Annotated in this window: 58 protein-coding genes (2 of these 58 cut by a window edge); 21 read left to right on the top strand and 37 right to left on the bottom strand. The window is 69.7% G+C overall.

The genetic code is table 11. From position 1 onward, the window contains the following. From ABZX12_RS32530 to ABZX12_RS32520, 3 genes are all read left to right on the top strand, one after another. A protein-coding gene (locus tag ABZX12_RS32530) for an NADP-dependent oxidoreductase (RefSeq protein ID WP_355699275.1) crosses the window boundary here: on the top strand, window positions 1–183 show its 3' portion. It extends 693 nt beyond the left edge of the window; 183 of the gene's 876 nt are visible here — the last part of the coding sequence; the start codon falls outside the window, past its left edge; its stop codon occupies window positions 181–183. 164 nt (window positions 184–347) lie between these two features. Then, window positions 348–680 (top strand): metalloregulator ArsR/SmtB family transcription factor, encoded by a 333-nt coding sequence (locus tag ABZX12_RS32525; protein WP_355699274.1) that lies wholly within the window; start codon window positions 348–350, stop codon window positions 678–680. A gap of 2 nt (window positions 681–682) precedes the next feature. Beyond that, window positions 683–1,507, top strand: coding sequence for an SRPBCC family protein (locus ABZX12_RS32520; protein WP_355699273.1), 825 nt, complete (start codon window positions 683–685; stop codon window positions 1,505–1,507). 103 nt (window positions 1,508–1,610) lie between these two features. Here ABZX12_RS32520 and dprA read toward each other — a convergent pair whose 3' ends face one another. The 14 genes from dprA to ABZX12_RS32450 all read right to left on the bottom strand — a co-directional run bounded on the left by dprA (window position 1,611) and on the right by ABZX12_RS32450 (window position 12,999). Continuing rightward, window positions 1,611–2,813: a DNA-processing protein DprA gene (dprA, locus tag ABZX12_RS32515; protein ID WP_355699272.1), complete on the bottom strand. Its 1,203-nt coding sequence runs from the start codon at window positions 2,811–2,813 to the stop codon at window positions 1,611–1,613. 68 nt (window positions 2,814–2,881) lie between these two features. Further along, entirely contained in the window at window positions 2,882–4,459 is a 1,578-nt protein-coding gene (locus tag ABZX12_RS32510) for a YifB family Mg chelatase-like AAA ATPase (protein WP_355699271.1), read from the bottom strand. Then, a complete protein-coding gene (locus ABZX12_RS32505) occupies window positions 4,459–4,815 on the bottom strand; it encodes a YraN family protein (RefSeq protein WP_355699270.1) in 357 nt (118 codons plus the stop codon). The genes ABZX12_RS32510 and ABZX12_RS32505 overlap by 1 nt, the downstream gene beginning before the upstream one ends. 76 nt (window positions 4,816–4,891) lie before the next feature. Continuing rightward, window positions 4,892–5,215 (bottom strand): DUF2469 domain-containing protein, encoded by a 324-nt coding sequence (locus ABZX12_RS32500; RefSeq protein WP_012922325.1) that lies wholly within the window; start codon window positions 5,213–5,215, stop codon window positions 4,892–4,894. Continuing rightward, on the bottom strand, window positions 5,212–5,994 hold the full coding sequence (locus ABZX12_RS32495; RefSeq protein ID WP_355699269.1) for a ribonuclease HII: 783 nt from the start codon (window positions 5,992–5,994) through the stop codon (window positions 5,212–5,214). The genes ABZX12_RS32500 and ABZX12_RS32495 overlap by 4 nt, the downstream gene beginning before the upstream one ends. A 51-nt stretch (window positions 5,995–6,045) precedes the next feature. Next, window positions 6,046–6,810 (bottom strand): signal peptidase I, encoded by a 765-nt coding sequence (lepB, locus tag ABZX12_RS32490; RefSeq protein WP_355699268.1) that lies wholly within the window; start codon window positions 6,808–6,810, stop codon window positions 6,046–6,048. Beyond that, window positions 6,807–7,436 carry a signal peptidase I gene (gene lepB, locus ABZX12_RS32485; RefSeq protein WP_355699267.1) on the bottom strand — a complete coding sequence of 210 codons (630 nt, stop codon included), beginning with the start codon at window positions 7,434–7,436 and terminating at the stop codon, window positions 6,807–6,809. Before lepB (ABZX12_RS32485) ends, lepB (ABZX12_RS32490) begins: the two co-directional genes overlap by 4 nt. Before the next feature lie 145 nt (window positions 7,437–7,581). Beyond that, on the bottom strand, window positions 7,582–7,941 hold the full coding sequence (rplS, locus tag ABZX12_RS32480; RefSeq protein WP_355699266.1) for a 50S ribosomal protein L19: 360 nt from the start codon (window positions 7,939–7,941) through the stop codon (window positions 7,582–7,584). A 193-nt stretch (window positions 7,942–8,134) separates the two neighbouring features. Further along, window positions 8,135–9,331, bottom strand: coding sequence for a tRNA (guanosine(37)-N1)-methyltransferase TrmD (gene trmD, locus ABZX12_RS32475; protein ID WP_355699265.1), 1,197 nt, complete (start codon window positions 9,329–9,331; stop codon window positions 8,135–8,137). 1 nt (window position 9,332) lies between these two features. Next, on the bottom strand, window positions 9,333–9,878 hold the full coding sequence (gene rimM / locus ABZX12_RS32470) for a ribosome maturation factor RimM (RefSeq protein ID WP_355699264.1): 546 nt from the start codon (window positions 9,876–9,878) through the stop codon (window positions 9,333–9,335). 75 nt (window positions 9,879–9,953) lie between these two features. Then, the gene (locus ABZX12_RS32465; protein WP_131292053.1) at window positions 9,954–10,205 is read right to left on the bottom strand and encodes an RNA-binding protein; all 252 of its coding nucleotides are present in this window, start codon (window positions 10,203–10,205) and stop codon (window positions 9,954–9,956) included. A 5-nt stretch (window positions 10,206–10,210) separates the two neighbouring features. Further along, entirely contained in the window at window positions 10,211–10,723 is a 513-nt protein-coding gene (gene rpsP, locus ABZX12_RS32460) for a 30S ribosomal protein S16 (protein ID WP_355699263.1), read from the bottom strand. A 171-nt stretch (window positions 10,724–10,894) separates the two neighbouring features. After that, a complete protein-coding gene (locus ABZX12_RS32455; RefSeq protein WP_355699262.1) occupies window positions 10,895–12,250 on the bottom strand; it encodes a 6-phospho-beta-glucosidase in 1,356 nt (451 codons plus the stop codon). Next, a complete protein-coding gene (locus ABZX12_RS32450) occupies window positions 12,247–12,999 on the bottom strand; it encodes a DeoR/GlpR family DNA-binding transcription regulator (protein WP_355699261.1) in 753 nt (250 codons plus the stop codon). The genes ABZX12_RS32455 and ABZX12_RS32450 overlap by 4 nt, the downstream gene beginning before the upstream one ends. A 126-nt stretch (window positions 13,000–13,125) precedes the next feature. On the opposite strand from ABZX12_RS32450, the gene ABZX12_RS32445 reads away from it, so the two are divergent. The 4 genes from ABZX12_RS32445 (at window position 13,126) to ABZX12_RS32430 (ending at window position 17,218) form a co-directional block, all read left to right on the top strand. Continuing rightward, a complete protein-coding gene (locus ABZX12_RS32445) occupies window positions 13,126–14,073 on the top strand; it encodes a PfkB family carbohydrate kinase (protein ID WP_355699260.1) in 948 nt (315 codons plus the stop codon). 4 nt (window positions 14,074–14,077) lie between these two features. Next, a complete protein-coding gene (locus ABZX12_RS32440) occupies window positions 14,078–15,367 on the top strand; it encodes an extracellular solute-binding protein (RefSeq protein WP_355699259.1) in 1,290 nt (429 codons plus the stop codon). 97 nt (window positions 15,368–15,464) lie between these two features. Then, window positions 15,465–16,394, top strand: coding sequence for a sugar ABC transporter permease (locus ABZX12_RS32435; RefSeq protein ID WP_355699258.1), 930 nt, complete (start codon window positions 15,465–15,467; stop codon window positions 16,392–16,394). Beyond that, window positions 16,391–17,218 carry a carbohydrate ABC transporter permease gene (locus tag ABZX12_RS32430; RefSeq protein WP_355483564.1) on the top strand — a complete coding sequence of 276 codons (828 nt, stop codon included), beginning with the start codon at window positions 16,391–16,393 and terminating at the stop codon, window positions 17,216–17,218. The genes ABZX12_RS32435 and ABZX12_RS32430 overlap by 4 nt, the downstream gene beginning before the upstream one ends. Here ABZX12_RS32430 and ABZX12_RS32425 read toward each other — a convergent pair. Together ABZX12_RS32425 and ABZX12_RS32420 are read right to left on the bottom strand one after the other, a co-directional pair. After that, window positions 17,184–19,289 (bottom strand): caspase family protein, encoded by a 2,106-nt coding sequence (locus tag ABZX12_RS32425; protein ID WP_355699257.1) that lies wholly within the window; start codon window positions 19,287–19,289, stop codon window positions 17,184–17,186. The two genes, ABZX12_RS32430 and ABZX12_RS32425, sit on opposite strands and share 35 nt — an antisense overlap. A gap of 1 nt (window position 19,290) precedes the next feature. Beyond that, entirely contained in the window at window positions 19,291–19,674 is a 384-nt protein-coding gene (locus ABZX12_RS32420) for a hypothetical protein (RefSeq protein WP_355699256.1), read from the bottom strand. A 119-nt stretch (window positions 19,675–19,793) separates the two neighbouring features. Here ABZX12_RS32420 and ABZX12_RS32415 point away from each other — a divergent pair, with 119 nt between their 5' ends. The 3 genes from ABZX12_RS32415 to ABZX12_RS32405 are packed head-to-tail and all read left to right on the top strand — an operon-like array spanning window position 19,794 to window position 22,202. After that, window positions 19,794–19,988, top strand: a complete 195-nt coding sequence (locus tag ABZX12_RS32415) for a hypothetical protein (RefSeq protein WP_355699255.1) — start codon at window positions 19,794–19,796, stop codon at window positions 19,986–19,988. 22 nt (window positions 19,989–20,010) lie between these two features. Further along, entirely contained in the window at window positions 20,011–21,360 is a 1,350-nt protein-coding gene (locus ABZX12_RS32410) for an SPFH domain-containing protein (protein WP_355699254.1), read from the top strand. A 59-nt stretch (window positions 21,361–21,419) separates the two neighbouring features. Beyond that, window positions 21,420–22,202 carry a peptidoglycan DD-metalloendopeptidase family protein gene (locus ABZX12_RS32405; RefSeq protein ID WP_355699253.1) on the top strand — a complete coding sequence of 261 codons (783 nt, stop codon included), beginning with the start codon at window positions 21,420–21,422 and terminating at the stop codon, window positions 22,200–22,202. A gap of 42 nt (window positions 22,203–22,244) precedes the next feature. Here ABZX12_RS32405 and ABZX12_RS32400 read toward each other — a convergent pair whose 3' ends face one another. From ABZX12_RS32400 to ffh, 8 genes are all read right to left on the bottom strand, one after another. After that, the gene (locus ABZX12_RS32400) at window positions 22,245–23,357 is read right to left on the bottom strand and encodes a S1 family peptidase (protein WP_355699252.1); all 1,113 of its coding nucleotides are present in this window, start codon (window positions 23,355–23,357) and stop codon (window positions 22,245–22,247) included. A gap of 86 nt (window positions 23,358–23,443) precedes the next feature. After that, window positions 23,444–24,082: a response regulator transcription factor gene (locus tag ABZX12_RS32395; RefSeq protein ID WP_355699251.1), complete on the bottom strand. Its 639-nt coding sequence runs from the start codon at window positions 24,080–24,082 to the stop codon at window positions 23,444–23,446. Then, entirely contained in the window at window positions 24,073–25,317 is a 1,245-nt protein-coding gene (locus ABZX12_RS32390) for a histidine kinase (protein WP_355699250.1), read from the bottom strand. Before ABZX12_RS32390 ends, ABZX12_RS32395 begins: the two co-directional genes overlap by 10 nt. 61 nt (window positions 25,318–25,378) lie before the next feature. Next, the gene (locus tag ABZX12_RS32385) at window positions 25,379–26,698 is read right to left on the bottom strand and encodes an N-acetylmuramoyl-L-alanine amidase (RefSeq protein ID WP_355699249.1); all 1,320 of its coding nucleotides are present in this window, start codon (window positions 26,696–26,698) and stop codon (window positions 25,379–25,381) included. Between the two features lie 110 nt (window positions 26,699–26,808). Then, window positions 26,809–27,894: an amidohydrolase family protein gene (locus ABZX12_RS32380; RefSeq protein WP_355699248.1), complete on the bottom strand. Its 1,086-nt coding sequence runs from the start codon at window positions 27,892–27,894 to the stop codon at window positions 26,809–26,811. 66 nt (window positions 27,895–27,960) lie between these two features. Then, entirely contained in the window at window positions 27,961–29,139 is a 1,179-nt protein-coding gene (locus ABZX12_RS32375; protein WP_355699247.1) for a lytic transglycosylase domain-containing protein, read from the bottom strand. Window positions 29,140–29,370: 231 nt separating this feature from the next. Next, the gene (locus tag ABZX12_RS32370) at window positions 29,371–30,714 is read right to left on the bottom strand and encodes a lytic transglycosylase domain-containing protein (protein WP_355699246.1); all 1,344 of its coding nucleotides are present in this window, start codon (window positions 30,712–30,714) and stop codon (window positions 29,371–29,373) included. A 269-nt stretch (window positions 30,715–30,983) separates the two neighbouring features. After that, window positions 30,984–32,549 (bottom strand): signal recognition particle protein, encoded by a 1,566-nt coding sequence (gene ffh / locus ABZX12_RS32365; protein ID WP_355699245.1) that lies wholly within the window; start codon window positions 32,547–32,549, stop codon window positions 30,984–30,986. Window positions 32,550–32,709: 160 nt separating this feature from the next. Here ffh and ABZX12_RS32360 point away from each other — a divergent pair, with 160 nt between their 5' ends. The 5 genes from ABZX12_RS32360 to ABZX12_RS32340 all read left to right on the top strand — a co-directional run bounded on the left by ABZX12_RS32360 (window position 32,710) and on the right by ABZX12_RS32340 (window position 35,975). Then, on the top strand, window positions 32,710–33,147 hold the full coding sequence (locus tag ABZX12_RS32360; protein WP_355699244.1) for a hypothetical protein: 438 nt from the start codon (window positions 32,710–32,712) through the stop codon (window positions 33,145–33,147). Between the two features lie 3 nt (window positions 33,148–33,150). Further along, a complete protein-coding gene (locus ABZX12_RS32355) occupies window positions 33,151–34,233 on the top strand; it encodes a hypothetical protein (protein WP_355699243.1) in 1,083 nt (360 codons plus the stop codon). Between the two features lie 40 nt (window positions 34,234–34,273). Further along, window positions 34,274–34,504, top strand: a complete 231-nt coding sequence (locus tag ABZX12_RS32350) for a hypothetical protein (protein WP_355699242.1) — start codon at window positions 34,274–34,276, stop codon at window positions 34,502–34,504. 98 nt (window positions 34,505–34,602) lie between these two features. Continuing rightward, window positions 34,603–35,484, top strand: coding sequence for an arginase family protein (locus ABZX12_RS32345; RefSeq protein WP_355699241.1), 882 nt, complete (start codon window positions 34,603–34,605; stop codon window positions 35,482–35,484). 2 nt (window positions 35,485–35,486) lie between these two features. Further along, on the top strand, window positions 35,487–35,975 hold the full coding sequence (locus tag ABZX12_RS32340; RefSeq protein WP_355699240.1) for a hypothetical protein: 489 nt from the start codon (window positions 35,487–35,489) through the stop codon (window positions 35,973–35,975). Window positions 35,976–36,136: 161 nt separating this feature from the next. On the opposite strand, the gene ABZX12_RS32335 is transcribed toward ABZX12_RS32340, so the two are convergent. Genes ABZX12_RS32335 through ABZX12_RS32320 form a run of 4 tightly spaced genes read right to left on the bottom strand, consistent with a single transcriptional unit; the run spans window position 36,137 to window position 41,142 of the window. After that, on the bottom strand, window positions 36,137–37,183 hold the full coding sequence (locus ABZX12_RS32335) for a DUF2332 domain-containing protein (RefSeq protein ID WP_355699239.1): 1,047 nt from the start codon (window positions 37,181–37,183) through the stop codon (window positions 36,137–36,139). 9 nt (window positions 37,184–37,192) lie between these two features. Further along, window positions 37,193–39,451 carry a [protein-PII] uridylyltransferase gene (locus ABZX12_RS32330; RefSeq protein WP_355699238.1) on the bottom strand — a complete coding sequence of 753 codons (2,259 nt, stop codon included), beginning with the start codon at window positions 39,449–39,451 and terminating at the stop codon, window positions 37,193–37,195. Beyond that, window positions 39,452–39,790, bottom strand: coding sequence for a P-II family nitrogen regulator (locus tag ABZX12_RS32325; RefSeq protein ID WP_355483534.1), 339 nt, complete (start codon window positions 39,788–39,790; stop codon window positions 39,452–39,454). Then, a complete protein-coding gene (locus tag ABZX12_RS32320; protein ID WP_355699237.1) occupies window positions 39,787–41,142 on the bottom strand; it encodes an ammonium transporter in 1,356 nt (451 codons plus the stop codon). Before ABZX12_RS32320 ends, ABZX12_RS32325 begins: the two co-directional genes overlap by 4 nt. Window positions 41,143–41,486: 344 nt before the next feature. Here ABZX12_RS32320 and ABZX12_RS32315 point away from each other — a divergent pair, with 344 nt between their 5' ends. Then, on the top strand, window positions 41,487–42,020 hold the full coding sequence (locus tag ABZX12_RS32315; protein WP_355699236.1) for a TetR/AcrR family transcriptional regulator: 534 nt from the start codon (window positions 41,487–41,489) through the stop codon (window positions 42,018–42,020). On the opposite strand, the gene ABZX12_RS32310 is transcribed toward ABZX12_RS32315, so the two are convergent. From ABZX12_RS32310 to ABZX12_RS32300, 3 genes are read right to left on the bottom strand one after another with little or no spacing between them, the layout of a single operon-like run. Further along, window positions 42,009–43,247, bottom strand: a complete 1,239-nt coding sequence (locus ABZX12_RS32310; protein ID WP_355699235.1) for a hypothetical protein — start codon at window positions 43,245–43,247, stop codon at window positions 42,009–42,011. The two genes, ABZX12_RS32315 and ABZX12_RS32310, sit on opposite strands and share 12 nt — an antisense overlap. Continuing rightward, window positions 43,244–43,687: a sigma factor-like helix-turn-helix DNA-binding protein gene (locus ABZX12_RS32305; RefSeq protein ID WP_355699234.1), complete on the bottom strand. Its 444-nt coding sequence runs from the start codon at window positions 43,685–43,687 to the stop codon at window positions 43,244–43,246. Before ABZX12_RS32305 ends, ABZX12_RS32310 begins: the two co-directional genes overlap by 4 nt. A gap of 26 nt (window positions 43,688–43,713) precedes the next feature. Next, on the bottom strand, window positions 43,714–44,661 hold the full coding sequence (locus tag ABZX12_RS32300) for an NAD(P)/FAD-dependent oxidoreductase (protein ID WP_355699233.1): 948 nt from the start codon (window positions 44,659–44,661) through the stop codon (window positions 43,714–43,716). A 79-nt stretch (window positions 44,662–44,740) separates the two neighbouring features. On the opposite strand from ABZX12_RS32300, the gene ABZX12_RS32295 reads away from it, so the two are divergent. The 5 genes from ABZX12_RS32295 (at window position 44,741) to ABZX12_RS32275 (ending at window position 48,673) form a co-directional block, all read left to right on the top strand. Further along, window positions 44,741–45,316 (top strand): helix-turn-helix transcriptional regulator, encoded by a 576-nt coding sequence (locus ABZX12_RS32295; protein WP_355699232.1) that lies wholly within the window; start codon window positions 44,741–44,743, stop codon window positions 45,314–45,316. 10 nt (window positions 45,317–45,326) lie between these two features. Further along, window positions 45,327–46,283: an asparaginase gene (locus tag ABZX12_RS32290; protein ID WP_355699231.1), complete on the top strand. Its 957-nt coding sequence runs from the start codon at window positions 45,327–45,329 to the stop codon at window positions 46,281–46,283. A 185-nt stretch (window positions 46,284–46,468) separates the two neighbouring features. Further along, window positions 46,469–46,858, top strand: coding sequence for a group 1 truncated hemoglobin (locus ABZX12_RS32285; protein ID WP_355699230.1), 390 nt, complete (start codon window positions 46,469–46,471; stop codon window positions 46,856–46,858). Window positions 46,859–46,865: 7 nt separating this feature from the next. Next, window positions 46,866–48,008 (top strand): globin domain-containing protein, encoded by a 1,143-nt coding sequence (locus tag ABZX12_RS32280; RefSeq protein WP_355699229.1) that lies wholly within the window; start codon window positions 46,866–46,868, stop codon window positions 48,006–48,008. Next, window positions 48,005–48,673, top strand: coding sequence for a DivIVA domain-containing protein (locus ABZX12_RS32275; RefSeq protein WP_355699228.1), 669 nt, complete (start codon window positions 48,005–48,007; stop codon window positions 48,671–48,673). Before ABZX12_RS32280 ends, ABZX12_RS32275 begins: the two co-directional genes overlap by 4 nt. A 237-nt stretch (window positions 48,674–48,910) precedes the next feature. On the opposite strand, the gene ABZX12_RS32270 is transcribed toward ABZX12_RS32275, so the two are convergent. From ABZX12_RS32270 to cydD, 6 genes are all read right to left on the bottom strand, one after another. Beyond that, on the bottom strand, window positions 48,911–50,158 hold the full coding sequence (locus ABZX12_RS32270; RefSeq protein WP_355699227.1) for an IS110 family transposase: 1,248 nt from the start codon (window positions 50,156–50,158) through the stop codon (window positions 48,911–48,913). A gap of 211 nt (window positions 50,159–50,369) precedes the next feature. Further along, window positions 50,370–51,593: a sigma-70 family RNA polymerase sigma factor gene (locus ABZX12_RS32265; protein ID WP_355699226.1), complete on the bottom strand. Its 1,224-nt coding sequence runs from the start codon at window positions 51,591–51,593 to the stop codon at window positions 50,370–50,372. After that, on the bottom strand, window positions 51,571–51,978 hold the full coding sequence (locus ABZX12_RS32260; protein WP_355699225.1) for a YciI family protein: 408 nt from the start codon (window positions 51,976–51,978) through the stop codon (window positions 51,571–51,573). Before ABZX12_RS32260 ends, ABZX12_RS32265 begins: the two co-directional genes overlap by 23 nt. 61 nt (window positions 51,979–52,039) lie before the next feature. Beyond that, window positions 52,040–53,242 (bottom strand): signal recognition particle-docking protein FtsY, encoded by a 1,203-nt coding sequence (gene ftsY / locus ABZX12_RS32255; protein ID WP_355699359.1) that lies wholly within the window; start codon window positions 53,240–53,242, stop codon window positions 52,040–52,042. A 40-nt stretch (window positions 53,243–53,282) separates the two neighbouring features. After that, window positions 53,283–54,908: a thiol reductant ABC exporter subunit CydC gene (cydC, locus tag ABZX12_RS32250; RefSeq protein WP_355699224.1), complete on the bottom strand. Its 1,626-nt coding sequence runs from the start codon at window positions 54,906–54,908 to the stop codon at window positions 53,283–53,285. Further along, window positions 54,905–55,773: the 3' portion of a thiol reductant ABC exporter subunit CydD gene (cydD, locus tag ABZX12_RS32245; protein WP_355699223.1), read on the bottom strand. Its footprint extends 757 nt past the window's final position; the window shows 869 of its 1,626 coding nt (coding positions 758–1,626); its start codon lies off the right edge, out of view — the gene reads right to left on this strand; it ends in the stop codon at window positions 54,905–54,907. Before cydD ends, cydC begins: the two co-directional genes overlap by 4 nt.

Below are 55,773 nucleotides of genomic sequence, written 5' to 3'. Positions count from 1 at the left end.
GGCGTACGACTGTCCGGTCCGCGTCCGGAAGCGGCGACGGCAGCGCTCGCCGAGACCATGCAGATGCTCGCCGCCGGACGGCTACGGCTTCGGGCACAACGGACGTTGCCGCTACGCGAAGCCGCCGAGGCCCATCGTCAACTCGAGGCCGGCACGCGGGAGAAGCTGATCCTCATCCCGTGAGATCGGCTCCTTGTCGGGGCAGAGAAGCCTGACACGAAGGCGCAGAGCGCAGCTACAAACCGGGGTCGGATCCTCGAGGCCGACCACGGCCAGCAGGGTGAAACGGGCACTTCCGACTTGTACATGCACTTGCGGTTATATAGCTGCAGAAGTATGTTGCATGCGTGGGCGCACCTTTTGAGGTTCTGGCTGAGCCGCGGCGGCGGCAGATTCTGGAGTTGCTGCGGCGGCGGCCGCACCTGGTCGGGGAGTTGACCGATGAGCTCGGGCTCAGCCAGCCCGGGGTGTCGAAGCATCTGCGGGCGCTCCGTGAGGCCGGGCTGGTGGACGTCCGGGTCGACGCGCAGCGGCGGTGGTACGAGCTGAGGCTCGGGCCGTTGCGCGAGCTCGACGCCTGGCTGCATCCGTACCGGCTGCTGTGGGATCGCGCACTGGACGACCTCGAAGACCACCTGGACACGATGCCGGACACCGGTCCGGCGGAAACGGAAGGCTGACGATGGCGAACGAGACCCTGCGAACGATCGAAGGTCGCTCGGTGCTGCGGATGGAGCGCCGGCTCCGGCATTCGGCCGAGAAGGTGTGGCGAGCCCTGACCGAGCCGGAGCAACTGGGCCGTTGGTTCCCGGCCTCGGTCGACCTGCAGCCGCGCATCGGCAGCACCGTCGAGTACCTGATGGACGGTGAGCCGGCAGGCGGCGGTGAGGTGCTCGAGTTCGATCCGCCGCGCGTGTTCGCGATCACCTGGAACGGCGAGGTGCTGCGGTGGGAGCTCCTTCCGGCCGAGGGCGGTTGCTTGCTCGTCATGAGCCACACCTTCGACGACCGTTTCGGTGCGGCGAGCTTCGCTTCCGGGTGGACGCTTTGTCTGGACGGGATGGAGCTGGTCCTGGACGGCAAGTCGATCGACGTCGAGCCGGACACCGGTTCGCTGCACGACCGCTTCGTGGAGTTGCTCGGGCTGAATCAGGGGTCGGCCGAGCAGACGCCGGACGGCTGGGGCGTCCGGTTCGAACGGCAGCTGACGCGCCCGGCCGAAGTCGTCTGGTCCCATCTGCCCAGCGAGAGCACCGTCGTCGAACGGTCTGAGCCGAAGATTCTCGAGTACGAACTGCCCGACGGCGGCAGGATCCGCTGGGAGTTGACGCAGGGCACTGGTCACGGCGCTCGCTTGATCCTCACCCAGTCCGGTCTGAGCAGTCCGGATGAAGCGCTGACAAAGTGGCGTCGCCGCCTCGACGAGCTTGCGGCTGACCTCCTCAGCACTCCGCCCGCGCAGAGGAACGACGGCCCCAGCGAAGGCGGCGCTGCAGACACCCGGTAACGCACCATCGCCACCGCTCGTCCCAGTGAGCCGCCGCGATAACCAGATTCAGCACCAGTCGGATGCGACGTCGGGGCCACGAGCCAACTGCCGGCCGGCGCGCTCAGGGGGTGGGGCTCAGGTGCCAGCCGGTGGGGGTTTGGGTTATGAGGGTCAGGGCGGTGAGGGTTTCCAGACATCGTTGGGTTGTGGGGACATCGAGGCCTGCTGTGGTGGCTATGCGGTGGGTGGCGGCGGGGGTGTGGACGGGGACGGCGTCAAGGGTTCGTTGGACGTCGGGGTCGAGCGTGTCGGTCAGGGTTTGGGGGGCTCGGGGCGCTTGGGTGAGGTTGGTGCCGAAGGGGGAGATCGCCTCGATGATGTCGGCGACGTTGGTGGCGAGGACGGCGTTGCGTTCGCGGACGAGGAGGTGGCTGCCGGCGGACATGCGGGACGTGATCGGGCCCGGGACGGCGAGGACCGGGCGGCCGCACTGGTCGGCCCAGCCGGCGGTGTTGAGGGCGCCGCTGCGGATGGCGGCTTCGATGACGACGGTGCCTTGGGTGATCGCGGCGATCAGGCGGTTGCGGGCGAGGAAGCGGAGCTTGGTCGGGGCGCAGCCGGGCGGGAGTTCGGCGACGATCAAGCCGTCCTCGGCGATCCGGCTGAGGAGGGCGGAGTTGCGTCTCGGGTAGCTGACGTCGACGCCGCAGGCGAGCACCGAGATCGTGACGCCGTCGGCGGCGAGGGCTCCGCGGTGGGCTGCTGCGTCGATGCCGAAGGCGCCGCCGGAGACGATCGTGACGCCGTTGTCGGCGAGGCCGCAGGAGAGCTCGGCGGCCACGTGTTCGCCGTACGACGAGCAGGCGCGGGCGCCGACGACCGCGACGGAGCTGGTCAGGGCGCGGCGGAGGTGGGCGCGGCCGCGGACCCAGAGGCCGAACGGCACTCCGGCGCGGCGGGTCAGTTGGCCGGCTTCTTCGAGCACGTCGACCTGCTCCGGCCACTCGTCGTCGCCGGGGATCACGAATCGCGCGCCGGCGGCCGCAGCTCGGTCGAGGTCGCGGTGCGGATTCGCCGCGGCCAGTCGGGTCGACCAGCGCTCCAGGCCGGGCGCATGGCGCTGGAGGCGGTCCCAGATCTCCGCAGGGTGCAGGCCGTCGAACGCCTTCAAGGCGGCGAGGTCTCCTGGCTCGATCACCCGCGACAAGCCCACGCGGGCCAGCCGCTCGTCATCTCCGTTGCCGCCAGCAACTAGCTCCGAGCCGCCGGTTCCTTGGCCGGATCCGAAGCCTTCGGCACCGGGCGAGGAGCCGCTGACAGGCATTCGCGTTCCCGCTCCCCCGGAACCACCGGGCGTGGCGAGCGATTCGGGCAACAGGGAATAGGTCGGTGTCATTGGGTGAGTCCTTTGAGGGGGCGGTGGTCTGAGAGGGGTGTCAGCGGCTCGCCGGAGCGAAGCTGGAAGGCCTCGTGGGTTTGCTCGACGGTGGGGGCCGGGAGGCCGGCGAGGTCTGCGAGGGTCCAGGTGAGGCGGACGACGCGGTCGAAGCCTCGGGCGGTGAGGCGGCCGGCGGTGTAGTGGTCTTCGAGGAGGCGTTGGCTGGCCTTGTCCAGCGGGTGATCGCGGCGCAGGACGGGGCCGGGGATCTCACTGTTCAGAGTCCAGGCGGTGTCGCGGTAGCGGTGGAGCTGGCGGTCGCGGGCGGCCTGCACGCGGGCGGCTACGGTCGCGGTCGACTCCGGAGGCTCGCCGTCGGTCACGGTGCGGGCAGCCGGCAGGATCTGGCGCTGGATGTCGAGCCGGTCCTTGATCGGGCCACTGATGCGCTGCCGGTAGCGCGCGAGGTGCTGCGGCGAACAGCTGCAGATGCCACCCTTGGTGCCGGAGAGCCCGCAGGGACAGGGGTTGGCGGCCAGGACCAGCATGAAGCGGGCCGGGAACTTGGCGACGGCCACGGCCCGGTGGATCTCGACGAAGCCGGACTCAAGTGGTTGGCGGAGCGTGTCGAGGGTCAGGGGATGCATCTCGGGCGCTTCGTCGATGAACAGGACGCCGCGGTGCGCGCAGCTGATGGCGCCTGGCCTCAGCATGCCTGAACCGCCGCCGACCAGGCTGGCCAGGGACGCGGTGTGGTGCGGTGCGATGAACGGCGGACGGAGGACCAACTCGGCATCGTTCGTGAGGAGGCCGGCCAGGGAGTGCACGGCGGAGACCTCGAGGGAGTCGTCCGTGCTGAGGTCGGGCATCAGTCCCGCGAGGCGTTCGGCGAGCATCGTCTTGCCGGACCCCGGTGGACCGTGCAGGAACAGATGATGGCCGCCGGCGGCCGCGGCCTCGATCGCCCGGCGGCCTTCGCGCTGGCCGATGACGTCGTCGAGATCGACACCGGGGACCCGGATCAGCGACTCCGAGACCAGGCGCGGCTCGGCGCGCGGCGGGGCCTCGTCGGGGATCTCGGTGCCGCGGAGCAGGGCGAGGACCTGGCGCAGCGAGCGAGCGCCATACACCTCGATGCCGGGGACCAGGCGGGCCTCGCCGACGTTGAGGTCCGGGACGACGATGCGGTCGAAGCCGGCCCGCGCGGCGGCGAGCGTCATCGCGAGGGCGCCGCGGACCTCGCGGATCCGGCCGTCGAGGCCGAGCTCGCCGATGATCGCGGTGCGGCGGAGCACGGCCGGATCGACCGCACCGGCCGCAGTGAGGAGCGACAGCGCGATCGCGACGTCGTAGTGGGATCCCGTCTTGGGCAGGGTGGCGGGTGAGAGGCCGATGGTCACCTTGCGGTCCGGGAATCGCTCGCCGCTGTTCACCACGGCGGCGCGGACGCGGTCGCGGGCCTCGGACAGGGACGTGTCGGGGAGACCGATCAGCGTCGTCTTCGGCAGGCCCTGGGCGATATCGGCCTCGACCTCGACGAGGTGGCCCTCCAGTCCGACCAGGGCGACCGACCAGGTCTGTGCGAGGGCCATCAGTTGGCTCCCCGCACGTGGTCCACGCTGGGTGGCGTGTTGCGGTCGAACAGGACCGAGATGATGTCGATCCGGATCTCCGCCGGTCTCAGCTCATGCGTCTGCAGCCAGCGGCCGGCCAGCTTCCGGAGGGTGGCCAGCTTCCGGTAGGTGATGGACTCCGCCGGAGAGCCGTAGTTCAGCCCGCGCCGGGTCTTCACCTCGCAGACGACGAGGGTGTTGCCTTCGCGCGCGACGATGTCGATCTCGCCGAGCTCGCAGCGCCAGTTGCGCTCGAGCACGGCGAAACCGTGCGTGCTGAGATATCTCGCGGCGAGATCTTCGCCGTACCGTCCGACGGTGTTGCTGGTCCGCATCGATGACCACCTCCGGCAGAGAAGATGCCGGGATCAGGCCTCGATGCGGACCCTCAGTTCGAACCTGTGGACAAACTCAGCGACCGAAGTCGGAGTCCTTGGGGACTTCAAGATCGGACTTGGCGAGTTCTTCGATGTTGACGTCGCGGAAGGTGACGACCTTGGCGTTCTTGACGAAGCGGGCGGAACGGTACACGTCCCAGACCCACGCATCGGCCATCGTCACCTCGAAGTACACGTCGCCGCCCTCGGTGCGGACCTTCAGGTCGACCGCGTTGCACAGGTAGAAGCGCCGCTCGGTCTCCACGACGTACTTGAAGATCCCGACGACGTCCTTGTACTCCCGATAGAGCTGCAGCTCCATATCGGTCTCGTACTTCTCAAGGTCGTCAGCACTCATACCTCCACCTCGCTCCGCTCGGTTCCGGCATGAGCGCTGGGAGCGCCGTGTTGATTTGTTCGCTCGCTACGCTCTCTCACAGGTCGGCTCTCCACTCCGGTGGGACTGGTCACATTCTGTCCCATAACGGGCTTCAGACTGCGGCGGACATTCTCAAACCGGCGTCGATGTTGCGGGCACGGACCGTATTCGTCCAGTGCGGCCTGGTGTTCGGGGGTGCAGTACCCCTTGTGGATCCCGAACCCGTACTGCGGGTACACCTTGTCCCAATGCTCCATCACGCGGTCCCGGGTCACCTTCGCGATCACTGACGCGGCAGCAATGCAGGCCGCCACACGGTCGCCCTTCCAGATCGCCAGTCCCGGGACGTCGAGGCCGTCGACGCCGAATCCGTCGGTCAGCACGTACGACGGCCGGACGTCGAGGCGGAACAGCGCCCGCCGGAGCGCCTCCACGTTCGCGACGTGCATGCCGAGCCGGTCGCACTCCGCGGCCTCGATCGACACCACCGACCAGGCCAGGGCGCGCCTGCGGACCTCGTCGTAGCACCGCTCCCGCGCCTTCGCGGTGAGCAGCTTCGAGTCCGCGAGCTCCGGGATCTGGCCGCGCTTGCCCTCGGGCAGGATCACCGCCGCGGCCACCAACGGCCCGGCGCACGGACCGCGACCCGCCTCGTCGACGCCGGCGATCGGGTCCAGCCCGACGCGGCGCAGGGCCCGCTCGTACCCGTACAGCCCGGCGTCCCGCCGGACCGTGCTCCCGCGCGGCAGCGCGCTCATCCAGCCCTCCGAATCACACATCCCACCCTAGGTAATAGAGCCGGCAGCGGCTCACTTAGGCGGCGGTGTGAGGGATATCGAGGGCTTGTCCGGCGCCGGCCCGGCGGCCGGCACCGCCTTGAACGTGTCCGGTACGCCGAGTTTGCCCCAGCGGCTCGACGGCCAGACGATCATGATCGCCCTCCCGGTGACCTTGTCGAGCGGCACGAACGCCGCGTCACCCTGGTTGCTGCCGTTCGCGTCGAGGTCCTGCAAGTGGACGCGGGAGTCCCCGGACGCGGAGCGGTGGTCGCCCATCACGAAGATCCGGCCGGCCGGGACGGTGACCTGGAACTCCATCTGGGACGGCGCATCGCCCGGATACAGATAGCTGGTCTCGTCGAGCGGCTGGCCGTTCACCAGCAGCCGGCCCTTGGAGTCGCAGCAGGCGACCTTGTCGCCGGGCATGCCGATCAGGCGCTTGATCAGGTGGCCGTGACTGGAGTCCGGCAGCAGACCGACGATCTCGAAGAACCGCCCGACCGAGCCGCGCTTCTGGCCGCTCTCCTCGGCGCCGAGCCAGCCGCCCGGATCCTCGAACACGACCACGTCGCCGCGCTTGACGTCGGTGAGCTTCTCGACCACGACCCGGTCACCGACCAGCAGGGTGTTCTCCATCGACTCGCTCGGGATGATGAACATCTGCCCGACGAACGCCCGCAGGATCGAGGAGACGATCAGGGCACCGACCACGATCAGCACGAACTCGCGGGCAGCGGCCGCGAAGCCCGAGCGATGAGCGGGTTTGGCGTCCGACTTGGTCGGTGTATCGGTCACTTCTTCAGCCCCGGCTTCTTGAAGGTTTCCGGAGGACGCAGCATCGTCATCCGGTCAGACGGCCAGATTACGCAACAGGCCCGGCCAACCACGTTCTCGACCGGGACGAAGCCCCCGCCGGGGCCGCCCATGTGCGCACGGGAGTCGGCCGACTCGGCCCGGTTGTCGCCCATCACCCACAGATGGCCGGCCGGCACCAGCACGTTGAACGGCATTTCCGACGGCTTGGCGTCCTTCAAAAGGTACTCCCGCTCATCCAGCGGGATGCCGTTCACGGTGATCTGGCCGTCCTTGGTGCAGCAGACCACCCGGTCGCCGCCGATGCCGATCACCCGCTTCACCAGGTGCCCCTCGCCGCTGCGCGGCAGGATGCCGACGAACTCACCGATCCGGCGCACCGCGCCCGGCTGGGCCTGTTCCTCGTTCAGCCAGTTGCCCGGGTCCTTGAAGACGATGATGTCGCCGCGGTCGACGTCCCGGTGCAGGTAGCTGATCTTCTCGGCGAGGATCCGGTCGTCCTTGGTCAGCGTGTCGTACATGGACTCCGACGGGACGTAGAACGCCTCCGCGACGAACAGCCGCAGCACCACGGTGATGACGAGCGCGAGCACCGTGACGGTGCTCATCTCGACGAGCAGGCTGAGCAGCGGATTCCGCTGCTTCAGCCTGCGGTGACGTCCTTTGCTGCGACGTGCCCTCTTCGAGACCGGGCGAGGGCGAGCGCGAGTCGCAGTGCTCGGCGCCATAGGTGACCGTCGTCGTTACGCGGCGTCAGGAAGCCGGAACTTCGCGCTTCTCCTTGATCTTCGCCGCCTTGCCGCGCAGCTCGCGCAGGTAGTACAGCTTGGCGCGGCGGACGTCGCCGCGGGTGACGACCTCGATCCTCTCGACGATCGGGGTGTGCAGCGGGAAGGTCCGCTCGACGCCGACGCCGAAGCTGACCTTGCGGACCGTGAAGGTCTCCTGCAGGCCACCGCCCTGGCGGCGGATCACGACACCCTGGAAGACCTGGACGCGGGACCGGTTGCCCTCGACGACCTTGACGTGCACCTTGACGGTGTCACCGGGGCGGAAGGCGGGGATGTCGTCGCGCTTGCTCGCGTTGTCGAGCTCGTTCAGGACGTTGCTCATCAGGTGTCTCTTTCTCGCGCGTGCCACAGGTCACCCACGAATGTCGGTGGTGATGAAGTCATCAAAAGGCTGCCGGTCGGTGGTCACCCCCTGTGGCAGGAGCACCGAAGGGCAGCAGCAGACAATCTTGCCACACGCCCCACACGGTGACGAAATCCGCGCTCGTCGCGTGCGCACCGTGAGCAGCCGGACGTCACTTACGGCGACGACGCTTGCCGAGCCGGACCAGGTCGACCTTCGGCGTCAGCGGCGCCCGGTCGAGCTCCCGGTAGCCCGCCTTCCGGTACAGCGCGAGGTTCCGCTCGCTCAGCGCGCCCGTGGTCAGCTCGTACGACGTGACCTCGGCCGGAGCCAGTTGCTCGGCGGCGCGCAGCAGGCGGGTGCCGAGGCCGCGCCCCTGCCAGTCCGGGGCCACGATGAGGCGCTCGACCAGCCCGACGGTGTCGTCGACGGTGAGCTGGACCGAGCCGACGATACGGGTGCCGGCGACGGCCTTCAGGACAGTCCCTCGCCCCAGGCGAGCCACCGTGGCGGCAAAGTCGTCCATCAGCGGCGGGATCGCGTACTCGTCGTACAGGCGGGCCTCGGACAGGAAGGCGGCCAGCTGCAGTACGTGGATCTCGCCGGCGTCGGCAGCGGTGGCCGGAAGGAGCCGAACGCCGCCGGAGTCGTCCTTGCCGGCCAGCACGTCGCCCCAGGCGGCCAAGAGATCCGGCCGGCGCTCCGCGGTACGCCGTACGGCCTCGTCGTGGTGCCACTCGGCGATCAGACCATGGTTCCCGGACAGCAGCACCTCAGGTACGTCGTACCCGCGCCAGCTCGGCGGCTTCGTGTAGACCGGGTACTCGAGCAGGCCGTCGCCCGAGTGCGACTCTTCCGCCAGGGACTCCGGGTTGCCGATCACACCGGGCAGCAGGCGCGCCACGGCCTCGACCATGACGAGTACAGCGACCTCGCCGCCGTTCAGGACGTAGTCGCCGATGGAGACCTCGTCGACGCGCATCCGCTCCGCCGCGTACGACGCCACGCGCGCGTCGATGCCCTCGTACCGACCGCAGGCGAAGGCGAGCCACGGCTCGGCCGCCAACTCGTAGGCCAGCGACTGCGTGAACGGACGCCCGGCCGGGGTCGGCACGATCAGCCGCGGCTGCGCCGGACCGTCGACGGGCGCGACCGCGTCCAGGGCCTGGCCCCACGGCTCCGGCTTCATGACCATCCCCGCTCCCCCGCCGTACGGGGTGTCGTCGACGGTGCGGTGGCGGTCGTGCGTCCACTCGCGCAGGTCGTGCAGGTGGATGTCCAGCAGACCGGTCTTGGCCGCCTTACCGACCAGGGACACGTCCAGCGCGGCCAGGTACTCGGGGAAGATCGTGACGACGTCCAGCCGCATGTCAGTCCCCCGGCTCGGTCTGGACCACCTCTGCGCCCTCGGGGTCGAGCAGTCCGGGACGGTCCGCCACGACGACGTACCGCTTGTCGATGTCGATCTCCGGGACCAGCTCCTCGACGAGCGGGACCATCACGACGTTGCCCGCCGTCCGGCGGATCTCCAGCAGGTCCTGCGCCGGCAGGTGTACCACGTCGGCGATCTCGCCGACCTCGGCGCCGTCGGTGGTCCGGACCGCGAGCCCGATCAGGTCACGGTCGTAGTACTCCTCCGGGTCCTCGGGCCGCTCGTCGTCGGGGACCTCGCACTGCACGAACAGGTTGCGCAACTGCTCGGCGGCAGTCCGGTCCGGCACCTCGGCGAACTTCACCAGCAGCCGTCCGCTGTGCCAGCGGCTCGCGGCCACGGTCAGCGTCCGGGACACCTTCGCGTCGGTCACCAGGACCGCGCCGTCCGCGAACCGGCGGTCCGGCTCGTCGGTCCGCACGTCGATCCCGACCTCGCCCTTGATCCCGTGCGCCCGGCCGATCCGCCCGACAGTCACCAACACGTGCACTACTCCTTTGTACGAAGTGAAGGGCCGCACCCCACAGCGGGGGGGCGGCCCTTCGGAGGACTGCTGAGCTCAGCGGCGCGGACGCCGGTTGAACTCGTCGACGAAGTCGATGCGCAGCGAGGACTCGGAGCTGAGGGCGCCGACGACGGTGCGGATCGCGGTGGCGGTGCGGCCGTTGCGGCCGATCACCTTGCCGATGTCGTCGGGGTGGACGTGCACCTCGAGGGTGCGGCCACGCCGCAGGTTCCGGGCCCGGACGCTGACGTCGTCGGGGTTGTCCACGATGCCTCGGACCAGGTGCTCGAGCGCCTCGGTCTCCATCATCGTCAGGCCTCGGTGGTCTCGGCCGCAGCCTCGTCGGCCTTCGGCTCCTCGGCCTTCGCCTCCTCGGCCTTCGCCTCGTCAGCCTTGGGGGCCTCGGCGGCCTCGGCGGCGTCGTCCTTCTTCTCGGCCTTCTTCGCGGTCTTCTTGGCGGTGACCGCCTCGGTCTTCAGCGAGCCGTGGGCCTCGGCCAGCGCCTCGTTGAAGATTTCCTGCTTGTCGCGCTTCGGCTCGGCGACCCGCAGCGGCGCCGGGGCGTCCTGGCCCTTGAACTTCTGCCAGTCGCCGGTGGCCTTGAAGATCGCCTCGACGGCCTCGCTCGGCTGCGCGCCGACGCCCAGCCAGTACTGCGCCCGCTCCGACTCGACGCGGATGAACGAGGGCTCGGTCTTCGGGTTGTAGATCCCGATCTCCTCGATCGCCCGGCCGTCCCGCTTGGTGCGGGCGTCCATCACGACGATGCGGTAGTGCGGGGTGCGCTTCTTGCCGATGCGCTTCAAACGGATCTTGACTGCCACTTTCGGGTGGTCTCCCTTGGAATTACAGACTGGGTGAGCAGCACAGCGTCGTGGGGACAACGGAGTGACACTCGATGGGCCGGCCGGGCCGTGGAGTTAGAGGGCTGCACGAACCAGGACGGACTCAGCAGGCCATTGTGCCAGATTCCGCACCGCTCGGACCAATCGGCCTCACGCGCGCAGGTACGCCAGGTTCGGCAGCTGCTCGACGTACGTGTCGAGCAGCTGCCGGGCCACCGTCACGGAGTCGACCAGCGGATGGTAGGCGAACGCTTTCAGCGCGGCCGAGCGGGACGCGGCCGTCGCGGCTTCGATGGTGGACCGCTCGACGGCCTTCACCGCGCTGATCAGGCCTGCCTGGTGGTCCGTGAGCTGGGACACCGCGACCGGCAGCGCCCCGTTGGCATCCACGGTGCTCGGGATCTCGACCACGGCGTCGTCGTCGAGGTGGTGCAGGACGCCGCGGTTGCGGACGTTCAGGATCAGCGAGGCGCGCTCGTTGTGCGCGATCGCCCGCATCAGCGACAGCGCGACCTGCTCGTACCCGCCGGCCGCCATGTCGCGCTCGTCGCGCTCCCCCGCGTCCGCGACCTCACGGCTTTCCACCATGTACGTCGACTCACGCTCGGCCCGGGTCTTCTGCCACAGCTCCAGCGCCTGATCGGGGTGCTTGCCGGTCTCGGCGTAGAACGCGGACTGCTGCTCCAGGAGGAAGGTGCCGCGTGTCTGCCGGACCCCCTGAACGGCGGCCAGGGTCTCGCGCGCGAAGTAGTAGTAGTGCAGGTACTCGTTCGGGATCGAGCCGAGGGACCGTAGCCAGTCCGCTCCGAACAGCCGGCCCTCCTCGAAGGAGCTCAGAGCTTCGGACGACTGCAGCAGGTCAGGCAGCCGGTCCACGCCGCCGGAGCGCAGCTCGCGCAGCCAGCCGAGGTGGTTCAACCCCGCGTAGTCGTAGAACGCGGTCGACGGGTCCACTCCGAGCGCCAGCGCCGCGCGCCTGCCCAGGCCCGACGGCGAGTCACAGATACCGATCACCCGATCGCCCAGGAACGGGATCATGGCTTCGGTCACCATGCCGGCGGGGTTGGTGAAGTTGATGGTCCAGGCGTCCGGGGCGACGGCCGCGATGCGCTGAGCGATCTCGACCGCGACCGGGAGCGTTCGCAGGCCGTAGGCGATCCCGCCGGCGCCGACCGTCTCCTGGCCGAGGACGCCGAGGTCCAGCGCGACGCGCTCGTCCACGGTCCGCCCTTCGAGGCCGCCGACGCGGATCGCCGAGAAGATGAAGTCGGCGCCACGCAGGGCCTCGTCGAGGTCTGTGGTCGCCGTCACGGCGGGAGCGGCAGAGCCGGGATCGGCCGCGGCTGTCGCCTGTTGGTGGAGGACCGCTGCTATGGCGGACAGGCGGGACTGGTCGGCGTCGTACAGGACGACCGACGTGATGCGGCCGGGGCCGCGGTCGCCCAGGAGGGCGTGGTAGACGAGCGGAACCCGGAAGCCGCCCCCACCCAGGATCGTCAGCTTCACGCGAGGACCACCTCTACTCCTGCTTCGGTCAGTTGGGCACGGGTCGCCTCGTCGGCGTCGGGCTCGGTCACCACCATGGTCAGCTCCCCCGGCTCACACACCCGGGCGACTCCGTGGCCCGGGAACTTGGTGCGGTCGGCGAGCAGGACGACGCGGTCGGCGGCCTTGATCATCGCCCGTTTGACCGGCACCTCGATCATCGTGCTGTCCATCACCCGGCCGTCCGGACGGACGCCGCTGGTGCCCAGGAACAGCCAGTCGACGTGGATCTGCCGCAGGCTCTCCTCGGTCAGGTAGCCGACCAGCGACCGGTAGCTGCGGCGCACGAACCCGCCCAGCACGATCAGCTCGATCTGCTCGTCGTTCTGCAGCTCCTCCAGCACGGCGAGGTTGCTGGTCACCACGGTCAACGAGCGGCCGTGCAGGTGCTGCGCGACCCGGAGCGCCGTCGTCCCGATGTCCAGCAGCACCGACTCGCCGTCGGTGACCAGCTCGGCGGCGCGGCGCGCGATCCGGTCCTTCTCCTCGGCGTGCACGGCGTTGACGTCGGCGAACGGCTCGTCGCCGCCGTCGACCGCCAGCGCACCGCCGTACACCCGGGTGAGGCGGCCCTCGGCGTGCAGCTGCTCGAGGTCGCGCCGGATGGTGGCCTCGCTGACGCCGAGTTTCCCGGCCAGCACCTTGACACCCCCGGCCCCGTCGGCCCGGAGCGCACGGACGATCTGATCCTGTCGCTGCTTCGGCAACACGGAGAGACCGTATCACGCAAACTCAATCATTTTTAGTCAAAGTTGTGATCAGGTATTGCGGATCCTGAGCAAGAGTTTCAAGATTCATGAACGAGTTTGATCGACCCTGCAGGAGTGTGGCCTCCCATGCACGAACTGGACGTTGTGGTGTCCGGTCTGGTCTTCCAGGACCTGGTGCTCGGCCTGCCCACTGCGCCGCGTCCCGGCACCGAGGTCTGGGCCACCGAGTCGCACGAGAGCCCGGGCGGCATCGCGAACTTCGCGGTGGCGCTGGCCCGGCTCGGGCTGCGCACCGGCATGGCCGCGGCGTTCGGTGCGGACGCCACGGGCGACCAGGTCTGGGGGTACCTGAGCGCCGAGGGCGTCGATCTGTCACTCTCCCGCAGACTCGCCGGCTGGCAGACGCCGCTCACCGTGGCCCTTGCCTATGACAACGACCGGGCACTGGTCACGAGGGGCACGTCACCCCTGCTGTCGGCCGACGAGCTGATCACCACGCCGCCGGCTGCCCGAGCCGTCGCCGCGCACATCGGACCCTGGCCGAACGATTGGCTGGCGAAGGCGAAGGCGGCCGGCAGCGTGGTGTTCGCCGATGTCGGCTGGGACCCGACCGAGCAGTGGGACCCGGCCGTCCTCGACCAGCTCCAGCACTGCGACGTGTTCCTGCCCAACGCCGACGAGGCCATGGCCTATACCCGGACCGACTCGCCGGAGCAGGCCGTGCGCCGGCTGGCCGAGCAGGTTCCGCTGGTGGTCGTGTCCAACGGCGCAGCGGGCGCCATCGCTCTCGACGCAAGTACCGGCGAGCACGTCGCCGTACCGGCGTTTCCGGTCCCGGCGGCGGACACCACCGGGGCGGGTGATGTGTTCGCCGCCGGTTTCATCGCCGCCACGCTCTGGGGACTGCCGCTGGCGCAGCGGGTGCGGTTCGCCGCGCTCACCGCCGCACTCTCCGTCACCCGGCTCGGCGGCGCGGACGCCGCACCGCGCTGGGCCGACCTGGCGGACTGGCAGGCCGCGCATCCCGAAGACCAGAACCTCCAAGCGCTGATCAGCGCACACTCAGGAAGGTAGAACCATGGAGCTCTCACGTCGGACGCTGCTCGGGGGCTTCACGGCCGTGCTCGGCGGCAGCCTCGTCGGCTGCTCGTCCGGGATGAACACCACCGGGACGACGGCCAAGAAGAACACCGCCACCGAGCTGACGATGTGGTGCTGGCCGGGCGGCCTCGGCAAGTCGGTGCTGGACGACACGGTCGCGCACTTCCCGGACCCGAAGATCAAGTACTCCGAGATCGGCGGCGACTTCAAGCAGAAGCTGGTCACCACGTTCAACGGCGGGACCGGGATCCCGGACATCACCGGCATCAAGGGCGAGGACATCGCGTCCCTGCTGCCGCAGGCCGACCGCTTCGTCGACCTGAAGACCGTCGGCGCGGACTCGGTCCTCGGCGACTACCTGGAGTGGAAGGTCAACCAGGCGACCACGCTCGACGGCAAGGTGATCGGCCTGCCGATCGACGTCGGCCCGACCGCGCTGTACTACCGCGAGGACATCTTCGCCGCGGCAGGCCTGCCGAGCGACCCCGCCCAAGTCGCCGCGCAGCTGAAGACCTGGGACGACTTCTTCGACGCCGGGGTCCAACTGAAGGCGAAGAATCCGAAGGCGCTGCTGGTCTGGGACGCGGCCGACCTCTACGACATGGTCGTCGGCCAGGGCACCGAGCGGTACATCTCCAAGGACAACAAGTTCATCGGCGACCAGGACCACATCCGGAAGGCCTGGGACACCTCGGTGAAGGCGATGACGCTGAAGATCGACGGCAAGACCCCGAGCGGCAGCCCGGACTGGAACGCCGGCCTCGACCAGGGCACGGTGCCCGCGCACATCGGCGCCGCCTGGGTGGCGCTGGACATCAAGTCCGCGGTGAAGTCCAGCGCCGGCAAGTGGCGGCTGGCGGCGACGCCGAGCGGCCCGGCGAACTTCGGCGGCTCGTTCCTCGCGATCACCAAGAACGCGGCCGATCCGCAGAAGGCGTTCGACGTGATCAAGTACATGCTCAGCCCCGACAACGAGGCGAAGGCGTTCGCCGACGCGCAGATCTTCCCGTCGACGCCGGCGGCCTACGACAAGCCGCAGCTCAAGGCGGCCGACAAGTTCTTCGGCGGCCAGGTGCCGATCGACGTGTTCGGGCCGGCCGCGAAGGCGATCCCGGTCGCATACCAGAGCCCGTACGACGACTCGGTCGCGGCGCCGTTCCACGACGAGCTGAAGACGGTGCAGACCGGCGCCAAGACCTCGGACGCGGCGTGGTCGGCCGCGGTCTCGAAGGCGAAGGCGATCGCCAAACGACAGGGAGTGCAGTGACTCTACCGATGCCACGCCTCCGGCGCGGCGGGTCATGGGGCTGTAACTCCCGGCCTTCCCTCGTCGCTCCGGTCCTCAGTCCAGGACGGGGGGCCCCATGACCGCGACCGTGACCGTGCCCGCCGCCAGGGCGACGACAGCGGCGCCGAAGCGGCGGATCTGGTCGTACTGGCGGTTCTACCTGGCGCTGTCACCGTTCTACATCCTGTTCGCGGTGTTCGGGCTGTACCCGATGCTGTCCACGATCGTGCTGGCCTTCCAGCGCTGGGACGGCCTGAGCGCCCGCAGGTTCACCGGGCTGGACAACTTCGCGTTCCTGGTCAAGGACCCGACGTTCTGGCAGTCGCTGGAGAACACCGTCGTCCTGTTCCTGATGTCGACGGTCCCGACGCTGGTGATCGCGCTGCTGCTCGCGGTGATGCTGCAGTCCGCGGTCCGGTTCACGAACGTGTACCGGATCGCGTACTTCATCCCGAACGTGACGTCGCTGGTCGCGATGGCGATCTTCTTCAGCTCGATCTTCAGCACGAACTTCGGTCTGGTGAACGCCGCCCTGCGGTCGCTCGGCATCCCGCAGCAGGACTGGCTCGGGCAGCCGTGGGGCATCAAGATCGCGATCTCCACGATGATCGTGTGGCAGTGGGTCGGGTACAACACGCTGATCTACCTGGCCGGGCTGCAGGCGATCCCGAAGGACCAGTACGAGGCCGCCAAGGTCGACGGGGCCGGGGCGGTCCGGACGTTCTTCGCGATCACGTTGCCGCAGCTTCGTCCCGTCGTGCTGTTCACCGTGGTGATGTCGACGATCGGCGGGCTGCAGACATTCACCGAGCCGCAGGTGATGGTCGGCAACAGCGGCGGCACCGGGCAGAGCGGCATGACCGTGGTGCTGTTCTTCTACCGGGCGGCGTTCCTGGACAACGACTACGGGTACGCCGCCGCGATCGCACTGAGCATCTTCGCGCTGGTGCTGTTGTTCACGGCCATCAACTGGCGGATCTTCCGCGGACGGGGTGAGGACAGATGACGCGGTACCGGCTGCGCGGTCTCGCGCTGCACGCGGCGCTCGTCCTGGCGCTGCTGGTGTTCATGTTCCCGTTCGTGTGGACGATCCTGATGGCGTCGAACACGACCGCCGACATCTACCGGTTCCCGCCCAAGCTGACCTTCGGCGGGCACTTCGGCGAGAACGTCCGGCAGGTGCTCGAGAACGTCGCGTTCTTCCAGTCGATGGCGAACACCGTCGTCGTGGCGGTGTCCACCACGCTGCTGGTGCTGTTCTTCGACTCGCTCGCGGCGTTCACGTTCGCCAAGTTCCGGTTCCCGGGGCGGAACGCGCTGTTCGTGATCCTGCTGGCGACGATGCTGCTGCCGGCGCAACTGGCCGCCGTACCGCAGTTCCAGACGATGGCGCTGCTCGGCTGGGTGGGCTCGCTGAAGGCGTTGATCATCCCCGGCGCGGCGAACGCGTTCGGCATCTTCTGGATGCGGCAGTACTTCCAGAACTCGATCCACAACGAGCTGGTCGAGGCCGCGACGCTGGACGGCTGCGGCTTCTTCGGCACGTACTGGCACGTCGCGCTGCCGTCGGCGCGGCCGGCGCTGGCGTTCCTCGGCATCTTCACGTTCGTCGGCTCCTGGAACGACTACATGTGGCCGCTGATCGTGCTGACCAACCCGGACCACGTGACGTTGCAGGTCGCCCTGTCGACGCTGAACCGCTCGCACGGTGTGGACTACAGCATGGTGATGACCGGTGCGCTGATGGCGATGGTTCCGCTGGTGATCGTCTTCGCGATCTTCGCCCGCCAGTTCATCAAGGGTGCGACGGAAGGCGCAGTCCGCGGCTGAGCACGCCGGCGATGATCAGTACGTTGCCGAGGAGTGCGACGACGAAGACGGACGGGGTGTCCGCCTGGGTCGCGGCAGGGATCACGGAGAGAATGCCGATCAGGGCGTACGTCACCACGGTCGCGCTGAGCCAGTTGCCGGCGTCGGAGCCCCACTTCGACGCCGAGGCGAACCAGCCGAGCGCGACTGCGACGAGTGGCTCCAGCGCGGCCAGCATCGTGACGTGGAAGAAGGACACACCGCTGGAGTCCTGCAAGAGCGCGCTGAGCATCAAGAGCGCGCCCCCTGCGATCACCAGCACCGCCGCTACTCGCGGGACGGGCCACAGCGGCAGCCGGTCGGGCCGGTAGTGGAACAGCAGCACTGCGGCCAGCACCACCGCGATCGCGCCGGTCAGTAGCCACGCGGTGGTCTCGTCGGTCCAGGTGCCGAAGAGCTTCACGCTCTCGCTGGACGAGATGCCGCCGACCAGGATCAGGACGCCGTCCTCGAGGATCGCGGCGAGACACCCCGCGAGGACGCCGAGGACGACAGGCCGCGCGGACCGGGACGCCAGGCCCGCGAGCAGGATCACGAACGAGGAGACGATGATCGGGTCCCCCGAGCTGCGGTACACGTACCAGCCGGTGTCATCGTCGAACCAGAGCTTGCGCGAGTCGGCCTGCCCCGGCCAGTTCAGGTAGATGAGCAGCCCCGCGCCGACCACCAGCACGCCGACGATCCACCACGGAACCTGGCGCGACGACGACGGCGGCGTGCGCCGCGGCGGCTCGGGGACCGGCGCGGGCTCGGGCGACGGCTCGGGCTCCGGCTCCGGCGGGCGCGGCGGCGGTTCGGACTCGGTGTCCGGCAGCGTCAGGTGGACCGGGATCGTCCGCTCGCCGGTCGGTCCGCTGACGATCAACGTCGCTTCGCTCGCGCCGGCCGCGTCGGCCCGAACCGTGATGACGTCGCCGTCCTGCTGGACCTTCAGCCAGTCCACGCTCGACGTCGCGACCGCGGTCTGCACGATCGGCGGACCTTCGAGCCGGACTTCGGCACCCTCCGGGCCGAGGTCGAGCGCCTCGGGCGTCACCCGCGGAACGGCCTCCTCCAGCGCCTCCGCCGCGGCCATCGCGACCCGTCGGCTGTCGTCGTTCACCATCGGTTGCAGCGCCTGCCAGGCGGCGTACGCCTGGCCCAGATCGGCGCCGGCGAGGCGCTCGCGCAGGTAGTCGACCACGCCGAACCTTGCCGCCGGCAACGGGCTCTCCAGCGCCGCGACCAGCTCCGGCGCCAACGGCGTCGGCGTGATCCGGCGGATCCGGCTGCGCGCGATCAGCAGTTCGCCCTGGGCGCCGAACGTCCACATCTGCGGGTTCTGGTTCGGCGTCACCCGATGGACCCGGTCCGTCACGTACCCGACCAGTTCGGTGAGGCCGACCCAGCCGTCGCCGTCCCGGTCCGCCTCGCCGGTCGTCAGGCCGTCGACCACGGCGCCGGTGAACACCGACGGGACCGGCGTCGCGTCCGTCGCCAGTTGCCCGCCCTCGAACGCGTACTCCATCGCGCTCGACGCCGTCACCACGACCCGTCCGCGACCGCCGCCGACGTCGGCCTGCCCCGCGAACGCGTCCCGTACCTGCGCCTCGCCGGCCGCACGCACGACCATGCCGCGCGGGAACGCGCCGCCGTAGCAGCAGTCCAGGAACAGGGCGATCCGCTGCGCGCGGCTGTCCGACATCTGCCGGTTGACGAAGTCGGCAGCCACCGCTGTCGACGCCAGCCGGGCCGGTTTGGTGTCCGCGACCGCCAGGAACAGTTCGCCGGCCGCGTTCTTCAGGCCGTGGCAGGAGAAGTGCAGCAGCAACAGGTCTTCGGGCTGCCGGTCGGCGAAGAAGTCCTCGACCGCGACCCGGATCTCCTGCGCGGACTCGTTGCGCAGGACCCGGACCTCGAACCCGCCCACCGACGGGTCCGCGAGCGTCTCGGCCAGTGCGGCCGCGTCGTGCGCCGGTGCGACCAGGCTGCGCAGTCCCGGATCGTCGTAATGATCGTTGGCCACCACGAGGGCGATACGCGCGCCGGACATGTCACACGTCCACTCCGGCGTGCCGTCGGACGAAGGTGTCGATGAGCTGTTGCTGCATCTCGTCGGAGGCGCCGGTGAGCTCGATCACGTCGCCGTCCATCGTGACCTTCACCGATCGCCCGCCGCCGGATCGGCGCAGCCACTCGCGGATCACCCCGACGACCCCGCCGATCGCCTGCAGTCCGGGCGCCAGCGAAACGCTCAGCACGCCGGCCACCGCGGCGAGTCCGCCCTTCGAACCCGGCGGCGCCTCGCCCTCGGCGTACGGCTCGACCGACCGGACGTCGAGCATCAGCAACTCCTGGCGCAGCAGCAGCGCCAGCACCTCGAGCCGTTCGGTGTCCACACTCTCGTCGACGACCTCGACCCGGACCTCCCCAGCCATGGCCCCTCCCCACCCCCAGGCCGCTGCTCCAACAATGCGGCCGCTGCGGGTCCGGCCACAAGCCGTCGACAACGTAGGCTTCGGGAACTGGATCGTGCGCGGCGACGTCGGAGGGACACATGACAGGCAAGCGGGGGCGGGTGATCGGCCGGATCGCACCCGGGATCGTCGGCGAGGTGATGCTGCCGGTCCGGGGTGCCACCGAGGCCTTCTACGCTTACCCGGCGACCGACGAGGTGCTCGAGGTGGGGACGCAGGTGGTCGTGGTCGACTTCGACCCGCCCCGCACCGTGTACGTCGCTCGCGCCATTTAATTGACGTTCCCTTGGAGGGGAAATGCTCTGGACGTACCTGATCATCGCGGCGGTCGCGGTGGTCGTCCTTCTGATCCTGTTCCGGATGGTCTGGCGGGTGGCGGAGCCGAACGAGGCGCTGATCATCTCCGGCCTCGGCGCGCACTCGAGCACCGACCAGGTCAACGAGACCCTCGGATTCAAGATCGTCGTCGGCCGCGGCACCGCGGTGCTGCCCGGTTTCCAGACGGTACGGCGGTTGCCGCTGGACATCCGCGCGACGCCGCTGACCGTGACCTGCGTGTCCAGCCAGGGCATCCCGCTGCACATCAAGGGCGTCACGGCCTACAAGGTCGGTGACGACTACGGCTCGATCGCGAACGCGGCCCGGCGGTTCCTGGAGCAGAGCGACGAGCAGGTGATGGGCACCATCCACGAACTGTTCGCGGGTCACCTGCGGGCGATCGTCGGCTCCACCACGGTCGAGGAGATGCTGCACGACCGGGAGACGCTGACCACCAACATCCGCGGCTCGCTGGCCGGGGACATGGAGAAGCTCGGCCTGGTGGTGGACTCGCTCCAGATCCAGGAGATCGACGACGAGTCCGGCTACATCAAGAACCTCGGCCGTCCGCAGGCCGCCGCCGTCGAGGCCGCGGCCCGGATCGCGCAGGCCGAGCGGGACCGGGAGGCGACCGAGCGCGAGCAGGCCGCCGCCGCGCAGAAGGCCGCGGCCGTCCGGGAGAGCTCGATCGCCCAGGCCGGCTACCAGGCCGAGGTCGACCAGGCGAACTCGAAGGCCTCGCAGGCCGGCCCGCTGGCCGAGGCGCTGGCCCGGCAGGAGGTCGTGGTCGCCGAGACCGAGACCGCGAAGCTGAACGCGTCGCTGGCCGAGAAGCAACTGGAGTCGACGGTCCTGAAGCCGGCCGACGCCGAGGCGTACCGGCAGCGGACGCTGGCGGCGGCCAACCGGGACGCGCAGATCGCGGCCGCCGAGGCGAACGCCCGTGAGGTCCAGCTCCGCGGTGAGGCGCAGGCGAAGGCCACCGAGCTCACCGGTAAGGCCGAGGCGTCCGCGGTGCAGGCCAAGGCGATGGCCGAGGCCGCCGGTATCAAGGCGCGCGCCGAGGCGCTGGCCACCAACACCGAGGCCGTCGTCGCGCAGCAGCTGGCCGAGGCCTACCCGGAGATCGTCTCCGCGGCCGCCGGCTCGTTCGAGAAGGTCGGCAACATGGTGGTCCTGAACGGTGCCCAGGGCATCGAGGACACCCTGGTGAAGACGATCACGATGGGCGGCTCCGGTTTCGCGCTGGCCAAGCAGCTGATCGACTCGCTGGCCACGAAGAAGGACGAGACCCCGAGGCTGGAGCCGGTGGCCGACGAGTCGGCCTGACAATTAACTACAGACGCAAACCGTTGAAGGTCGCTGCTTGACGGCTGACACTGAGCCTCATGCCGCCCAGAAGAATCCTCGCAGTACTCGCCGCGTTCCTGCTCGGCGCCGCCGCCCTGGTGGCGGTGCCGACGCAGGCGCAGGCCGCGCCGAACTTCAAGGCCCCGTTCCCGTGTGGCCAACGCTGGACCTACAGCCACCACTCCGGTGAGGTCCGCCGCGCACTCGACTTCGTCCGCGCCGACGGCGGGACGACGAACGGTACGCCGGTGCTGGCCTCCGCCGGCGGTACGGCGTACCGCTACTCGCAGCCGAGCGGCGCCGGCAACTACATCGCCATCGAGCACGGCGGCGGCTGGAAGACCTACTACTTCCACCTGTCCGCGTACTCCGTCGGCAACGGCCAGCAGGTCTCGCAGGGCCAGCAGATCGGCGTCACCGGCAGCACCGGCAACTCCACAGGCCCGCACATCCACTACGAGCAGCTGCTCAACGGCATCGGGCAGAACATCGTCATCAACGGGTCAGCACTGGCCTACCCGGGCTCGTACGGCTCCTACTTCCTCACCAGCGACAACGGCTGCTCCGGCCCGGGCAAGAACTACATGACCTGGGGTTCCAGCGTGAACGTCCGCTCCGACGCGCACTTGAGCTCGCCGGTCGTGACCACGCTGGCCGGACCGACATCGGTGTGGGTGCTCTGCCAGAAGCAGGGCGACACCGTGAACGCCGAGGGCTACACCAACAACTGGTGGTCCAAGCTACGTGACCAGAACGGGTTCATCAGCAACATCTACATCGACGATCCGAACGCCCAGCTCTCCGGCGTACCGATCTGCTGAACCTGTGGGATCCCCTTGCACGTAAGGGGATCCCACAGCCCGTCATGCGGTGTGCAAGGTCAGCCCGTACGCCTGCAGGATCTCGTTGACCGGCTGGAACCACGTCTCGCCACCGCTGCTGCAGTTGCCCCAGCCGCCGGACGTGACGCCCTGCGCCTGGTCACCGGTGATGAACGACCCGCCGGAGTCACCACCCTCGGCGCAGACGCTGGTCTTGGTCGCGCCGTAGAACAGCTGACCGTTCCCGTAGTTCACAGTATCGTTCTTGGCCAGGATCGTGCCGCAATGCCAGTGCGTGGTCGAACCGCTCCGGCAGACCGACGAGCCGATCGGCGCCTCCCACGAGCCGCGGACCAACTGGTCGCTCACCTGTCCCCAGCCGAGCACGACCGGCACGGTCCACCAGCCATAGCCGGTGGCCACCCACGCGTAGTCGTTGCCGGGGAACGACCAGCCACGGAACGAGCCCTGGTCGGAGCCGTCCCAGCCGCGCACGATGCCGCTCCGGCCGCAGTGACCGGCCGTGACGTACCCGCCGTACACCGAGAAGCCGATCGAGCAGCGGATGTTGCTGACGTAGTACGGGTCGCCGCCGACCGTCCCGGCCGCGAAGGTGCGCGGGGCCTGCGCCGCGACCTCCTTGACCGTCACCGCACCGGCCTTGGCGACCTTGGCGACGAACGCGTCGACGGCCGCGGAACGCTTGCCTGCTTGGACGTTGACCACGACGCTGCCGGACCGCGGGTCTGCGACCCAGCCGCTGACCGCGGCCGGTACTGCCTTGCCGGCCAGCTTGTCGACAGCAGCCTTCCGCTGGTCCAGGGCCTTCGCCGGCACGGGTACGGCGGCCACTTGCGCGCCGGTTGCGCGTACTGCGGCAGTACGGGCGGAGCCCACCACGCCTACGACCAGCTTCTGCGTGGCGGCGTCGTACCAGGCTCCGCCGTACGCGGCACCGGCTGCTTTCTGAGCCGCGGGCAACAGCTTCGCCGCGGAGGTCTCGGCTGCCAGCCGTTGCTGCATCTGCTGCTCGGTCAGCCCGAAATCGCGTTGCATAGCCGCGGACTGGCCGGGAACGGCCAGAGGCTCGGCCAGCGCCTGCGCGGGCACAGTCAGGACAGCCGCCGTGAGTACGGCGGCCAGGAGGACCTTCATCTGAACTCTCCTCACCTAGGGGCGGTTCGGTGGATGAGAGCGCTCTCAGATTGAGAGTGGCCTACGTTGTCAGGCGCGTCAAGGGTTCACAGGCCGAGGTAGGCGAGAACGGCGAGGACGCGCCGGTGACCGGAGTCGGTCGGCGTCAGGTCGAGTTTGAGGAACACGTTGCCGACATGCTTGTGCACCGCGCCGTCGGAGATGACGAGCTTCTCCCCGATCGCCGTGTTGCCGAGACCTTCGGCCATCAGCGCGAGCACTTCGCGTTCCCGCGGCGTCAGCCGGTCCAGCGGGCTGCTTCGCTTCACCATCAGCTGGCTGACGACCTCAGGGTCCAGGACAGTCCCGCCGGCCGCGACCCGCCGTACCGCCTCCAGGAACTCGTCGACGCGCGACACCCTGTCCTTCAGCAGATAGCCGACGCCTTCACTGCCGGCCGCCAATAGCTCGGCGGCGTACACCTCCTCGACGTACTGCGAGAACACCAGCACCGGAAGCCCCGGCCGCACCCGGCGCGCCTCGATCGCCGCCCGCAGGCCCTCGTCGGTAAACGTCGGGGGCAGCCGTACGTCGACCACCGCGATGTCCACCGGGTGCTCGTCGACCGCCTTGGCGAACTCGTCAGCGTCGGTGGCGACGGCGACGACCTGGAAGCCGGAGTTGTCGAGCAGCAGACTGAGGCCCTCGGCGAGGATCGGGTTGTCCTCGAGGATGATCACCCGCACGGAAGGATCACCTCGACGGTGGTCGGCCCGCCGATCGGGCTCCGCAGCTCCATGTGGCCGTCGATCGCCTGCACTCGGTGGAGCATGCCATGCAGACCGCTCCCCCGGCCCAGCAGGTCGGACTGCGCACCGAACTGGGCACTGACCCGCGCTCCGCCGATCCCGTCGTCGGTCACCGCCAGGTAGAGCTCACGACCACGCCGTTCGAGCTGGATGTCGACATGCCCCGCCGCACTGTGCTTCGTGACGTTGGTGAGCGACTCCGCGACGACGAAGTAGGCAGCGGCCTCGACTGCTGCGGGGACCTCGCCCAGCGCACCGATGCGAAGCTCTACCGGCAGCGGGCACCGGGCGGCCAGTGCAGACACCGCTCCGGCCAGACCGCGGTCCGCAAGGATCGGCGGATACATGGTCCGCAGTACGCCGCGCAGCTCGGTCATGGCCTGCTCTGCGCCGTCACGGGCGTCGTCCAGCAGCTTGGCTGCCTTCTCGGGGTCCTCGGCCATGGTCTGCTTGGCGATGCCGATCCGCATGGCCAGCGACACCAGCTGAGCCTGCGTCCCGTCGTGCAGGTCGCGCTCGATCCGGCGTAGCTCGGCACCGTGCGAGTCGACAGCACCTGCCCTGCTCTTGGTGAGTTCCTCGACACGCTGCTCCAGCCTGGCCGTCTCCAGCTGGTCCGGGCTGGGCGCGAGCAGCCGGAGCACGGCCTTGGCGTGACCGCGCGCCACAGCGGGCGCAACCCGACCCAGGAACCACAGGCCGGCTCCGACCTGCAGCGGGCCCAGCGTGAGCGCCTCGAACCAGTTGTCGACACCGACACCCATCAGGCTGAAGTTACCCGGGTCGAGCCACCACAGCAGCATGCCGACGATCGCCGCCGGCGCGCCGACCACGGCGATGACGGCCACGAGCAACTCGGGGATCATCGCGACCGGCATCAGCAGGCAGCGCAGGCTGCGCTTGAACGACTTGTCCCGGAACAGCGTCGTGACGTCGCCGGGCTGCCGCGGCAGGGCCGGCGGCAGTTCCTCGGCCTGCGGGATGCCGAGGTACTTGGCCGCCCGGTACCGCTCGCTGTTGGCGAGCTTCACTAGGCCGGCGGTGACGCCCGGGATGATCCAGCCGAGCAGCAGGCTGATCGGTGTCGCGGCCAGCAACGTGACCGACTTCAGGTAGCGGATCGCCAGATAGCCGGCGGCCGGACCACCCCGGGAGAGGATCTTCGTGAGCATGCACCCATCCTGCGGCACACCGGCAGCCGCAGTCGGTACAGCAGGCTCTACCTTTGGCGTTCTAGCAATCCGGTACGCCGGGGAGCTTCTGGTTCGGGTCGTCGATGTAGATGTTGGTCATGTAGCCGTGCTGGTCGCGCAGCTTGGCCCACCAGTTGTTGGTGTAGCCGTTGGCGGTCACCGTGTCGCCCTGGACCTGGCACTCGACGAACACCTGGGTCGGGCCGGGCAGCGTGGTGACGACCGACGCGGACAGCTTCGGCGCCGAGCGGACGTTGACCCCGCTGCCCCAGGTGGTGAAGTTGTACTCCGGCGGGTTCGGGTCGCCGCCGTTCACCAGCTGCATGTAGTAGTCCCAGTTCCAGTTCGGACCCGGGTCGGTGTGGTCGTTGTTCGGCATCTCGCTGTGGCCCTTGATGTGGGCCCGGTCCTTCGGGATGCCCCGCCGGTCGGCGATGTTGCGGGTCAGCGCGGCCGACGAGCGGTACATCGCGTCGGTGAACCAGGACGGCTGGTCGACGTACCCTTCGTGCTCGATGCCGATCGTGTACGGGTTCTCTGTCCGGACGTGCCACGCGGTGTCCTTCTCGGCCACCATCTGGGTGACCTCGCCGTCGCTGGAGCGGACCACGTAGTGCGCGCTGACCTGTGCCGACGGGTTCTTGAACCAGCTGATCGTGCCGGCGTACGAGCCCTGGGTCACGTGGATGACGATCGTGGTGATCGCCGCGGTCCGCCCGACGCGGTAGTTGCTGGTGCTGGCCGGGTTCCAGATCGCGCCCGGGTAGTCGACGGCGGCGGTCCCGAGCGGAGCAGCCTTCGCGTACGCACCGCGGTCCGGCGTGACGGTCTTCGGGTCTGTCGAGACGCCCGCGGTACGGACGCCGCGGGCGATGATCCGGTAGACCTCGTCGGTGTAGAGCCGCGCCGTCGACGCGTCGGCGGAGTGCGAGTACTTGGCGATCACGCCGTACCACTGGCCGAGGTCGCTGCGGTCGGTCAGCTTGGCCTCATCGGCGTAGGAGTCGAGGACGGCCGCGGCGCCGAGCACGTTCGAGGTGTCGTCCTTGGACAGCGTCGCGACCGGCAGGCCGGTCAGCTTGCTTGCCTCGGACATCGTCTTGTTCACGTTGTTGGCGGCCAGGTGCATCACGCCGTAGCCGTTCGCCTGGCTCGGCGTGCCGTCATGGCCGTCGAGATGAGTCTCGGCGAACCCGACGCCGACGAGCACCTCTCGCGGTACGTCGTACGTCGCGGAGGCAGCCCGGAACGCGGAGGCGAGCTCCGACTCGGACGGCGGCTGGGCCGCATTGCTCGGCAGAGCCGTCAAGGCCAGTGCGCCGACGGCCAGGAATGCGGGTATCAGGGCGGTTTTACCCATCGGGGCGGTTCCTTCCCGTGTCTGGTCCGCCGAGGGGCGTCGGCGGTCCCGAGAGCCACGCTAAGGGAAGATCTTCCGCTGATTCCAGTGTTTGAGTGAATTTCTTCCCGTCACCGAGAGAAGATCACGCTTCCACGCAGTGCGATCAGGCGCGGGTGGGTCAGCACGGCCGGATTCGCCCGCGGGTCCTCGTCGTAGACGACCAGATCGGCCGGATCACCGGGGGCCAGCTGGCTCGGTGCGCCCAGCCAGGCACGGGCCGCCCAAGACCCCGCGGCGAGCGCCTGCTCCCCCGACATGCCGATCTCGGTCAGCGCCTGGATCTCCTGCGCCACCAGGCCGTGCCCGAGAACACCGCCGGCGTCGGTCCCCGCATAGACCGGGACGCCGGCCTCGAACGCGTCCCGCAGCCGGTGCAGGCGGCGCTCGTACAGGTCGCGCATGTGGGTCGAGTACAGCGGGAACTTGGCCGCGGCCTGCTCGGCGTACTGCGGGAAGTTCTCGAGCTGGATCATCGTCGGTACGACGGCCACCTGGCGCTCGGCCATCCCGGCGAGCAACCCGGGCTCGATGCCGGTGCCGTGTTCGAGGCAGTCGATACCCGCGGCCAGCAGATCCGGGAGGGCGTGCTCGCCGAACACGTGCGCGGTCACCCGGGCGCCGAGCTCGTGGGCGCGGGCGATCGCGGCGTTCAGCGCCTCGGCCGGCCAGCACGGGGTCAGGTCGCCGGCGTCGCGATCGATCCAGTCGCCGACCAGCTTGACCCAGCCGTCGCCGCGCCGGGCCTCCTGCTCGACGTACGCGACCAGTTCCTCCGGCTCGATCTCCCAGCCGTAGTTGCGGATGTACCGCTTCGAACGGGCGATGTGCCGCCCGGCCCGGATGATCTTCGGCAGGTCCGCACGGTCGTCGATCCAGCGGGTGTCGACCGGCGAGCCGGCGTCCCGGACGAGCAGCGCACCGGCCTCCCGGTCGGCGATCGCCTGCTGCTCCTGGATCTCCCGGTCGACGCCGCCGTGCTGGTCGAGGCCGATGTGACAGTGCGCGTCGACCAGGCCGGGCACGATCCAGCCGCCGGTGTGCACGGTCGTCACATCAGCAGCGGTGGGCCGGTCGACGACCAGCCCACCGCTGAGGTGGATCTCCTGCTGCTCACCAGCCGGCAGCACCGTGCCGACGAGCCTCAAAACCGTCATACGGCTGACGGTATCCGGCGAGGCGCCGCCCGTGCGAGCTACCCGGTGCGAGCAACCCGGTGCGAGCTACCCGTGCGAGCCGCCGCCCGGCGTGCAGGTCGGGGTGGTGGTCTCGTTGCCGGCGCACGGGGTCCCGGACGGGGTCTCCGTCGGGGTCGCCGTCGGCGTCGGGGTCGGCGTGGGAGTCGGAGTCGGGGTGGGCGTCGGCGACGGGGTCTTCGTCGGCGTCTTGGTGGGGGTCTTGGTCGGGGTCTTCGTCGGCGTCCTGGTCGGGGTGTCGGTCGGCGTCCCGGCCGGCTTCGGCACCGTCGTCCGGTCGTCCGGCGTAGATGTCGGCACCACCGGCGGCTGTGTCGTCGGCACCGCTGTCGGCGTCGGCGTCGGCGTCGTGGTGTCGTCCGGAACGTCCGGCACCTGGCGCGGGTCGACCCGGCGCTCGGCGTTGCCGTTTGTCTTCGCGGTCGAGATGTTGCCCTTCGCGTTCGGCACGAGGACCGCGTTCTTGCTGTAGACGCGCATCCACTTCAGCACCGTGGCGACGAAGTCCTTGGAGTGCTGGTACCGCAGCAGGGCGGCGACGAGGTCGCGCGGCCGGCGCAGGTCGTCGCCCTCGGCGCAGAGCACCACGGCGACCGTGGTGACCGCGTCGTACACGTTGTTCGGGTTGCGGTAGCCGTCGCCGTTGCCGTCAGCCCCGAACTCGTCCCAGACCTGCGGGATGATCTGCATCGGCCCGACGGCCCGGTCCCAGGTCTGGTCCGCGTCGAACTTGCCCTTGTCGCTGTCGGTGATCCGGCCGTTGCCGTGCCGGCCGTTCAGCACCGGGCCGAGGATCCGGCCGCGGGTGGTGCCGGCCACGTCGACGCGGCCGCCGCTCGCATGGTCGGACTCGACTTTGCCGATCCCGGCCAGCAACGGCCAGGTCAGCCCACAGTTCGGCCGCACGACCGCGAGGTTGGCGGTGGCGCGGCGGTAGGCGGGGAACACCCCGCGCGGGATGCCGTTCACGGCTCCCGGCCGGCCGGGACGCACGACCGAGCGGCCGTCGGTGGCCCCCTGCACGGGGACGTCGTCGCGGGCGGGTTTGTCGGATCCGAGCCGGCCGTCCACGCCGGGACGCTGCGGCACGATCATCGTCAACTCGTCGAACTCGCCGCTGTTCAGCCCGGCCCCGGGTGACGGGGCGACCGGGCTGCCCGCCTCGAGCGGTCCGGAGGCACCGGCTCCGCCCGAGGCGACGGTCACGATGGCCCCGACCAGGAGCGGGGCCGTACACAAAGAAGCGATGATGATTTTGACCCGACGGTTACCACTACGGGTTAGGCGCATAGCCCCTTCAACGAACCACGCGCCAGAAAGTTACATCAAGACGACGCAAAGTTACGCCGCCCAGAAACCCCTCGGAAAACCGGCACCGAGGTAACGACCGTCGCTACCTCACCTTACCGGCCGTAGCCGGCCTGAACCGACCGGGCCTCAGCCGGCCGCCGATGGTGCGTCGCTCGGGCTGGCCGACGACTCACCCTGCGGGGACGTCGTGCTGCAGGGCTCCGGCGTCGGTGTCAGCGTCGGGCTGCTGGTCGGCGCGGTGGTCGTCGCCGGGGTGCAGGTCGGGTCGCTGGTCGGGTCGCCCGACGGCGAGGTCGTCGGCGTCGTCGGCGTGCTGGTCGGCGACTCCGTGGGCGTGGTCGTCGTCGGGCTCGTCGGCGTCGTGGTCGGGCTGCTCGGCGGCGGGCTCAGCGGCGGCCTGGTCGGCTTCGAGGTGGTGGGCGGCGTGGACGTCGCCGGGCTGTTCGTCGGTCGCGGGGACGTCGGCGTCGAGCTCGGTGCGGCGGTCGGGCTGGAGCTCGTCGGTGCGGTCGTCGGCGCCGTGGTCGGGACCGTCGTCGGCGGCGCGGTGGTCGGCGGGGTCGACGTCGGCGTCGACTCGCGGTCGTCGGCGTTGCCGTCGTCGCCCGGAGTGTCGATGGTGCCGGGCTTGTCCGGGATGCTCACGGTGTCGTTGCTGTACGACTGCATCCAGCGCAGGACGGTCGACACGTAGTCCATCGAGTGGTTGTAGCGCAGCACCGCCTGGACCAGGCCCTGCGGGTCGGCGAGGTTCGCCCCGCCGGAGCAGAGGTAGTCGCCGGCCGCGCGCGCCGCGTCGAACACGTTGTGCGGGTCCTTGACCCCGTCGCCGTTGCCGTCGGCACCGAACGCCCTCCAGGTGCCCGGGATGAACTGCATCGGCCCGACCGCGCGGTCCCAGGTCGCACTACCGTCGTACAGCCCCTGGTCGGTGTCGGCGATCGCCGCCATCCCGGGGCCGCCGTCCAGGACCGGGCCGAGGATCTTGCCGCGGGTGTTGCCGTTAGCGTCGACCTTGCCGCCGCTGGCGTGCCCGGACTCGACCTTGCCGATCCCGGCGAGCAGCGGCCAGGTGATGTGGCAGGCCGGCATCGACATCGCCAGGTCCCGCGCGGCCTTCTGGTACGCCGCCAGCACGGTGCCCGGGATGCCGGAGGCGTTCCCGAACGCGCCGGGGATCGGCTGCACGGTGCCGTCCGTCGTCCCCGTGACGGGGACCTGGACGGTGGACTTCTCCTGCGTCGGCAGGCTGCCGTCAACGCCCGGCTGGTCGGGCACATTGTTCGCCAGATCGTCGAAGACCGCGTCCTGGCGCGGGGCGGACAGCGCGTGCGCGTCGACGATGAACGTGTTCGAGGTGACTCCGCCGACCACGAACACGGCGACCATGGCGGTGGGCGGGGCAAGGCAGACCCAGGTGGCGGTCAGCTTTCCCCGCCAGGTGTCCAGGTTCTTGAACTGCTGCCTCATCCGAACCGTCCTCGACGCATTCCGCAGTAGGTGTGTCTTCCGGGCGTAGGGACGATCTTAGCCGTCACGGGGTCGGGGACAACCGGTGACGGTGCGCCGCCGCCGGCCGTGACCGGGTGCCGAACGGGCCTGTTCAGGTGACTGTCACCTGTTCTTCGCCCCCTACCGTCCACCGTAGACCCGAACGGCCGTCGACCGCGTCGGGTGATCGGGTGACAGTTCTGACATCCGGACGGCCGGGCCGCCCGGATGTGCCCTTTCGGGAATGCTCAGTTGCCGCCGAGCATCTTCTTGAAGTCGTCCGGCAGCTCGAAGTCGCCGCCGTTCTGCCCGCCGAACGCGGCCGGCAACTGGCCCGGCTCCGGAGCCTGCGGCTGCTGGTTGGCCTGGTTCGCCCGCTTGGCAGGGTTGCCGGAGCCGCGCTTCTTGCCCTTCTTCTGCTGCTGCTTGGCCTTCCGGGCGCCGCCGCCCATGCCGGGCATCCCCAGCATCCCGGGCATCCCGGGCATCCCCGGCATGCCCTTGCCGGACGCCATCGCGGCCATCATCTTGCGGGCCTCGAAGAACCGCTCGACCAGGCCGCTGACGGTGGCCACCTCGGTCCCGGAACCCTTCGCGATCCGGGCCCGGCGGGAGCCATTGATGATGTTCGGGTCGGCACGCTCGGCCGGGGTCATCGAGTGGATGACCGCCTCGATCCGGTCGATCTCGCGCTCGTCGAAGTTCTCCAGCTGGTCCTTGAACTGGTTCGCACCGGGCAGCATGCCGAAGATCTTGGTCAGCGGGCCCATCTTCCGGACCGACTGCATCTGGGCCAGGAAGTCGTCCAGCGTGAAGTCCTTGCCGCCCTTCTTGGCCAGCTTGGCCGCGGTCTTGGCGGCCTCCTCGGCGTCGAAGGTCTGCTCGGCCTTCTCGATCAGGCTGAGCACGTCACCCATGCCGAGGATGCGCGACGCCATCCGGTCGGGATGGAAGACGTCGAAGTCCTCGAGCTTCTCGCCGTTGCTGGCGAACATCACCTGGCGTCCGGTCACCTGCGCGATCGACAGCGCGGCGCCACCGCGGGCGTCACCGTCGAGCTTGGACAGCACCACGCCGTCGAAGCCGACGCCGTCCAGGAAGGCCTGCGCGGTGGTGACCGCGTCCTGGCCGATCATCGCGTCGACGACGAACAGGATCTCGTCCGGGCCGACCGCGTCGCGGATGTCCGCGGCCTGCTTCATCAGCTCCTCGTCGACGCCCAGCCGGCCGGCGGTGTCGACGATGACCACGCTGTGCTGCTTGCTGCGCGCCTCGTCCATCGCCTTGCGGGCGACCTCGACCGGGTCGCCGACGCCGTTACCGGGCTCGGGCGCGAACACCGGGACGCCGGCGCGCTGGCCGACCACCTGCAGCTGGGTCACCGCGTTCGGCCGCTGGAGGTCGGCGGCGACCAGCATCGGGGTCTGGTGCTTGGTCTCCCGCAGCCACTTCGCGAGCTTTCCGGCCAGGGTGGTCTTACCGGCGCCCTGCAGACCGGCGAGCATGATCACCGTCGGCGGCTTCTTGGCCATCCGCAGCTCGCGGGTCTCGCCGCCGAGGATGTTGATCAGTTCCTCGTTGACGATCTTGATGACCTGCTGCGCCGGGTTCAGCCCGCCGCGCACCTCGGCCCCGCTGGCGCGTTCCTTGACCGCCGCGATGAACTCCCGCACGACGGGCAGCGCGACATCGGCCTCCAGCAACGCGATCCGGATCTCCCGGGCGGTCGCGTCGATGTCGGCGTCGGTCAGCTTGCCCTTGCCCCGCAGGTTCTTGAACGCGGTGGAGAGCCGATCGGAGAGCGTGTCGAACACGAGAAACAGTCCGTTTCGTCGAAGCGATGAACTCCCCGAGTCTACCGGCCCCGCAACCCGGGAATGACTCAGGCAGCCCGCCGACCACAGACTGCAACGGCACGCTCGGGCACGACCGCGTGAATCCGTGCGCCGATACGCTGTGGGGGAAGGAGGGCAGATGCGCCTGAGCGAGTTCAACAACGCCCACAACGCCCACAAACGCCGGATCCAGCGCGACGGTCCCGACGCGGTCGGAGCGGCAGAGCGGTCGTTGCGCGACCTCCTGCCCCAGTTGGACTCCGACGAGGACCGCCGGGTCGCGACGATGCTGATAGATCGCCTGCCGGGGTACGCCGTACCGCCGGAGCCGCCGAGCGCGTTGATGCAGGAAGCGGTTGCGATCGAGCGCGCGGCGTACGAGGCGCGGGGCTCGGACGAGGAACGCATCGAGATCATGACCGAGGCCCGCCGCAAGATCTTCGAGCTCGCCGACCGCGCCCCGGCCGACGAGGCCGCGAGCATCCGCGCCCTGACCCGCGTACTCGAGCATCTCGAGGACAACCTCCGCGACCCGCACTGGCCGCTCGACCGGCCACCGGACTCTGGCGGTCGCTGACCGATGGCCGTGATCCAGGTCGACGAGGAGTCCCCGGAGTACAAGCGCTTCGCCGAGTTGTACAAGGCCGCACGGGCGCTGCGGCCGAACGAGACGGATCTGTGGGAAGGTGACCTGTACGCGACCGTCGGCGAGGGCGGCTGGGGTGCGTTCGTGCCGGGGGACGGGTCGTTCAAGCTCTCCAAGGAACTGGTCCTGGACCAACTCGGACCAGATGCGAACCCGCACGACCAGGTGCAGGCACTCTCGACCATCCTGCACGAGACGAATCACGCCCGCGCCCCCGTCGACGCTCCTAAGGAGCCGAATGCCGTCCGCTCCCGGCACTCCAAGGGGCTCGACGAAGGCCTGACCGAGTACGTCGCGGTCAAGGACGTCGCGGTCTTCGCCGCCTCCACCGGGTACGGCGAGCTGCCGGAGCCGAAGGCGGAGTATCCGGCCGCGTACCGTGCGACCGACGCGCTACTCGAGTACGCCGCGGGGCCGGAGGGCAAGGACGCGCTGGCGGACCGGGCCATCGACCAACCGGTGGTGATGCGCTGGGACGCGATCGCCGACGAGATCGTGCGAAACAGACTCGGCGACGTGGTACCGCAGGATCCACAGCACCAGCAGGCCGCCCGTGCCGAACTGATCAACGCCATGACCGGCCCGGGATGGCGGAACCTCGACGATGAACTGCCTGTCGTCGGGAACGATGTCGCGCAGGCCACCACCCAGTCGCTGGACGACGCGACGGACCGGATCCGGGAGCATTACGCCGAGAACCCGACCGAGCCGTACCCGTCGAAGATCCCGAACTTCGAGATCGCGAACAGCCAGGCCCAGAACCTGAGCGGCCCGCAGAACCGTACGCGCGCGGTTCGGCCGGCCACACCATGCGCTTCCTCGACGGTCAGGCGCCCGCGGCACAGGCCACTCAGCACAAACCCACCCTCGGCGACGGAGCCCGCGGCGCAGGCTCGGCATCGGCGCAGGGCGCGCATCGCACAACCCCGGACCGGACGACGACCCCCACCGACCGCGGCCGCGGCTGACAACCAGCGGCAGGCAAGGAATGACCATGGACCACGAACAGTTCCGTGAGCTCGCGGGCGGAGCGGCACCGGCGGGTCAATCTCCCGAAATGACCGAAGCTCTCGCGATCATCGACGAGAGCAGCTTGGAGACCGGGACCAGGGACGACCGCCTCGCTGCCTACGCGTCGGCCCGCGAACGGATCTGGGACATCGCCGACCGCGCCGGCGCCGACAGCGGCGCCATCCGGGGCCTGACCCGTGGACTCGAAACCTCCGAGCAGTACCTGGTCAACGGGCTTTGGGAGGATCCGCCCCCGGCGGGACAGGACCGGGGTTGACAGCGCCCGGCTTCGCCTGGGCAGAGGTGATTGACAGCGGCTCCGGTCACCGCCACTATCTAACCGATTGGACTGGATTTACCGGTTAGGGGACACGAATGCGGGTGGTGCTGGACGGGCCGTCCAACCTGGGGTTGCGGGCGCCGGCTGCCGGCGTGGTTCCGGGGTGCTACAAGTTGGCGGGGGCGGTGCGGGACCGGGGGTTCCTGGCGCGGATCGGGGCCGAGGACGGTGGGTGTGTGACGCCGCCGCGGTACGACATGGCGGGGTGGAAGCCCGGGGACGGCGTGTTCAACGCGGCGGCGATGGCGCGGTACACGGTGCAGGTGGCGGATCGGGTGGCCGGGTTCGTCGAGCAGGGGAAGTTCGTCGTACTGCTGGGCGGTGAGTGCAGCAACCTGCTCGGGCCGGCGCTGGGGCTGAAGCGGCTCGGGCGGTACGGCGTCGTGTACATCGACGGCCACTCGGACTTCCGGACCGTCGGCAACTCGCCGTACGTCGGGGCCGCCGGCGGTGAGGCGCTGGCGCTGGTCACCGGGCGCGGCCAGGCGGACCTGACCGACCTTCAAGGGCTCGGGCCGTACACGCTCGACACCGACGCGGTGCTGCTCGGGATCCGGGCCGACGACGAGTACGTCGGCGACGTCGAGAAGGCGGGCATCCCGGTGTGGCCGGCGGCGAAGATCGCCGAGGACCCGGACGCAGCGGCCCGCGGGACGCTGGCGCACCTCGACCACCTGGACGGGTTCTGGGTGCACCTGGACGTGGACATCCTCGACGCCGCGGTCATGCCGGCCGTGGACAGCCCGGACCCGGGTGGGATCGACCACAACCAGCTCCGCGCCCTCCTCCGACCGCTGCTCGCGTTGCCCAGGTGCGTCGGCTTCGACATCGGCATCTTCGACCCGGACCTCGACCCCGACGGCCGCTACGCCGCCGAACTCACCGACACCCTCGTCGCAGCCCTGCAGGAGGTCTGAACGTGCTGCAATTGCTGACCGCAGACGGCCCGGACCCGGAGCACGCGGAGGCGCTGATGCTCTACGGGCGGCTGGTCGGCTCCTGGGACATCAGCAACCGCTACAGGTTCGCCGACGGGGTGTGGCGCACTGCCGAGGGTGAGTGGCACTTCGGCTGGACCCTGGGCGGACGGGTGGTGCAGGACGTGCTGCACTGCCCTGAGTTCCAGGGGCGGTTCCCCGGCACGACCGTACGCCTGTACGACGTCACGACCGGCCTGTGGCGGATCACCTGGATCTCGCCGAGGATCCCGTCCTACTTCTCCCAGGTCGGTCGCTCGGACGGCTCCGGCGGGATGATCCAGGAGGGCACGGACGCGGCCGGCGTTCGCTCGCGGTGGACCTTCACCGACGTGACTGCGGCCTCCTTCCACTGGCAGGGCTTCAGCGCGGCACCCGACGGTGAGTTCGAGCTGTTCCAGGAGATGCGCGCTACCCGCCGGAGGGCCTAGGGCATGTCTGATAATCCAGCGCCGTCGCGAGGAGGTGCTCGGTGCGGTAGCTCGGCGTGCGGGAGCGAAGGTCTCGATGCGGCGCATCGTGGCCTTTGCTCACGTGCGGCGAGATGCCGTGCCGAGTGCCCCGCAGTAGGCGCTGGATTATCAGACATGCCCTAACCCCAGATCAGGTCCTGGCCGTGGGGAGCCGCGGTGCCCAGTGCGCGGGTCTTGCCGTCCGGCCAGGTCTGCAGGTCCACGCGGTACTCGTAGCCGTCCGTGCCGCGGCCGTGGGTCATCACGGCGTGCGGCTCGAGGCTGAGGTGGGCCAACGGCGCGGACTCGGTGGCCTGCGCGCCGAGCTCCGCCAACCGGGCCTGGATCGCTGATCGGTCGGCACGGCGGAGGTACTGCCACATGATCGAGTGCCAGACGACGGTGACGTGTCCTTCCGACAGCTCCAGCCCGTTCAGGAACGAGACGGCGTCCTCACGGCGTACGTCGGCCGCGACCTCGTGGGCGACCTCCAGAGCCCCGCGGAGCCGGGTCAGGCGATCGGGCATGTCCGGCCAGACGTACGACGTCAGCGTGAGCGCACCGTCCGGCGTCAGCGGGTTCACCGGCGCGGTGTCGCAGCCGACCCGCTCCGCGATCCGCAGCTCCACCGATGGCACCCGTCCGGACCAGGCCGACTCGAACACGACCGGACTGTCAGCAGGCCCGTACGACGTGCCGTCCGCCATGTACCGGAACCGGTCGGCGCGCAGGTTCAGTCCCCCGCTGGCGCCGATCTCGAACAGCCGTACCGGCAGCGGGACTGCCTCGACCAGCTGCAGCAGACCGCCGTACAGCGCAGCAGACCGGCCGACCTCGTTCGTCTGCGGCGGTTGTGTCAGCAGTGAGCGCACCTCGCCCAGCCGTGACTGCAGGAGTTGCTCGAACGCCTCCCAGCCGAGCACCGCGTCCCAGGCGCCGCCTGCGCTCGGGTAGAACGCCGCCAGCTCCGGTGCGGTGCCGGACAGCACCATGCCGTGCACAGCCGCCAGTAGCCGCAGTCCGATCGCCTCACCGAACGAACGGCCCTCATACTCGGCCAGTACCTCGCCCGAGACCCCACCGACCTCGTAGTCGTCCACGAGCAGCCGGAGCAACTCGGCATACATCGGGGACCCCAGACCCTCACACGCGGTCGCTTGTCGCTGCAGTGCCTCTACAACATCCACAAGGGGAGCCTAGAAGCTCAGTCGATCCAGCACCGACTTTGCCGTGGTCCGCGCGTCCTCGGGTTCGAGTGGCGCGCCGTGACGATCGGTGAGGTAGAAGACGTCGACACACTCCGCACCGAGCGTGCTGACGTGGGCGGAGCGGATGTCGGCACCAGTAGACGCGATGGCCGCTGTGACGTCGTACAGGAGCCCTGGACGGTCATGCGCCCGCACCTGCAGCACAGTGGCGGTTTCGGAGGCCTCCGGCAGCAAGTCCACCCGGCTGGCAACACGAGGTCGCGACGAGTCCCTTGCAGCCAATCGGCGTACGACGTCGGCAGAGTCACGCAACGCCACAGCCAGCCGGTCACGCAACCGCACCGGGTCGGGCGGCGAGCCCGCGACGGTCCACTGCGAGATGCCAAGGCCGTCCACGGACGTGATGACCGCGGACCGCACGGCCAGCCGCTCCACCGCGAGTACGGCGGCGACGGTCGACAGCGTGCCCACTTGGTCGGGTACGGCGACGTTCACCCGCAGGTCCCCGTGGTGATCGCTCACGGTGACACCAAGCCGGCCCACGCCGACCACCTGGTGCAGCACCGGCACCGGAACGGGCGGCGTCTCGGTCCACATGCTCTCGCCACCGCCGGCCAGCTCACTGCGCACGCGCCGGCACAGCTCGCCGACCAGCCGCATGCGCCACGGCGACGACGCGGCCGGACCAGCGGCCCGCGCGTCGGCGTACGTCAGGGCCTCCAGCAGGTCCAGAGTCTCGGTGCTGCGCACGATCCCGACCACCATGTCCACGGTCATCGGGTCTTCCAGATCGCGCCGGGTGGCGACCTGCGCGAGCATCAGGTGCTGCCGGACCAGCAACGTGATGGTGTCGGAGTCCGCCTCGCTGAAGCCGATCCGGCGCGCCACCCGGGCCGCGATGCCCGCACCGGTGACGCTGTGGTCGCCGTCGAGCGCTTTGCCCAGGTCGTGCAGCAGAGCGGCGACCAGCAACAAGTCAGGGCGCCGCACGTCGCGGACCATCGCCGACGCCTCGACGCAGGTTTCCAGCAAGTGCCTGTCCACGGTGAACCGGTGGATCGCCGACTGCGGCGGCCTGAACCGCACCGCGTCCCACTCGGGCAGAATCCGGGAGATGTACCCGGCCTGGTCCAGGGCCTCCCACACCTCGAGCAGCCCATGGCCCGCACCGAGCAGGGCGCACAGCAAGCGCCGTGCCTCCCCCGGCCACGGCTCCGGCAAGTCTGCTGCCGACGCCGCCAGCCGGGCACAGACAGCAGGCGACAGCACGAGCTCCCGGTCGGCAGCGACGGCAGCAGCACGCAGGCCGAGCACAGCGTCCCGCTCCGGACGCGCGTCCGGCATCAGCACGACCTCACCCTCGTGCTGCCCCACGCCTTCGTCCAGTGCGAGCAGCAACGGTCCACCGGTGCGCTGCCTGCGCCGGGACCGTGGCGGTTTGGTCATCAAGCTCTCGACGCGCCGCCAGGACACGTCGCACACGTGCGCCAGCGTCCGGCCCGTCGCGTACACATGCCGCAGCAGCTCGTCCCGCCCGGCCAACCCGAGCCCGGCCGCCACTTCACCGGCCAGGTCGGCAACGAGGCGGTCTGTCGCGCGCCCTGCCACCTCGTGCAGGACGTCGCGGACCTCGAGCAGGTCCCGTCGCGCCCGCTCCAGCACCGGGTGCGGCACGTCGACCAGCCACGACGCCACCAGCGCACGCAGTACGACGGCGTCGCGCAGGCCGCCGTACGCCTCCTTCAGGTCCGGCTCCGCGAGGTGTGCGAGCTCTCCGACACTGGATGCCCGGTCGCGGCACGCCTGCGCCAGACCGGGCAGCCGTGACTTCGCAGTACGCCGCCAATCGGCCATGAGCACCGACCGCAGCTGCAGCGTCAGGTGCGAGTCCCCTGCCACATGCCGCGCGTCCAGCAGCCCCAGGGCAACCCTGTCGTCAGCCGCCGCGGCGTCCCGAGCCTCTGCCAGCGTGCGCACACTGTGGTCCAGCTTGGTCCGGGAGTCCCACAGCGGATACCAGATCTGCGCGGCCAGCTCATCGATGCGCGGGTAGCCCTCGGCATGCACGAGCATCACGTCGAGATCGCTGTACGGCGACAGCTCCTCACGCCCGTAGCCGCCCACCGCGACCAGCGCGACGCCCTCGGTGGGCACACCGAGGGCGTCGCAAGCCTTCGCGAGCAGCAGCTGCAGCAGCGCGTCCGCCTCTTCGGCGCGGCCACGCCGCTGCTCTGCCCGGTCCTGCATCTAGAGCGCGTCTCCGTCCAGCTCGCCGGTCCGGACCCGGACGATCGTCTCCACCGGGGTGACCCAGACCTTGCCGTCGCCGATCTTGCCGGTCTGCGCGGCCTTCACGATCACGTCCGTCACGTCGGCGCTGTCACCGTCCTCGACGACCACCTCGAGCCGCACCTTCGGCACCAGGTCGACCTCGTACTCGGCGCCGCGGTAGACCTCGGTGTGACCCTTCTGCCGGCCGTAGCCGCTCGCCTCGGTGACCGTCATGCCGGTGACGCCGAACGTCTCCAGCGCGGCCCGGACGTCCTCCAGCTTGTGCGGCTTGACCACCGCGGTGATCAGCTTCATGCCTTGACACCTTCCTTCTCGGACGCCTCGGTGGAGCCATTCTCCTCGGCCGGGACCGTCGCCGGTGCGGGCCGGGTGGAGAGCGCACCGCGCAGACCCGCGGCGCTGAGGTAGTCGTACGCCGTCTCCGCGTGCTCGACCTGGTCGACGCCGGTGACCTCGTCGTCCTCCGTGACCCGGAAGCCGATGGTCTTGTCGATGACCTTGCCGAGGATGAAGGCTACGGCGAAGGAGTAGATCCCGACCACCACGTTGGCCAGCGCCTGCTTGCCGAGCTGCGAGACGCCGCCGCCGTAGAAGAGGCCGTCGACCGCGGACGGCGCCGCCGCCGAGCCGAGCAGACCGATCGCCAGCGAGCCGAACAGACCGCCGACCAGGTGCACGCCGACCACGTCGAGCGAGTCGTCGAAGCCGAGCTTGTACTTCAGCGACACCGCGAAGGCGCAGATCGCACCGGCGAACAGGCCGAGGATGATCGCGCCGACCGGCGTGACCGCGCCACAGGACGGGGTGATCGCGACCAGACCGGCGACGGCACCGGAGGCCAGGCCCAGCGTGGTCGCCTTGCCGTGCGTCAGCCGCTCGACGATCAGCCAGCCGATGACCGCGGCGGCGGTGGCGACCTGGGTGTTCACGAAGGTGACCGCGGCGGTGGTGCCGGCGCTCAGCGCGGACCCGGCGTTGAAGCCGAACCAGCCGAACCACAGCAGACCGGCGCCTAGCAGCACCAGCGGCAGGCTGTGCGGACGCATCGGGTCCTTCTTCCAGCCGATCCGCTTGCCGAGCACGATCGCCAGCGCGAGCGCCGCGGCACCGGCGTTCACGTGCACCGCCGTACCGCCGGCGAAGTCGATCGCCTTGAGCTTGTCGCCGATCCAGCCGCCGTTGCCGTCGTCCAGGAACCAGACCGAGTGCGCGACCGGGAAGTACACCAGCGTCGTCCAGCCGACGACGAACACGATCCAGCCGCGGAACGTGGCCCGGTCGGCGATCGCGCCCGAGATCAGCGCGGGGGTGATGATCGCGAACATCAGCTGGAAGGCGACGAATGCGAGCGTGGGCGTCGTCCCGCTCACCGCCTCCGGTGCGAGCAGGCCCTTCAGCCCGACCTCGGAGAAGTTCCCGATCACGTGCCCGGTGTCACCCGCGAACGTCAGCGAGTAGCCGACCACCACCCAGAGGATGGTGACGACGGCGATGGTGACGAAACTCATCATCATCATGTTCAGCACGCTCTTCACGCGCACCATGCCGCCGTAGAAGAAAGCCAGGCCCGGGGTCATCAGCATCACCAGGGCGGCACTGGCCAGAACCCAGGCGGTATCGCCGGCGTTGATCTCCATCAACGTCATCCCTTCCATCGAACTGGGGGTGGCCGGCGTCCTCAGTCGGGAGGTCTCCACAACGCCGGGGAGCCCGCCGCTCGGCCACACCGCAAACGGTGTCGGCGCGCCGTTTCAGCCGATCGGTCCGTTTGTTTCAGGCATGTGACAAAGCGGGCTCCCAGGTGACATCGAGGTGACATAAGCCACGACGGGCCGGAGTGTGGCACTCTGGCCTGGACCACACGGGGTGCGGCTGCGCCACTGCCCCCGTCCGAGCTGGGGACGACGAAATGGAGCCGAACTACGGGGTGAGACCGCGACGCGGCAGGCCACGGGACCCGGAAGCGGAGCCGAGAATCCGCCGGTACGCCGTGCAACTGCTGTTGGAGCGGGGATTCGACGGGATGACGGTGGACGACGTCGCGGAGGCCGCGGGAGTGGGCAAGGCGACGATCTACCGCCGGTGGGCCAGCAAGGAGCTGCTCGCCAACGACGCCATGGCCGAACTGTTCGATCTGGAGATCCCGGATCCGGACACCGGTTCGATCGCGGGAGACCTGCGCCAGGTCTACCGGGTCGCGCTGGCGTTCGCGAACAGCGACTACGGCCGGGCGATGATCCGCCTGGCCGTTTCGGAAGCGACCCGGGACGAGCGGTCCGCGGCGATCTACCGCGGAGTGCTGGAACGTCGGATCGAACTCACCAGACAAGCACTGGAACGCGCCAGGAAGCGCGGTGAAGCGATCAAGAGCACCGCCGACCCGGTGCTGATGGTGGAATGGATGGCCGGGGTGTTCGTGATTCGCGCCCTGACCGGACAGCCGATGCCGCCGCCGGAGGATGCCGACCGCCTGGCCGACATCACCCTGCGCGCAGTACTCGAGATGCCGACCTCAGGGCCGTAGTCCAGGCCCGAGAGCAACCTGGTCCACGCCCAACTCGGTGACGCGTCGGACCCGGCCACTGTCGAGGTTCCAGGCCAAGACCCAGCCGCGGACCCGGAACAGGACGTTGTTGTCGTCGTACCAGCCGAGTACGGCGCAGCAACCGACCTCACGCACGAACGGACGGTCCCCCGCCCCCTCCTGGGTCGGGGGACTGTCTTGTGGTTCACCGAGCACCAGCAGCCGGCTGGGCATCGTGCTGAGCGTGGAGATGGCCGCCACCACCTGCGGCTGCGACACACGGGTCGGAACCTGCGGCAGCGTCTCCGAGACGAAGACCCGGGCCGCGCCGGTGATCGACGAGAACGTCTGGCCCTGCCAGGACCGGACCGGCAGCGTGAGCGGGTTGTCTTCCATCCACTGGCCGTTGAACATGTAGCGCATCACGGCCCCGGTCTGGATGCGGAACGGCGAAGTGGCCTCGTTCGGGTCCTTCGTCGCCGCGACCCGGAACACCGAGTCTTCCCCGTAGCCGTCTTCTCCGACGAGCACCTGGTACGTCGCATCGCGCCCGCCGACCAGGGCCCACCGCCCGTCGGCGACCCAGGACACGCTGAGATAGTCACCGCCGGGTAGCGGGAACCGGGCGATCTGCGCCGTCGTCGCGTCCACCGTGACCAGCGCGCCCGGCTGCGGGAAGGCGGCGACGTGGCCGTCCGGAGAGATCGCGCCCGGGCTCAGCGGCGGGCTGTTGTCGACCGGCGCGAGACCGACGTCCGCCTGGACCCAGGACCCGTCCGCGTCGAGCAGGAGCGGCGCATAGCGGTCGCCGTGCTTCACCAGGACGACCGCCGCGATGTTGTGCAAGGTGTGTTTCGCCAACGGGCGGACCTTGTGGGGCAGGTCCAGCCGATCACCGAGCGGCGTCTCCAGCCGGTCGAGGAAGCGCTCGCTGCCGGGCGGCGGCGCCACCCAGAAGTCGATCCCGCTGATCTTCCCGGACGACTCGATGTAACCGGGCGGCGGCGTCGTCGGCGGCGTGATGTCGGCTCTGCCGCGGGTCCCGGCCCCGATCAGGATCGAGGCGACGACGGCCAGTGCGATGACGGCGATCACGCTGAGCGCCGTCAACCGCCGCCGGCGTCGGTTGACCACCAGACCGGCCGCCCAGGCGGCGTCGGCGAGGTCGGGCTCCGTGAGCCGATCGGTCGTCCGGAGGAGCAGCGGCCGGACGTCCTCGCGTCTCATCGGGCATCACGCCAGTCGCCCGCGCCGAGCGCCGTACGGAACCGGCCGAAGGCACTCATGCCGTTCGCGTGCACGGCGGTCTGGGACATCCCGAGCAGGTCGGACACCTCGAACTCGGTGAGCTCTTCGAAGTGCAGCAGCACGAGCACGGTGCGTTGCGCGGGCGTCAGTTCGGCCAGGGCGGCCCTGATCGGGTCCTCGTCGTCCGGGAACGGTTTCGCGCGGTTCCACGGACGCAGCGCCGGCTGGTAGAGCAGGCGCTGGACGAATGCATCCGGGTCGTCCACCCTCGTCCAGCGCACGGACAGCTGCGTGAAGGCGTGCAGCAGCAGCTCCTCAGCCCGGTGCAGGTCGCCGTACACGAGGTACGCCGTACGGAGCCATCTGCCCTGCCGCGCATCGACGAACGAGGCGAAGTCCGGGTCGACCGTGTCGCGCATCCACCCTCCCAGCCCCATTCAACTCCTCAACTACTGCGGGCTGCTACTGCCAGCCGTGTCTCTTCGGAGATCAGGTCGAAGTTGAGGCCGGCGCCGGCCATGAGTCCGGCGGCCGCGGAGGGCATCACCTGAGCCATCGGATTGGCGACGTTGCCGGCCGCGAACACACCCGGGACCTGCGTGGCGCCCATGCCGTCGACCTGCACCGCGGTGCCGACCTCTACGCCGTTCGCTTCCACCAAGGTGGGCTCCAGACCCAGGTCGGCCAGGAAACCCGCACGGGCCCGCACAGTGGTCTGAATCGCTAGCGCCTGCCGCGGTACGACCTTGCCGCCCTCCAGCCGGACGCCGGAGATCCGGTCGTCGGTCACCTCGAGCTGCTCGACTTTCCCTTGCACCACGGAGATTCCGCGAGCAGCCAGCTCCTCCCACTGCTCGTCGGTCGGCTCGGGCGCGGTGTGCAGGAACAGTGTCACGTCATCGCTCAGCTGCCGGAACAGCTGCACCTGGTGCAGTGCCATGGGGCTGGTCGCCAGCACACCGATGGCCTGGTCGCGCACTTCCCACCCATGGCAGTACGGGCAGTGCACCACGTCCTTGCCCCACCGCTCGGCCAGCCCGGGTACGTCGGGGAGCACGTCGGTCAGCCCCGTCGTCACCAGCAGCCGCCTGCTCCGGTACGCCGTACCGTCCGCCAGCTCCACTGTGAAGCCATCCTCGTCGCGCCGGGCCGTTGTCACGGTGCCGTCGACGAACTCGCCGCCGTATCCCTCCACCTCCTGGCGGCCGATCGCGTAGATCTCGCGCGGCGGTACGCCGTCACGGGTCAGGAAGTTGTGCACGCCGTCGGCGGGCGCGTTCCGCGGCGAACCGTCGTCGACCACCAGCACCGACCGGCGGGACCGGACCAGCGCCTGCGCTCCGCTCAGCCCGGCCGCACCGCCGCCGATCACGATCACGTCGTACTTCGTCATCTCGGGACTCCTCCGTTGTCTCCAGGTCTGCCCCCAGGGTGCGTGGTGATTTTCATTTTCGACAAGTACTGTTGCTGGTATGGCAAACGACGAGGAAGTTCTCGAGTCGGTCGGGCCGCGGCTGCGGGCGCTCCGCGGCGAGCGCGGCACGACCCTCGCCCAGCTGTCCGAGGCCACTGGCATCTCGGTCAGCACCCTGTCCCGGCTGGAGTCCGGGCAGCGCCGCCCGACGCTGGAGCTGCTACTGCCGCTGGCTCGGGCGCACCAGGTGCAGCTGGACGAGCTGGTGGACGCACCGCCGACCGGCGACCCGCGGATCTACCCGAAGCCGATCAGGCGGCACGGCACCGTGCACATCCCGCTGAGCCGGCGGCCGGGCGGGCTGCAGGCGTTCAAGCAGGTCCTGCCGGAGGGCTACCCGGGCCACGACGTCGAGCAGAAGACGCATGAGGGCTACGACTGGTTCTACGTGCTGTCGGGACGGATCCGGCTGAAACTCGGCGATCAGGACTTCGTTGTCAAGGAGGGCGAGGCGGTCGAGTTCGACTGCCGGGTGCCGCACTGGTTCGCCAACCCGGGCCCTGGACCGGCAGAACTGCTATGTCTATACGGCCCGCAAGGGGAGCGGATGCACGTCAGAGCGCGGACCCGATAGGAGACAAGCAGTGAGTGTCGCGTTGTTCACGTTGGGCGGGACCATCTCGATGGCAGGCGCCCATCGGCTGACCGGTGACGACCTCACCGCCGCCATGCCCGGCCTGCCCGAGCTGGGCCATCCGGTCGAGATCCAGGACATCGAGAAGGTCCCGAGCGCGAACCTGACCGCTGCCAAGATCCTCGAAGTCGTCGACGCCGCCTCCAAGGCCGTCGCTGCCGGAGCCGTCGGAGTCGTGGTCACCCAGGGCACCGACACACTCGAGGAGAGTGCCTTCCTCGCCGACCTGGTGTGGCCGCACCCGCAGCCGCTGGTGTTCACCGGGGCGATGCGCAATCCGACACTGGCCGGCCCGGACGGCCCGGCGAACCTGCTGGCCGCACTCCGCGTCGCCTGCTCCCCCGCGGCCCGCGACCTCGGCACACTGGTCGTCTTCAAGGAAGAGATCCACGCGGCCCGCTGGGTGCGCAAGACCCACAGCACCAGTACGGCGACCTTCGTGTCACCCAATACCGGCCCGATCGGCCACGTGGTCGAGGACCAGGTCCGCGTCCTCACGCGTCCGCTGCGACTGGACGGCGTGCAGGGCAGTGCTGAGCCGGCTGAGCTCGACAACATCCGTGTCGCGCTCTACACGGTCACCCTGGACGACGACGGCGTACTGCTGCAGGGCCTGGCCGACACGCACCAGGGTCTGGTCGTCGCGGGGTACGGCGTCGGGCACGTGCCCGCCAAGCTCGCACCGGTGCTCGGTGAGCTGGCATCGCGGATCCCGGTCGTCCTCACGTCGCGCACCGGCGCCGGCTCCGTCGTCCGCAACACCTACCACTCCCCCGGCTCGGAGACGGACTTGTTGCAGCGCGGCCTGATCGACGGCGGCTTCCTCGACCCGTACAAGGCACGCATCCTCCTCCGGTTGCTCCTCGCAACCGACGACGACCTGACCGCGTTTGGACAATACATTTGATTATTGCCTCTGGCAACCTTCTATTGAACAGTTGTTCTACCCACGGTGCACGGACTCAAACCAGGCGGCACGATCATCGGACGGATTACGGGAATTACCGGTCTTCGGCTTGACCTTGACCCTCTGAGAGTGCTCGGATCGTCACCGCTCGGGGACCGATTTCGAGGTTGGGAGATGGTTGCGCCGTGGTCGATCAGACACAGGCCGGCACGACGGGGGACAGTGATTACGACGCGGTCGGCGGTGGTCCGGCGATCGCTTCGGTGGTGGAGCTCTTCTATCGCAACGTCCTCGCCGATCCGGACCTGTCCGGGTACTTCGCGAACAGCGACCTGGTGCGGCTCAAGAGGCACCAGGTGCAGCTGGTGTCGCAGGTGATGGGCGGACCGGTGACGTACGAAGGCCAGGAGCTGGCCGACGCCCACAAGGGTCGTGGCATCACCGCGGGCGACTTCGGCAAGGTGGTCGTGCACCTGGTCGGCGCACTGGAGGCGCACCAGGTGCAGGACGACATCATCGGCCGGGTGGTGAAGGCGCTGGGCGCGACCCAGGGCGACGTCGTCAGCGCCAGCTGAAGCCGGGATGGACCCGGACGCACTGAAGAGCAGCTGGGCCCTCGTCGCCAAGGCCGGCGACGAGGTGCCGCTGTTCTTCTACTCACACCTGTTCCTGTCGCACCCAGAGGTCCGGGAGATGTTCCCGGTCGCGATGGCCGCGCAGCGCGACAAGCTCGTCGGTGCCCTCGGTGCGGTGGTCAGCAACGCCACGCAGCTCGACCAGGTGGTGCCGTTCCTGCAGCAACTGGGCCGTGACCACCGGCGCTTCGGCGCCGTGGCCGAGCACTACTCGGCAGTCGGCGCGTCCTTGCTCGCGACATTGCAGCACTTCCTCGGTGCCGCCTGGACGTCCGAGCTGGCCGCCGACTGGGCCGAGGCATACGGACTGGTCTCGACCGTGATGGTCCAAGCCGCGGAAGAGTCGGCCGAGGACGAGGCGCCCGCCTGGTGGTCCAGTGAGGTGCTCGGCGTGGACCGGCGCACGATGGACGTGACCATCGTGCAGATCCGCCCGGAGCAGCCGCTGGACTACCGGCCGGGCCAGTCGGTCGCGATGGAGATCCCGTACCGGCCACGGCGGTGGCGCTACTACAGTCCGGCGAACGCGCCACGGCCGGACGGATCCATCGAGTTGCACATCGGCCTGGTCCCCGGCGGTCAGGTCAGCGGACCCGCCGTCCGCTCACTGAAGCGCGGTGACGCGGTCCGCATCGGTGCGCCGGTCGGAGAGTCGCTCAAGCTGCCGGAGGACCCCGGCCGCGACGTGGTCATGATCGCCGGGGGCACGGGACTGGCGCCGTTGCGGGCGATGCTCGAGCACCTCGACCGGCAGTCGTCGACCCGCCCGGTGCCGCGCGTGCATCTGTTCCACGGGGCCCGGATGCCGTGGAACCTCTACGAGCACAAGCAGCTGACCAACCTGACCCAGCGGCCGTGGTTCAGCTACACACCAGTGGTGTCGGACGACACGTCGTACCCAGGGCAGCGTGGCCTGGTGGGGACTGTCGCCGCCGCCCAGGGCTCTGGGGCCGACCGCACCGTCCTGGTGTGCGGCTCGCCCGGGATGGTCCGGCACACCGTCGCAGAGCTCACCGCGGCCGGCATGCCGGCCACCGACATCCACAGCGAATCCTTGGGGATCACGACCTCGGCAGGGAGTCAGCAGTGACGCGCCAAGACCCGTTCAGCCGGAGACCCGCCCAGTCGCCGTACTCGATCCGGAACAAGCTGTTCGCCATCCGGCGGAAGGGCTACGATACTGCTGAGGTCTCGGAGTACCTGAACGAGCTGGCCGAGCAGGTCGAGTACGCCGACGCGGACCGGGCAGAGCTACGCGCGGAGGTCGAACGGCTGCGCGCGAGTACGACGGACACGGAGCAGCGGGCGCACATCACAGCTCACGCGGTCGGACTGCTCAGCCAGGCGCAACAGATCGCGGACAATCTGGTGGCCGAGGCGGAGCAGTACGCCAAGGACCTGGTGGACAACGCACGGTCGCAACAGCGTGATGCGTTGAAGCAGGCGCGCGAATCCGTGGAGTCTGCGGTGAATCAGATGCCGGCCGCTGATGCCCCGGTCGCCGAACTCGAGTACGTGCGAACGTTCACCCGGGTCGCACACGTCCAGCTGCGGTCGGTGCTCGACGCGTTGGCCGAGCAGGTGGAGCGACTCGGCAAGTTGCCGGAAGCACCCGCGGAATCGGACCAGACGCCGTCCGGGGAAGTCCTGTGGTGGAACGACCTGTCCGCCGCGGCGGACAATGCCGTCCTCGACTCCCGGGCCCGCGTCGGCGGTCACCGCCGCACTAGCTTTCCCGCCGGGAGTCAAGGGTGAGGTTGGGTAGGGGGTAATGACGCCGGGCGGTTTGTTTGTACGGCGTTGGTTTGGCGATGAGGTTGGTGCGAGGAATGGCGCGGGTTGGGCCCCTGGGGCGGATCGGCAGGCTGATCAGGCGCGGTCCGGTGGCCGCAGGCTTTCGTGTGCGCCGTGTGCGGGGGCCCAGTCGCGGGCGGGCGGCAAGCTAGGTTGCGCCGTCACGTTCTGAGGCGTGCGGCATAGCTGTGCCGGCCGTCACCGTCCGCGGCTGTGCCTTCCTCGACGATACGCCTCTTCGTCGAAGGGTTGTTGGGTCTTGAGGATCCGGTAGGCCAGACGGCAAGCGTGGCGGGCGAGGGCGACGCGGGCCTGGATCGGTTTCATGCCGCGGGCACGGTACTCACGGTCGCGTTGCGCGAACGAGGGTGAGAACACCGACAGTCCCCACGCGATGGCCATCAGGGCGTCGCGGTGCTCGGCCAGGCCCTGGCGGGAGATCCGGCCGCGCCGGTGCAGGGTCGCGGACTGGTAGAGCGCGGGGGCCAGGCCGGTGGTGGAGTACAGATGGTCGGCGTCGGGAAACCGGTCGATCGGCAGACTGTGTGCGGCGAACGCGGCCGCACGCACGACGGCGACGCCGGGCAGGGTGGTCAGGATCTGCCCATCGGTGCCGGCGAGCAGGTCACCGATCTCGCCTTCCAGCGTGGCGATATCGCTGCACAGCGCCCGGTAACGTGCCAGGTCGGTGGCCAATCGGCGGGCTCTGCGCTCGGCGTCGTGAGGTGGTGACAGACACCCTCGCCACCGCTCCACCCAGTACTGCGCGTCAGCTTTCGTGAGGCGTCCGGGCGCACGGGCGAGCAGCGACCGCACCGAGGGCGGCCGCCCGGCGAACGCCGCGGCGCAGGCCAGTACCGCCTGCCCGGACGGGTGTTCAACAGCCAGGCTCCGGCCATACCCAGCGTGCCCGGCGGGTGCGGACAGCCCGGGAACCAGGTTGTTCAGCTGGTCGTGCAGACGCTGCTGAGCCACCTTGCGGTCGGCGACCAGCCCGCGTCGGTGCCGCACCACCGCCCGCAACGCCTCCACCTCCAACTCATCCACCAGCACCCGGCCCGCGCCTTGGCGGGCCAGATACGTCAACGCCGCACAGTCCCTGTCATCGGTCTTGAACCTGCCCGACCCCAGCTGGATCCGCGCGGCCTTGGTCTCCGACGGCGCGAACAACCGCACTCCACCAGGATGCCGACGCTCCAATTCATGCGCCCAGGCCCGATGCAGGCTCCCCGTCGCCTCGACCGCGATCACCAGCCCAGCGCACCCCTCGCCACGGCCGGCGAGTATCTGTTCCAGACCCTCCACCCCGGCACGAGAAACTGGCAGCGACACCGGATCGGCCAACAGACCCGAACCGTCACTGACCCAGACCCGGTTCATCACCTTGCCCGGGTCGACAGCCACCACCAACGTCGACGGCTCGAGAGCCACCTGAAGCAACGACATCGCACGGCCTCCCCACCTACACGGGTGTGAACCCGCGCCACCCCCGGCCCGGCGCGGAGGAACCATCCCCTCGACGGCCCAGGCATCAGCCTGCGCTCATCGCCGTCAACGTCGTACATGCTCGCTGCGCTGCGCGTGCTCCACGTTGACACCTCCCACGCGCCGGCCGACTCCAGCCGCTATCGAGGGAACCACCACACTTCACGGCCTATCAGCTGAGCGACGCGACCTTGGTCATCAGGTAGTCACGCTCCGGCAGACTCGTCGTACCGCGGGCCGCCGCCCGGAAGTGTTCGGCGGCGGCCTCGTTGTCGCCGCGCATCTCGTAGAGATGACCGCGGGTGGCGTCGAGGCGGTAGTGGCCGGCCAGTTCCTCGTCGAGCGGTTCGAGCAGCTTCAGGCCGGCGTCCGGGCCGTCCACCATGGCGGCCGCGATCGCCCGGTTGAGCTTCACCATCGGGTTGCCGGACAGGTCTTCCAGCAGGCCGTAGAGCGCGAGGATCTGCGGCCAGTCGGTGTCCTCGGCGCGGTCCACCTCGTCGTGCAGCGCGGCGATCGCCGCCTGGATCTGGTACTCGCCGAGCGGCGGCGTCTCGAACGCCTCCACCGCGAGCCCGACGCCCTCGGTGATCTGGTCGCGGTCCCACAGCGACCTGTCCTGGTCTGCCAGCGGGATCAGCTCTCCGGTCTTGCCGGTGCGTGCGGCACGCCGTGCGTCGGTCAGCAGCATCAGCGCGAGCAGTCCGGTGACCTGACCGTCTTCCGGCAGCTGAGCCCGTACGGCGCGCGTCAGACGGATCGCCTCGCTGGACAGATCGCTGCGATGCAGCTCAGGTCCGCTCGTGCTGGTGTAACCCTCGTTGAAGATCAGGTACAGCACGTGCAGCACGTTGCGCAGCCGGTCCGGGTCGGCGTCCAGTTCGAAGCTGGTGCCCTTCAGCTTCGACTTCGCCCGGCTGATCCGCTGGGCCATCGTCGCTTCGGGCACGAGGTACGCGGTGGCGATCTCCGCGGTGGTGAGACCGCCCACCGCCCGCAGCGTCAGCGCGATCGCCGAAGCAGGTGTGAGGGCGGGGTGGCAGCACAGGAACAGCAGCCGCAGCGTGTCGTCGCGTTCCTCGACCTCTCCGAGCGGCACCTCGCGCAGCGCCGCCCGCTCCTCACGGCGCCGGCGTGCCTGTTGCCGGCGGACCTCGTCGATCAGCCGCCGCGACGCCGTCTGGATCAGCCAGCTTTTCGGGCTGTCCGGCCGGCCGTCGCGCGGCCAGGTGGTCGCGGCGGCGAGCAGTGCCTCCTGCACGGCGTCCTCGGCCGCTGCGAAGTCGCCGGACCAGCGCACGACCGCGCCGAGGACCTGCGGCGTCAGCTCGCGCAGCAGGTCCTCCAGCTCGTGGCCCGGACCGTCAGCGTGGTCAGAAGTCGTGGAGGTCGCCATCCGAGTCCATCAACCTGCGCACCTCGATCGGCTGCTCGAGCGGTACGCCACCGGGTCCGGGGGCCATCGACTGCTCGGCCGCGAGCTCGATCGCCCGCTCCTCCGACTCGACGTCGACGATCATGTAACCGGCCAGCACCTCCTTGGACTCCGCGTACGGCCCGTCGGTCAGCACAGGCGCCGCCACGCTCGCGGCGCGCACGACCTTGGCGTGCTTCGGCCAGGTGAGTGCGTTGACCTCCACCAGCTCACCGCTCTGCTTCAGCCGCGCCACGTGGTTCTCGAGGTGCTGCATGTGGGCCTTCATGTCGGCCTCGTCCCACTCCAGCATCGGGGTGTCGCAGTTACCGCCGTCCATGTTCATCAGCAGCATGAACTTGGTCATGTTCTTCTCCTCCTCGTGGAGCCTTTACCCGGGAGACGAAGCCGCGAGCGGGTTCTCGACATCAGTCCAGCAGGGCGTCGACGAACTGCTCCGCGTCGAAGGGTGCCATGTCGTCGGGTCCTTCGCCCAGGCCGACCAGCTTCACCGGGACGCCGAGCTCGCGCTGCACGGCGATCACGATGCCGCCCTTCGCCGTACCGTCCAGCTTGGTGAGCACCAGGCCGGTGACGTCGATGACCTCGGCGAACACCCGCGCCTGGGTGAGGCCGTTCTGGCCGGTGGTGGCGTCGATGACCAGCAGGACCTCGTCCACCTCGGCGGTCTTCTCGATCACCCGCTTCACCTTGCCGAGCTCGTCCATCAGGCCGGTCTTGGTGTGCAGGCGGCCGGCGGTGTCGACCAGGACGACGTCCGCCTCCTCCTCGATGCCCTGCTTGACCGAGTCGAACGCGATGCTGGCCGGGTCGCCGCCTTCCGGCCCGCGCACGGTCCGGACGCCGACGCGCTCACCCCAGGTCTGCAGCTGGTCGGCCGCGGCGGCGCGGAAGGTGTCCGCGGCGCCCAGGACGACGTGCTTGTCCTCCGCGACCAGCACCCGGGCCAGCTTGCCGACCGTGGTGGTCTTGCCGGTCCCGTTCACGCCGACGACCAGTACGACGGCCGGCTGCCCCTCCTTGCGGGTCACGTTCAGCGACCGGTCCAGCGACGGGTTGACCAGGTCGATGAGCTCCTCGCGGAGGATCTCGCGGGCCTCGGCGGCGCCGACGCCCTCGACGCGCATCCGGGTGCGCAGCTTGTCGACCAGCTCCTGCGTGGGCGCCACACCGACGTCGGCGGTGATCAGCGTGGTCTCGATGTCCTCCCACGCCTCCTCGTCCAGCTTGTCGCGGGACAGCAGCGCGAGCAGGCCCTTGCCGAGCGAGCCCTGCGAGCGCGCCAGGCGGGCGCGCAACCGGACCAGGCGGCCCTGCGCGGACTCCGGCTTCTCGACGACGGCGGTGTCCGGCTCCGGGAGTGCGGTGTCCTCCAGCGTGCGGGTCGGAGTGTCCCGCGGTTCCTCCGCGTCCTCACCGACCTTCGGCTCGGGGGCCTCGACCGAGGGCTTCGGCGCGGCCGGTGGCAGCTCGGCACGGCGCCGCCGCGCGACGACCAGGCCGGTGGTGCCGACGACCAGCACGACAGCGATCGCGACGACGATCGTGATCAGAGCCTGGTCGGTCAGTAGCGGGAGAAGCAGCGAGACGAGCAGTGGGGTCAACACGATTCCCCATCTTGACAGACACCCGGCCCGCCGCCCGCATTTGTCACGTCAGGCAAACCAGTTGTCGCGTTACGTGAGGAGGCGCCAGCTCCGGCCGGTGGGTGAGCAGGACCACAGTCCGCTCGCCTGCGGCCTCGAACAGGTCGGCCAGCAGCGCACGGCCGGTCTCCTCGTCCAGGTGCTCCGTGGGCTCGTCCAGGACCAGCACATCGCGGTCCGCGAGCAGCAGCCGCGCGAACGCGAGACGCTGGCGCTCACCGCCCGACAGCCGCGCACCGTGCTCGCCGACCATGGTGTCCAGGCCGTCCGGGAGACTCTCGACGAGCACCCCGAGCCGCGCCCGGTAGAGCGCCTCCCACAGCCGGAGATCGCTGGCCCCCGGCTTCGCGAGCAGCAGATTCTCCCGGATGCTCGTGTCGAACACGTGACTCTCCTGGGTGAGCAGGCCGACAACGGAGCGCACCTGATCGCCTTGGAGCCTGGCCACGTCGACACCGTCCAGCAGGACCTCTCCCCCGCGCGGCTCGAGGAACCGCAGCAGCACCGACGCCAGCGTGCTCTTGCCGGAGCCACTCGGCCCGGTGATCACCACCCGGCTCCCGGCGGGCACGTCGAGGTTCAGTCCGTCGAGCACGTCGCTGTCGTCGTACCCGGCTCGAAGCAGCCGCACCTGGAGATCGCGCCCGGCCGGGAGCGGCAGCGGCTCGACAGGCTCGCTCACCGGGGAGGGCGTGTCGACCAGTTCCTGGACTCTGTCGAGGGACGCCCGTACGCGGATGGCCAGCTGCGCTGCCGCGGGGAGTCCGCCCAGTACGTCGGCCAGGGCGAGCGGGGTGAGGACCAGCACGGCGAAGACGGCGCCGGTGATGTTCGCCGTACTCCCGAGGACCAGGGCGGCGATACTGGCGCCGCCGACGCAGAGGACGAGCAGTGCGCCGCCGAGACCGGCGCTCCAGGCCGACCGGCGTTCGGCCGCGGCCAGTCGCGCGTCACGGCGGCTGAAGTCGTTCAGCACGGTGTCGATCGCGTTGTAGGCGACCACATCGGCGGCCGTGAGCAGGGCCTCGGTCGTGGTGGCCGCGACGTCACCACGGGCACCTGCCAGGTGGCGCTCAGCCCGCTCCGCAGTGCGGGCGGTCAGCCACGGTACGACGGTGCACGCGATCAGGACTGCGACCGCGACCGCAGCACCGGCTGCTGGCAAGAGGATCGCGAGGAGCGCCACTGTGGCAGCCGCAGTCACGGCAGCGACGGTGGCGGGAAGGAGGACCCGCAGCCAGAGGTCGAGGACCGCGTCCACGTCCAGCACCAGCCGAGCGAGCAGGTCGCCCTTTCGCTGTGAGGTGAGCGGTGCGAGCTTCTCCAGCCGTCCGGTGATCCGTGCGCGGGTCTCCCCCAGGACCCGGTACGCCGCGTCGTGGCCGACGAGGCGCTCGACGTACCGGAACACCCCGCGCCCGACACCGAAGGCACGTACCGCCACGATCGGCACCATCAGCAGCAACACCGGAGGCTGCGCCGACGCTGCCGTGATCAACCAGGCCGAGGTAGCGAGCAGAGCAACAGCCGACCCGGCCGCCGCGACACCGAGCACCAACGCCAGCGCCAGCCGCCACCAAACGGCGCCCTGCGGGCGGACGAGGGGATCAAGGGCGGTTTTCCGCTTCACGCGTTCACCAGCTCTCGGGCGGAAACGGCGACCGTGCGATCGGCCGACGCGATCAACGCGGGACGGTGAGCGACCATGAGGACTGTCCGGCCGCTGGCACGTAGTCCGGCGATCACTTCAGCTTCTGTGCTGCTGTCCAGGCCGGCAGTGGGCTCGTCCAGGAGGAGAACCGGGGCGTTGGTGACGAGGGCCCGGGCCAGGGCGACTCGGCGTTGCTGGCCGCCTGACAGTTGCTGGCCCTGCTCGCCTACTGCCTTGTCGAGGGGCAGGTCGGCGGCGCCCGCTATGAGGAGCGCGAGGCGCACCTCGTCGTCCGACGCGTCCGGCCGGCCGAGCCGTACGTTGCCGGCAACAGTCCCCAGCCGCAGCCCGGGACGCTGCGGCACCCAGGCGAACTGCCGTCGCCACTCCACCGGGTCGAACTCGTCAGCCGCGCTGCCACCGGCGACGACCACGCCATGCTCCGGCTGGACGAACCCGAGCAGTACGGCCAGCACCGTCGACTTGCCGGCACCACTCGGGCCGGTCAGCGCCACCACCTCGCCCGGGCGCACCTCCAGGTCGAACCCGTCCAGCACCGGCTCGTCCCGTCCCGGATAGCGCACGGTCACGTCGTACAGATGCAGCGAGCTCACCCTCAGGTCCGGTACGTCGGTGCGCTCGCCCCGCACCGGCAGCGGTGTCTCCAGCACGCGGAACACCTCTTCGCTCGCCGCCACCCCGTCCGCACTGGCGTGGAACTGCATGCCCACCTGCCGCAGCGGCAGATAGGCCTCCGGCGCCAGGATCAGCACCATCAGCGCCGTCTCGAGTCCCAGCTTGCCGTCGACCAGCCGCAGACCGACGCCGACGGCAACCAGCGCGA

Origin of the sequence: Kribbella sp. NPDC003505 (genome assembly GCF_040610875.1) — a bacterium.
GTDB lineage: Bacteria > Actinomycetota > Actinomycetes > Propionibacteriales > Kribbellaceae > Kribbella.
Note: the sequence above shows the minus strand (reverse complement) of the source record. Positions and strands in the feature narration are given on the sequence as shown.

Bases quoted from the DNA above. Each gene is read 5' to 3' on its own strand.
- ABZX12_RS32520 (WP_355699273.1), top strand. From the start codon at position 683: ATGGCGAACGAGACCCTGCGAACGATCGAAGGTCGCTCGGTGCTGCGG.
- dprA (WP_355699272.1), bottom strand. From the start codon at position 2,813: ATGCCTGTCAGCGGCTCCTCGCCCGGTGCCGAAGGCTTCGGATCCGGC.
- ABZX12_RS32510 (WP_355699271.1), bottom strand. From the start codon at position 4,459: ATGGCCCTCGCACAGACCTGGTCGGTCGCCCTGGTCGGACTGGAGGGC.
- ABZX12_RS32505 (WP_355699270.1), bottom strand. From the start codon at position 4,815: ATGCGGACCAGCAACACCGTCGGACGGTACGGCGAAGATCTCGCCGCG.
- ABZX12_RS32500 (WP_012922325.1), bottom strand. From the start codon at position 5,215: ATGAGTGCTGACGACCTTGAGAAGTACGAGACCGATATGGAGCTGCAG.
- ABZX12_RS32495 (WP_355699269.1), bottom strand. From the start codon at position 5,994: ATGAGCGCGCTGCCGCGCGGGAGCACGGTCCGGCGGGACGCCGGGCTG.
- lepB (WP_355699267.1), bottom strand. From the start codon at position 7,436: ATGAGCACCGTCACGGTGCTCGCGCTCGTCATCACCGTGGTGCTGCGG.
- rplS (WP_355699266.1), bottom strand. From the start codon at position 7,941: ATGAGCAACGTCCTGAACGAGCTCGACAACGCGAGCAAGCGCGACGAC.
- trmD (WP_355699265.1), bottom strand. From the start codon at position 9,331: ATGCGGCTGGACGTCGTCACGATCTTCCCCGAGTACCTGGCCGCGCTG.
- ABZX12_RS32465 (WP_131292053.1), bottom strand. From the start codon at position 10,205: ATGGAGACCGAGGCGCTCGAGCACCTGGTCCGAGGCATCGTGGACAAC.
- ABZX12_RS32445 (WP_355699260.1), top strand. From the start codon at position 13,126: ATGCACGAACTGGACGTTGTGGTGTCCGGTCTGGTCTTCCAGGACCTG.
- ABZX12_RS32440 (WP_355699259.1), top strand. From the start codon at position 14,078: ATGGAGCTCTCACGTCGGACGCTGCTCGGGGGCTTCACGGCCGTGCTC.
- ABZX12_RS32435 (WP_355699258.1), top strand. From the start codon at position 15,465: ATGACCGCGACCGTGACCGTGCCCGCCGCCAGGGCGACGACAGCGGCG.
- ABZX12_RS32430 (WP_355483564.1), top strand. From the start codon at position 16,391: ATGACGCGGTACCGGCTGCGCGGTCTCGCGCTGCACGCGGCGCTCGTC.
- ABZX12_RS32425 (WP_355699257.1), bottom strand. From the start codon at position 19,289: ATGTCCGGCGCGCGTATCGCCCTCGTGGTGGCCAACGATCATTACGAC.
- ABZX12_RS32420 (WP_355699256.1), bottom strand. From the start codon at position 19,674: ATGGCTGGGGAGGTCCGGGTCGAGGTCGTCGACGAGAGTGTGGACACC.
- ABZX12_RS32415 (WP_355699255.1), top strand. From the start codon at position 19,794: ATGACAGGCAAGCGGGGGCGGGTGATCGGCCGGATCGCACCCGGGATC.
- ABZX12_RS32410 (WP_355699254.1), top strand. From the start codon at position 20,011: ATGCTCTGGACGTACCTGATCATCGCGGCGGTCGCGGTGGTCGTCCTT.
- ABZX12_RS32405 (WP_355699253.1), top strand. From the start codon at position 21,420: ATGCCGCCCAGAAGAATCCTCGCAGTACTCGCCGCGTTCCTGCTCGGC.
- ABZX12_RS32400 (WP_355699252.1), bottom strand. From the start codon at position 23,357: ATGAAGGTCCTCCTGGCCGCCGTACTCACGGCGGCTGTCCTGACTGTG.
- ABZX12_RS32390 (WP_355699250.1), bottom strand. From the start codon at position 25,317: ATGCTCACGAAGATCCTCTCCCGGGGTGGTCCGGCCGCCGGCTATCTG.
- ABZX12_RS32385 (WP_355699249.1), bottom strand. From the start codon at position 26,698: ATGGGTAAAACCGCCCTGATACCCGCATTCCTGGCCGTCGGCGCACTG.
- ABZX12_RS32380 (WP_355699248.1), bottom strand. From the start codon at position 27,894: ATGACGGTTTTGAGGCTCGTCGGCACGGTGCTGCCGGCTGGTGAGCAG.
- ABZX12_RS32370 (WP_355699246.1), bottom strand. From the start codon at position 30,714: ATGAGGCAGCAGTTCAAGAACCTGGACACCTGGCGGGGAAAGCTGACC.
- ABZX12_RS32360 (WP_355699244.1), top strand. From the start codon at position 32,710: ATGCGCCTGAGCGAGTTCAACAACGCCCACAACGCCCACAAACGCCGG.
- ABZX12_RS32355 (WP_355699243.1), top strand. From the start codon at position 33,151: ATGGCCGTGATCCAGGTCGACGAGGAGTCCCCGGAGTACAAGCGCTTC.
- ABZX12_RS32350 (WP_355699242.1), top strand. From the start codon at position 34,274: ATGACCGAAGCTCTCGCGATCATCGACGAGAGCAGCTTGGAGACCGGG.
- ABZX12_RS32345 (WP_355699241.1), top strand. From the start codon at position 34,603: ATGCGGGTGGTGCTGGACGGGCCGTCCAACCTGGGGTTGCGGGCGCCG.
- ABZX12_RS32330 (WP_355699238.1), bottom strand. From the start codon at position 39,451: ATGCAGGACCGGGCAGAGCAGCGGCGTGGCCGCGCCGAAGAGGCGGAC.
- ABZX12_RS32325 (WP_355483534.1), bottom strand. From the start codon at position 39,790: ATGAAGCTGATCACCGCGGTGGTCAAGCCGCACAAGCTGGAGGACGTC.
- ABZX12_RS32320 (WP_355699237.1), bottom strand. From the start codon at position 41,142: ATGACGTTGATGGAGATCAACGCCGGCGATACCGCCTGGGTTCTGGCC.
- ABZX12_RS32310 (WP_355699235.1), bottom strand. From the start codon at position 43,247: ATGAGACGCGAGGACGTCCGGCCGCTGCTCCTCCGGACGACCGATCGG.
- ABZX12_RS32305 (WP_355699234.1), bottom strand. From the start codon at position 43,687: ATGCGCGACACGGTCGACCCGGACTTCGCCTCGTTCGTCGATGCGCGG.
- ABZX12_RS32300 (WP_355699233.1), bottom strand. From the start codon at position 44,661: ATGACGAAGTACGACGTGATCGTGATCGGCGGCGGTGCGGCCGGGCTG.
- ABZX12_RS32295 (WP_355699232.1), top strand. From the start codon at position 44,741: ATGGCAAACGACGAGGAAGTTCTCGAGTCGGTCGGGCCGCGGCTGCGG.
- ABZX12_RS32280 (WP_355699229.1), top strand. From the start codon at position 46,866: ATGGACCCGGACGCACTGAAGAGCAGCTGGGCCCTCGTCGCCAAGGCC.
- ABZX12_RS32270 (WP_355699227.1), bottom strand. From the start codon at position 50,158: ATGTCGTTGCTTCAGGTGGCTCTCGAGCCGTCGACGTTGGTGGTGGCT.
- ABZX12_RS32265 (WP_355699226.1), bottom strand. From the start codon at position 51,593: ATGGCGACCTCCACGACTTCTGACCACGCTGACGGTCCGGGCCACGAG.
- ABZX12_RS32260 (WP_355699225.1), bottom strand. From the start codon at position 51,978: ATGACCAAGTTCATGCTGCTGATGAACATGGACGGCGGTAACTGCGAC.